Consider the following 57,671-nt stretch of genomic DNA (forward strand, 5'->3'; position numbering starts at 1 on the left):
TAAGTCGAGTACATAATGAAGGTACACATTAGCCAAGATAGGAGATATTACTCCACCTGGCGGTGTACCCTTATCTGTTTTGTATCTCCTGCCTTCCTCCATGTAACCACCTTTGAGGAACCTACTGATTATTCTCAGGAGGTTAGGATCAGTTATTCTATGTTTCAAGAACTCCATCATCCATTTGTGGTCAACATTATCGAAGAAACCTTTGATATCTACATCTACTACATAGCTTACTAATCTCTTTTCTACATAAAAGTTTAGTATCTTCAACGCATCATGACAGTTTCTGTTTGGTCGGAACCCAAAAGAGCAGTCTAGAAAGTCATTCTCATAGATGGCATTTAGCACTTTCGCAATGCCTTTTTGTACAATTTTATCCTCATGTTCCGGTATTCCTAATGGCCTTCTCTTATTAGAGTCAAGCTTTGGAATATACATTCTTCTAACTGGAACTGGACGATAACTTTTGCTTTTAAGTCTGCTTGTTAAGTCCATTATATTTTCTTCAAGACTTTCGGCGTACTGCTCTTTCGTTGTACCATTCACACCAGTTGCCCTATTGTTTGGCAGCTCATGATGACATTGAATGAGTGATTGCACATTTAATAAATGTGCAAGAGATGTAAATTTCATCTTAGGGTTAGATTTAGCTAATTCTGCTATCCTTAGTAGTTTTGTTTCCATTTATTTCTCCTACCTCTGTGTGTAGTAAATGTGTCCCTAGTAAGGGCAATAACTGGTAGCTAGCCTTTCCTCCATTGGCATTACCCAACTTCATTGGTACTACGCTGCTATCCGACTCCCTACCCGGCATTTGGTTTCCTTACTTGTTATCGCTTGTACACCATACTCTTCTAATCAACAGAAAAGACCGGTAGGGTCTCCCGAGTTGCCATATCATATCCATGTATGACGTGCCAAGGTCTCTGACTCCAGAGAGGTTTTATCTTTCTCGCCTTTAACAAAAGATAAAATATTGCTTTCTGCATGCAGGTAAGGCATCAGCCCTCTCGGTTTACAAACGTTTATGGAGCTCAATCCCTTCAACCATTTGGTTTTCGGCCCGTCACCTAACTGTCTACGCTTAAAGACCAAAGTTACCTTTAGCCCTCCAAGACTCGCTACGAGCGAATGGCTAGTTCTTACTCGGCGGGAATCCCACCCGCTATATGATACGACCTAGGCTCGGCCGCACACCTGCCCGATTGTTTAAGTACATTAATTCACAAGTTTTATCTGATTAAGTTAAACAAAACAAGCCTTAGAGAAATGATCTAAGGCAATAGCATCGCAACATTTTTATAAACATCACAACTTTATGTCACTGCCGGAGTTAAAATACTCAATAACACCGATTTAAAATTCCTCACTAATCACGGATAATCGACGTATCACTACAAAAGAGAGGGATCGTCGATGTTGAAAATGGGGGATTTTATAATGATTCGAGAACTTTATCAAAAAGGATGGACATTATCAGCTATTTCAGAGGAAACAGGATTCGACCGAAAAACCATTCGAAAATATATTCATTCTGAAGAAACACCTTCTTCAAAATCGAGAATGAAACGGAAAAGCAAGTTAGATCCCTATAAGGCGTATCTCTTACAAAGAATTCAGGAAGGAACCACAAATTGCGTGGTCTTGCTTGAAGAAATTACAGCAATGGGGTATGAGGGGAAGAGTACAATTTTACGAGATTTTGTGCAGCCCTTCCGGGCACAACCAAAGAAACAGGCCACTAGGCGATTTGAGACACCTCCTGGGAAGCAAGCTCAAATGGATTGGGCGGAAGTCGGTGAAGTAGTGATGGATGGTCATCCACAAAAGGTTTATGCCTTTCTCATGATTCTGGGGTATTCCAGGATGAAGTATATTGAGTTTACGACAGATATGAAGCTCGAAACATTGATGAAATGTCACATGAATGCCTTCTCCTATTTTAACGGCATTCCGAATCAGATTCTCTATGATAATATGAAAACCGTCGTGACAAAGCACAGTCCAACAGAGATTCGTTTTAATCGTACGTTTGAAGATTTTTTAGCCTACTATGGGGTCGTCCCGAAAGCTTGTAAACCCTACCGCCCACAGACGAAAGGAAAAGTAGAAAGAACGGTGGATTACCTAAAGAAAAATTTCTTTCAACGAAAACATGAACCTACGCTGGAAGCATGGAATCATGACATACAGATATGGTTGGACAAAACAGCTAATAAAAAGAAAAATGAAACGACACAAGAACCGCCGGTTCAGCGTTGGCAAACGGAACAGCCACAGCTTCAAGCCTGGGGAATAAAGCCGTTATTCCCAACAAGCCATTGGGAAGTGCGGGAGGTAAGCAGAGATTGCTTTGTCTCTTACTTAGGAAAGAAATACTCTGTCCCTTTTCGGTATGCCGGTCAGAAAGTTAAGTTGAAAGTGACATTGGACAAACAGTTGGAAATATACGATGCACAAGACCGCATTGCCCAACATCCCATTATGACAGGAAAAGCACATATGCATATTCAGTTGGAGCACTATGAGAAGTCAGAAGAACAACAAAAAGAGCAGAAACAACAGAACTCCCCTGGTTTGCCGACCCCGGATTTCTGTCCTTCTACTCCACAGGTGGAAGCTCGATCTCTAGCCACCTACGCCGCACTCGAGGGGAATGAATCAGAATGAAATCCAGCCTTGAAGAACGACTCATCCAGTTGGGCTGGCATGACACAGCCAGTCAATTGGATGATCTGGTAGAGAATGCTTCTACCCATAATGTATCATATTTTGATTTTCTGCACACGGTTGTTTTACAGGAATGGGAACGTCGAGAATCAGCTAAATTAGAAAATCGAATCAAGCGCGCCAAACTTCCTTATACCAAAACCATTCATGACTTTGATTTTACGTTTCAGCCAAGCATCAATGAGCAACGTGTAAAGGAAACCCTTACCTGCCGGTTTATTGCCAATGGAGAGAATCGTCTTCTTTTAGGGCCACCTGGTGTAGGGAAAACCCATCTCGCCCTCTCTTTTGCCTTAGAAGCTCTGGCAAAGGGACATACCGCCTTGTTTTTGACGGCTGACCAAATGGTGGCAGAATGCCGTAAGGCAGAAACAAAAGGAAGCATTCCTAAATTGGCACAAAAATGGAGCCGTCCAGATTTATTGATTATTGATGAGGTGGGATACTTTCCTTTTGACGAGTTGACGGCAAATGTCTTTTTTCAAGTGGTATCCAAGCGATATGAACATGGAGCGATGATTTTGACCTCGAACAAATCATATATAGAATGGGGCAAAGTGTTTGGGGATGATGTCTTAGCGACTGCCATCTTAGATCGACTCCTTCATCATGCGGTTACCTTCAATATCAAAGGAGATTCGTATCGTTTGAAGGAAAAGAAAAAGGCTGGGATTTATCCAGCAGCGTTATCGAAGTAACGGCATCAGTGGGGAATTTTATTCCGGTGATAGTGGGGAAAACTAAAACGGTATTGACACTTTATTCAAAACATCGCATCTTTTTTATAAATATCGCGACTTTATTTCAAACCAACACCTCGTTCAGCCGAATAAGCATTCTCGACTAATGAGTAGATGAAGGAAAAATCAATGACGGCTTCTACTTTCCGAACCAAATGGTTCTCGGGAACGAGTTGATCTAATGTGAACATTTCTAATTGTTCACGGTTTTTAGGGGAATGTTTGGTTAACATTTCATTATCACCTTCAAGAAGAATTGATAACTATATCATACCAAAATGAGGAAATGTCTGTTTGAAATAAGGCTGTTTTAGGTGGAGTATGAACTCCTATTTTCGGCAGAACGTGAGACTCTTGGTACGGAGAAGGAGGCAGGCTGATGACAGCTCCTGCCGAAGGCGAGCTGGCTCAGCGCTTCCCCCACGGAAAGCGAGTCTATTCTGCCGAAAATAGCTTTCATGTCCATACTGAATGCAAAAACATAAAAAAGACCGTAGACTTTGATTTTGTCTACAGTCTGAGCGTAACATTTAATGTTACGCCTAGGTATACTACGTATAAGTTCTTGTTAGTTAAATAACAGTACCTCGTATCTTCAACCTTACAAATTTAACTAAGTCGAGTATTAGTATTTACAGATTAATATTAATTCTATAACTCCAGTTATATCCTGTGAATGAAGAAAAATCAATTGAAATAGGACCAATAGAAGCCGAGGTTCCTAGCGGAGTTGTAGGATGTGCATAATGTGTAACTAAACTTTTTGTTCCACTTACAGATTTCTTTACAAGTAATTTCTCTGAAATTCCACCTGATTGCTGAATGTAAGTACCAATCGGAACTTGTGCTTGATGTCCATATTGGCTATGCTCAATCTCTAAATCATCCATATTGGTAGTTACAAAGCTACCATTTCCCATTTTTCTAACAACAAATCTGTATTGGTCATCTGAATTTTGTTTAGCTTGAAAGGTACTATCCCACGCTGTAGCAACAGTATCCGTCGCCCACCAAGCCATTGGGCCATTTATCCAATTCCATTCAGTCCAGACTTGATAAATATTATTAGTAGATGTTGAACCGACTTTTGAGATATACGTTGAACCAGACCAATCACCCACTGCACGACCGTTATATCCCGAGCTAAAAGGCTGAACCTTGTCAAATTGTTCCTCGTCGATTCCTGCAAATGATAGTGGATCTAGTAACCTAGCAGTCTCTCTATCTTGTTTTTCTAGTTTAGCAATTTCTTTTTTATTATCTTCAGTAACTTCATGGATAGCACCATCTAAACTATGATAGGTTAATGTAACATCTTCGATAGTAAAATCAGCTTTTTCTCCACCACTGTTAACAATCTCTTTTTTTGTTTTGTAATTAATGTCTTCTACCTCTTCAGAATCATATCCCATTTCTATCAACTTCACATCTACTTCATGTTCAGGTGCTGCAATGTTATTTTCTGCAGCAAAAGCATAGTTACCTGAGAATAAAGTTAATCCTAGCGCCATCATAAGGCCCCTTATTAATACCTTTTTCATAATATCCTCCTCTTAAATTAGGTTTACTTTCAAGGAATATATTACCAAACTTAGGCCAATGTGTAAAAGGGCAAAAAAAAATATTATTTATGTTACTTAATTATTTTACAAAATAAGGGTATTTTCCGTGATGTTTTTAGTAATTATTTCACTTAAATAGATCATATTTACTTAAAAAACATCAAAAATGAACATATAGTACTTTTTTTTTGATTTTAAGGTTGGTTTATTTTAGTAGTGTGATATGTTATCTTATTTATGATTTCTGCTAATCAAGGAGGTTTTTTTTTTGAAGCATGTGCTCGGTATATTAATTTTAACTATAATCTTAGCTTTATTTATTACTTTTATATTTCCTTTTATACCTAGATACCTATTTTTATATGAAGATATAAATGCAATATTTCAGTTATCTATTTATATCCTACTAATTATAATATTGAAGAATATTCTTGATATTAAAAACAGAGATAAATAGCCATTAGCTACATTTTGAATTTCAAATAAAGGTCTTGCTATTTACTGATAAGACAAAAGTGAATTTACTAAACAAGTATTCTAAAAAAACAGCAGGAGTATATTCTTCTGGGCAACTGACCTACGTTGAACAAGTCGAGTAGAGGAGAGCCTTTTTACCTTACGGTAAATTGTGCTCCTCCCCCCTCTCAGAACCGTGCTTGCGCTATTAACGCACACCGTAGCAATAGGTAAGCGTTTGAAGTTATCTCCGGCTTTTCCCCTGCTCCACACGGAACGTGCCAGTTTCCAAGCATTCCGCGTTCCATCTGGCGATGGTTTTGATTATAAGTTTCAAGTTACTCTTATTGATTTGGATTATATGATAGGTTCTAACTCGCACTTTTCCCGATATTTATTGATTTTCTCTAATATCGGTGGCGTGATATCCAAACTTTTTATGAGTATATTCATCTTAGTTGTATCTGTCATATGGATTAGTTTGTGTACCTCTTTGTAGAGAATGCGTAAGTTATTGAACTTGTCATTTCCGCCGAGATGTACTGGCACGTAGTGATGACAGTGTACATCCCGTGCTTGTAGAAATTGTCCTGTAATTTCACATTTTCCTTGTTTCATACTATATCGACTGATTCGATTGTCCATATATTCGACACTTCGTGTCGGGATATTTGACTCCATTAGCAAGGCAATTTCTTGCTTGATATTCTTATGCAAATTCTTATGAATTAGCGCTCGGCCTTCAACTGTGAATAGTGTCAGACTTTGTGTGAAACAAATAGTGTTCTTTGTCTGAACATTCGCAAGAGGGAAGAGATGAATACCAGCAATTTCAAATGTCTTGAACCTCAAACTGTATAACTTCTTATAGGTTGGCGGCGGATTCGCTGGATGGGCGTATTTCCCGACTGGTTTAAGACGATTGTACATAGATGCACCTATATCATAAGCAAGACGTGAGAAGGCTAAGTTGACATGTGTAGCTCGATTAAAGTAATTATGCAGCCCTAAGACAAAGCTATTAAATCGCAAAGCATTTTGAGTCGTTGGTGAGGCTCGAAGTGCCTCAATTCGTTTCCTCGCTTCATCTTTTATTTTCTGTATCTTTTCGGCTTTCACAAAAGTATGGGCCACACGTTTTTCACCTTTGCGAATGGCACGTATCGTAAATCCAAGAAAGGCTGATTCATGTTTCCGCAGATTAATTACTTTTGATTTTTCCGGTGAAATGTCAAGTTTTAAACGCTCTTTCAGAAAAAGCTTAACGGCATGATACCATTTTTCGGCTGTCTTCCAGTCCCGACATAAGATTTTAAAGTCGTCGGCATAGCGAACTATATAACCTTCTTTTAACTTTGTGTGAATCTTTGCATAGCGTTCACCTTCGCGTGTCGTATATGGCTTATCAAGAGGGAAGAGTTCCCACTGATTCGCTATCCATTGATCTAATTCATTCAAAACCACATTAGATAATAACGGGGATAGTAGTCCACCTTGCGGTGAACCCTTTTCCGGAATGCCTTCACCATCAACTTCAGCTTTTAACATTTTTGAAATGCAAGCTAAAACTTTTCTATCATAAATACCTAAATTCCACAGCTGTTTAATGAGCAATGTATGATTGATATTGTCAAAGAAGCCTTTGATATCAACATCAACAACATAGTGAAGTTTAGAATGGTTAACAAGGAATTGAACTCTTGCCATCGCATGATGTGTAGACCGTAAAGGTCTAAAACCGTAACTATGATTATAAAAGTGCGCTTCCGTAATTGGCTCCAATACTTGCTTGAAACACTGTTGAATGATTCTATCGAGGATACATGGAATGCCTAGAGGTCGCATTTTACCATTATCTTTTTCAATTAATTTTCGTCTGACTTTCTTCGGGCGATAATTCTTGAGCTGTTTTTGTATCTTTTCTACTAAATCATTTTCTGTTAGTCTCTCTATGTCGATGATGGTTTTTCCATCTGTACCGGGGGTCTTAGACCCCTTATTTGACTTGATAGTCCGATAAGCTAATAAAATGTTATTCCTCGACGTGATGACGTCATATAAGTGATGGAATGTTTCTTTATTTTTAGCTCGGTGGTACAAGTCAGTAAAAGTGTCGGTCATATCATAGTAATCCCAGTATCGTAGAGCTTGCACTGTGGCATCATTCCTTTGTGAGGTGATGTTCCCACGTTCTTACCCGACCGGTGCAATGCACAATTGAAAAATAATCGTTGCCAATCACTAGACTTGGGGCTGTTCCTCTACCTCCGTTACAGAAGCTTCATCAGTCGTACCCCTACCCTCATAAGGACAAGTGCATTTCGTTCAATTACTTATAGCAACCGTTTTGGGTGACAGCCCTCGAATCAACGTTCCTTACTTTCCAAGTCCCTTATAACTTAGCTATCTATCTAAACGTAGGTGCTTCCTGTAAGCCTGTGAGCTGGATACCGCCATTGTTCGATATAACGTGTTTCAGAGGGGCAATTTTTACTCCACATCACTCACACCACCGTAAGGGTGGTACAATAGTTTCCTATTGTTCGAAACTCTAGACCTGTACATTCGGAAGTTCGTCCGTTCTTTGTGTAAGAAAATTCTCACCTTATTTAGTTTTTCAGCCATCCGGCATATCCATTGGCATACCTTTATCCTGAAAGGAATGGCTTTAGCCTTTGTTCTGCCGACTTCACCTGAGCTTCATACCCCATAATCTGTCCATTATGACGCATGCAGGAGTATCAATGGGATAGTTTCAAAATACATGGTTTTATCATTCCTATCCTCGGTTATAAAGTTAGAATTTCTGTGGAAATTCCTCGTCTTTCGCACCGGAGTGCTTATAACAAAACTTGTCGCGCTGCCCCTTTACTCCCATAAGATGTTCAACATAAAGAGGCATTAATCCTTCTTGAATTAATGCCCCGGGTAGCTCAATAAGTGTAGTTCTTTTTTAAATCCTCTATCTTCTTTAAAACAATATCATTAGATATTCTGTATTCTTCCTTTTTCTTCGTTAAACTTAAATCATCTAAAGGGCCTGTTACTTCACCAGTCTTTATTTGTATAATCCAAAAATGATACTCCTGCTCATCTGGTATTCCAGAACCATTACTACTTTCGGAGTCTATATTTATTTGTTTTGCGATAATATATTGGTCATCCCAACCAACTTCAGTAACTTTAGCAGGTATTATAGTAGATCCCCAACTATCTTTACTTGTTTTAGGTGCTATTGTCACTTCATTAGCAGAGGTTCTAACAATTGAATAGTTATCAGGTAAATCTATATCATAATCTGATGCCCCAGGGCATCCAGTCAAAAAAAGCAAACTTATAATTGTAATTGCTGTAAGTGAAATATAAAAGTATAGATTTCTAGACATAAACCCTCCAAGTGTAGACGTCAAGTCGATTTTTACATTTTTTGCTCGTTTCTTGTTTACACTTTTGCCGAAAAAATGCTTTTTCGGTGTTTCATACGATGGCTTTCCTCATTTTCTTCCCCACGGATGACTTCTACACGATGAAGTAAGCGATCTAAAATAGCGGTTGTGATCCCTTGATCTCCTATTAAATTTCCCCATTCATCCGGACTTTTATTTGACGTCAGGATAATCGAACTTCGTTCGTATAAATGGTTAATCAAATGAAAGAATAAGTTGGCCTCTCTTTGATCCATCGCCATGTACATTAAATCATCGATAATGACAAGGTCGGCATTCCTTATTCTTTTGAGCTGAACTTTAGCCTTATTTAGATATTCTTCTGTCTTTAAAAGCTGTACAAGTTCCCCCATAGTGGTGAAGTAAACATTGAACCCTCTGTATACGGCCTCGAGTCCCAATCCAATTGCGATATATGTTTTCCCAATGCCGGGCGGGCCCAAAAGGATTAAATTGTACTGTTGCTCTAGCCAGCTTAATTCCCGAAGTTGAGAAAGTTCGCGGGCTGTCAGAACGTTTTGTCCTTTCAGTTCAAACTCATCTAACGACTTCACAAAAGGGAAGCGTGCCCATTTCATTCTTTTTTCAAGGCTTTTTGCCTCACGTTTTGCTAATTCATATCGTGTGATAGATTCTAGAAACTCCAAGTAGGTCCATGAGGCTTTTTCAGCTTCGCGAAGAAGCTGAGGCAGCTCCTCCGCTGTCTCTGATAAACGTAACTGACGAAATTGATCTTGTAATTCATGCACAGTCTTGTTCATCAGGCTTTACCTCCTAAGATGCTGGTATAGGCCTGTAGAGAACGGGTTGGGGCTTTGATATGAGAATGATTTGTTAGACTGGAACGAAAGGATTCTACCTTTTCAATCGATTCATCACGGAGTGTATCCAGATGATGGGCGATGTCCCGGAAATCATTCGCATTATATAATTTCTCTACTCTGCACTTTGTCAACACAGTATCAATTAATAATGGATACTGTTGAATCACTTTAGAGATAATCGCAAACTGATCTCGACGATATCTCGGGTATCGTTGGCTGATTTCATCTAAATAAGCAGCTGCCTGATCCTGATCTACAAAGTGAGAGACGAGGCGTTGTTTAAGTTCTTCAATCCCTTTGGAACGGTCACGAATGTGATGGCGATTTTGAATGAGTTTCCCTTTTTCTGAGCTCACAAGATGTTTGGCGATGACTTGACCATTTGCTTCACTGCGTATGACCAGCGTCTGTTGATTTTCATCATTCACTTCAATCCAGACAAGATTCTTACTCCTTGTTTGATAAGTCCCTAGTGGGACGGAGTACCGGTTTGACTTGTAACGGATCGTGTTGTCCTTGCTTACACTTCTTGTTATACTTTGGTTATGGGTACTTTCATATGAAAGTAACGAAGAGACTGGCTGTAAGTGTTGCTTTTCGAGGAGAAACACTTCTGCTGGTCTTTTTTTCGTTGTCTGATGAACCTGATGGTTTCCCGTACGTTCAAGCCATTGTCGCGCTCGATCATTCCAATCTTCTATGTCGCTAAACACACGACTGTCAGCGAAATTACCTTTTATGTATTTCACTACATTCTCAATCATGCCTTTAGATTCTGGATCGGCTCTCCTGCACAAGTGAATGTTGAATTTACGCTCATTCACATAGCTTTGAAATTCAGCTGTTAACAGTAGCTCGCCTGCATTCTCACTCACTGTGATTAAGTGATCCTGATCATAAACAATTTCTTCTGTTCGTCCACCATAGAACTGGAATGCATTTTCATGACAACGAATGGCATCTCTCGTGGTAAAAGGATGTGCCTGCCATTCCATATATTTATGTCTGGAGTGAGCGAGCACAAAAGCAATAAAGTACAGTTTGATTTCTTTATTGTCTGTCGTTTTCTGTTTGGTTTCACCCCAGTCTACCTGAAGCTGTTTGCCCATTGGCTGTTCAGGAACGGCTTCATATTGACGGACAACAACCTTTTTCTCAATCTGATAGGTTTCACGAATATCTCTTACATACGTTCTTACCGTACTTCCACCGACCACTAGGTCGGGGTATCTCTCCAAAAGCCAATCATGAATTTGTGCACTACTGAGGTGAGGGTACTCTTCAAGCCAGGCAAGTATCCAGTCTTTATAGTGGTCTAGTTTTTTCTTCTTCCCCAAAGGCTGTTCCGTATAGGCTTTTGCTTCATCAAATGTCATTTCTAAATACTTATAGACAGTTGGTCTTGAAATCTTCAATTCCTTAGCGATTTGTGCGACTTTAAACTTCCTCTTACGCAATTCATGAATCTTGACATATAACACTAACTTCTCCTCCAAAACCCTAACCCCCAGTAAAATAATGTCACCATCTATTTTACTAAAGTAGTAGGTTGATTGAGCAAAAGTGTAAAATCCTATCAAGCAAAAACTGTCAACTTTATTCTAGCGTTTACACCAAGTTTGTCACTCAGTTTCTATATTATACCAAAAGTTGTTCTTCCGCTAAACTGCCCCTTTACTTCCATAAGAAGTTCAACATAAAAGGGCGTTAATCCTTCTTGGATCAATGCCCCCCGTTTGTTTAAGTACGAGACTTCTTTATCTTCAATTTTTGATAAAAGAAAAAATTTTAGGTGCTCTTTCTCTAAAAAATGAATAGTTGTGTTCACCATCAACAATAATTGCAAACTCTGTATTTGATACTTTCATTTTTAAAATATCATAAATGCTTTGATTTGAAGCTAAAAACTCCTTGTTTACGACTTCTTCATTTCCAGATTCTCTATCTCCGCAGTCTAAGTAAATCGTTTTAATTAAAGACAAATCAGCTTCCTTTATTGCTTTTTCAATTTCCTCTTGGTTACGATAAAAAGCAGAGGATAATACAGTTATATTTTTGAATACTTGAGGATAACGACACATAGCGTACGTAGTAATAAGTCCCCCTAAAGAGATACCTGCCATTGCGGTATTATCCTTTATCGTGCGGTATTTATTGTCTATAAATGGCTTTAGTTCATTCACGATAAAGTCAACATACTCTATCCCTTTTCCACCAGATGTACTATCGTTTCCTAATATTTTTTTGCTATATTCCCCATTTTCCCAAGGACAATATTCATTTATTCTATCCTTGGTATTTTGATCTATTCCAACAACGATAACTTCTAATCTATTTTCATCCAAGTATTTTTCAAGTTCTAGAGATGTACCACCAATTGCATCTTTATCATTAAAAACATTTTGTCCATCGTGCATATATAATACAGGGTATTTTTTCTTACCTTCATCGTAATTCTTAGGTAAATATACTCTAATTAATCTATCTTGTTTAAAGGAATTCATATATACAGGAAATATTTCTAACAAATTAATCCACCTACGCTTTCACTCTTATATTTTCAACATACTATTTAATCAATTATATTATTCCTTCTTCAACTAAACTGCCCCTTTAGCTCAAGAGATGGATATAAAATTCGCCTAGTGTATCTCATCAAGAATGAAAATTATTTTTCGAATGATATTCTAGCCATTTGTCTATTTCGCTTTTCAAGAAACGGACTTCACCCGAAATAGTCAGATAAGGAATATATTTATAGGTATCAAAATTTCCCTCTTCAATAGATGCTTTCTCTATATCCCTTTTTTCAATAATTTCTTCTATGTCTTTAGTGCTTACAGATAAATATTCAGCCAGGTCATCAATAGTGAATACACTTTTCTCTGTTGATACTTCTTCTTCATTACTTGTAGTAGCAATAGATGAAGAATCAGAGATTAAGAAAGCCCCGACTACAATACTTACCGCTATCAAAATTCCTCCTACAATACCAGATATACTCTTTTGGCCCATTTTTCCACTCTCCATTAAGTTAGAATAGAATCTCCCCTGAGAATCCCTATTACTATTCTCTATCGATCGTTGAAAATCCTTTTTCCGCTAACCTGCCCGTTTGTAATAAGGAATTCAACAGAAAAGTGTGTTAATCATTCCAGAGAATTACACACTCATAATCGACCAATAAATTAATAACTTCACTTTAAAAAGTAATAAGTCCGTATTAACCCCACCACATAGCAGTAACCAATAAAGACCAACAAGAAACTGGCAACCCAATGATAAAACACAAATACAACTCAATTCCTAATGTGTTTTTAGTTTTTCTTTGTTTCCTATATTTTATAAAAATTAAAATCATCGAACATATGTATAAACATATACTTATTACTGTTAAAGTAGTTAAATAATATAATGGATAAGATTCAATGAAATTCTCATTTAAAAAGTACGCAATATCTTGCCCAGAGACCCCAAATAAAGTTGCTATTATTAGGCTTACATAAATAAACGTATTCATTTTTTTCACTTATTCTACACCTCGTTAAAATATGAAATTAAAATAATTATATCTTTGTTCCCGTTTTTGTTTTTATGATTACCTTTCCTTCCTGAGCTAGTCGAGTAGAAGAGAGCCTTTTTACCTTACGGTAAATTGTGCTTCTCCCCCCTCTCAGAACCGTGCTTGCGCTATTAACGCACACGGCTCCTCCTAGTTATCATTTACAGAATATAGCTAATTTCTTTCCTTAATTCATAAATATTGACCCTGATTCTTGGTTTAGGAAGTGGGAACATTTGAAGGAATAGCCTGAATTTATCCCATGTAAAGGACTTTCTTTGGCTCCTTCTATTCAGCCATTTAAATAGTAAAATTTCGATTTTCTCTTTGAAGTCATTAACCGTTCGAGAATTATCTGTGATGCAGTAATAGTTGTAGTATCCTACTAGAGAACGTCTAAATCTCTCCATGATTAAATGGATATTTTTATTTCTATTAGACTTCAACCATTCCTTAGATTCTTTCAGCTTGCCTTGGACTTTCTTTCTGCTCGATTTCCGTTTTACACGAAATTTTCCTTGTTTACTTTTTCCACAATAATGCGTAAATCCAAGGAAATCGAAGGTTGCAGGCTTACCATTCCCTGTTCGTTTCGCGTTATTTTCTGCAAATCTCCCGAAGGGAATAACCTTGGTCTTATCCTCAGCTATTTCCAAGTTAAATTTCTTCAATCTCAGTTTTAATGACTCGTAGAATTGTATAGCTTCCCTTTTGTGTTGAAAACAACAAACAAAATCATCCGCATATCTTACCATGTATGCCTGTCCTTCACATTGTTTCCTAACCACTTTCTCAAACCATAAGTCGAGTACATAATGAAGGTACACATTAGCCAAGATAGGAGATATTACTCCACCTTGCGGTGTACCCTTATCTGTTTTGTATCTCCTGCCTTCCTCCATGTAACCACCTTTGAGGAACCTACTGATTATTCTCAGGAGGCTAGGATCCGTTATTCTATGTTTCAAGAACTCCATCATCCATTTGTGGTCAACATTATCGAAGAAGCCTTTGATATCTACATCTACTACATAGCTTACTAATCTTTTTTCTACATAAAAGTTTAGTATCTTTAACGCATCATGACAGTTTCTGTTTGGTCGAAACCCAAAAGAGCAGTCTAGAAAGTCATTCTCATAGATAGCATTTAGCACTTTTGCAATGCCTTTCTGGACAATTTTATCCTCATGTTCCGGTATTCCTAATGGCCTTTTCTTATTAGAGTTAAGCTTTGGAATATACATTCTTCTAACCGGAACTGGACGATAACTTTTGCTTTTAAGTCTGTTTGTTAAGTCCATTATGTTTTCTTCAAGACTTTCAGCATATTGCTCTTTCGTTGTACCGTTCACACCAGTTGCCTTATTGTTTGGCAGCTCATGATGACATTGAATGAGTGATTGCACATTTAATAAATGTGCAAGAGATGTAAATTTCATCTTAGGGTCAGATTTGGCTAATTCTGCTATCCTTAGTAGTTTTGTTTCCATTTATTATCCCTACCTCTGTGTGTAGTAAATGTGTCCCCAATAAGGGAAATAACTGGTAGCTAGCCTTTCCTCCATCGGCATTACCCAACTTCATTGGTACTACGCTGCTATCCGACTCCCTACCCGGCATTTGGTTTCCTTACTTGTTATCGCTTGTACACCATACTCTTCTAATAAACAGAAGAGACCGGTAGGGTCTCCCGAGTTGCCGTATCATATCTATGTATGACGTGCCAAGGTCTCTGACTCCAGAGAGGTTTTATCTTTCTCGCCTATAACAAAAGATAAAATATTGCTTTCTACACGCAGTTAAGGCATCAGCCCTCTCGGTTTACAAACGTTTATGGAGCTCAATCCCTTCAACCATTTGGCTTTCGGCCCGCCACCTAACTGTCTACGCTTAAAGACCAAAGTTACCTTTGCCCCTCCAAGACTCGCTACGAGCGAATGGCTAGTTCTTACTCGGCGGGAATCCCACCCGCTATATGATACGACCTAGGCTCGGCCGCACAACTGCCTCGTTAGTAAAAAAGCAACTACTCTCATTTCTCAAATGCTAATTTTTAGTTGTAAAAGCGAATAACAAAGAATATTATGAAAATAAAACATATCGTCGAGCTTATAAGTGTTGAGATATATTGTTTTGATTCTTTTAGATACTTCCATTCCAATATAATTTGAAACCCCGCTAATACTGTTAAAAATAGAACCCAATACCATTTTAGGGTGTCAACCGACCCCTTTGTTAGAGCAAAGAAATAGACGACCAAAAAAATAATGAGTATTATCGTTCTCCCCCATCGATCAACGCTTTTGCCAGGGGTTTCGGAAATTCTTCTTCTCTTTACACCCAGAAATTTTTCTATCAATTTTTCTATTAAAAACAACAATAAAAATAAAATAATAAGAATCGTAAACAGTCTCAAAATTAACCCTCTCCATATATCTTTATTAGTCACAGCTTCAAAGCTATAACCATATAATTCGGTATGTATGGCAGCAAATCCTTCTTGCACTAAACTGCCCTTTTCTTCCATAAGAGGTTACAAAAAAGGGATTAATCCTTCTTAGATCAACACCACCGTCAATCGACACCCCAATCATATAGAAGTGCTATTACTAGAATTTCTACGTGAAATAACATATTCAATAAAATATATAGTTAAGAATAAGATAATTCCCACTTTATTAAATTGGAGGTACACATCAAATACATCTTTAAATGAATCTAACGGATAAAAACCACTTAAAAGCAACGTTGGGAAAACTGTAATCAGCATCGCCATATAATGAGCAAAGATTTGTTTCAAGAAACTCCATTGTTTAATTTGATAGATAACACTTGCCAATCCGAGGAAAAAGGCTATTAGGCCATAAAAAAAATAAGCACTCGAATCATCTGATTGTCCTTGCAACTTATACGACAATGAAATGATTAGTAAGATACCCAATGGAATAGACCCTCTATATAATCCATTTAAAAGCAACTGCAAAATAAAATCCCCTTTCTTGGTATTTCCTGTTATTAATTAATATACGAGAGATACTAGTTTGAAGTTTCAGAAAATTACTTCTTCCGCTAACCTGCCCATTTCTTCTATAAGGAATTCAACAGAAAAGGGTGTTAAAATACTAGCAAATACCTTTAGAAATGATATATGTACTTATATTTCGCTAATTATATGTCCGTCCTTATCTAAGAAGTCTATGTTTATGTTAGAAAAGTTTTTTGGTTTATTGTTTATCAAAATCCAAACTCTCGTTTTATCATTGAGCTTAACAATATCTGCCTCTATTCCATTCACTTTTACGGTATTCGTTTCATTCGTTATTTCTTCTGGAATGACTCCGTGCAAAAGGGCTTCTCCAAAATCAAAACTTGAAGAATAGGATAAGCCTCTATCTTCATCGTGGGAATAATAAGTTGGTTTCCAACCAAATATCCCTTTTTCAAACTGGACTAATGAAACAGTATTTCCAGCTTCAAATAGTAGAAATGTAGAATTTTCGATAAGGTAAAATTGTTTATCGCTGATTTCACTATAAACAAATTCTTTCTTAAACTTTTCAAATGCTTCATCTACTGTTTTTGAACTTTGCCTAACTTCCCCAATACTTGCAAATAAGGCATACAATATAATTATAGCTAATATATTTAATGCTATTGTTTTTGTACGTTTTCCCATCTTACTTCTTCTCCCCCCTTTTTTATTTTTACTCTTAAAATACTGAATTAACTTAATGTTACTTTCTCAGTTGCTCTTGTTAAACTAAACTGCCCCTTCATATTATAAGGTTTGACTGAATTTAACCTTATTAAATATTCTATTATGTTCCCTCGCATTCCTTTTCGTTTAATCATCTATGGTTTTAACAAGCAAATTAACAATGTTAATTGCTGTGTTATACGGCTTGCTATTTCTATTTTTCTCCCTCAAAAGAGAACCCGTTAGTCTATCAGCAGTGTTCCCTTATAGGGTAATGTTCAAGATGCGGCATACATTTTCTGCAGCAAAGGCTAAATTTTCTTCACCAGATTCAAGAGCTTCCTCTATGGTTGTTACACCTTTTAAGATACCGACAATGGCATAGAAGCCATGTTCATAGAGTTCCTCTGTTCCTTTGCCTACCTTGCCAGCAAAGGCAATGACAGGAATGGAATATTTCTCAGCAATCTTCGCAACCCCATAGGGCGTCTTGCCAAATAAGGTTTGACCGTCAATACTGCCTTCACCCGTAAACACATAATCAGCATCCTTCATTACATTCTCAATGCCTGTATATTCAATGACAAGATCAATTCCTCTTTTCAAATCGGCATTCATGAAGGCAAGAAGACCTGCGCCCAGTCCACCAGCCGCTCCCGCCCCTTCACAGCCCGCAATATCTTTTCCAAGCTGCCTTTGAATCATCTCGGCATAATGAGCAAGATTACAGTCGAGCAGGCGGACCATTTCTGGTGTTGCTCCCTTTTGCGGACCAAAAACGGCTGATGCGCCATTGCCCCCAATCAAGGGATTGGTCACATCACAGGCGACATCGATTTGCACCAACTTGAATCGTTCATCCATTCTGCTTGTATCAATGGTATGAAGATGCCCAAGCGCTCCGCCGCCAAAGGGCAGCTCTTCTCCATCCTTATCCTTAAAGGAAACACCCAATGCCTGAAGCATGCCCGCTCCGCCGTCATTGGTGGCACTTCCGCCGATGCCAATCAGAAATCGTCTCGCCCCTCTGTCCAGAGCATCCTTGATCAGTTGACCTGTTCCAAAGGTAGTGGCCAGAAGCGGATCTCTATCAGCCGGTTTAATTAACTCGAGCCCGCTAGCTGCAGCCATCTCAATGACGGCTGTCTGTCCCTCACTAATCAGGCCATATTGCGCAGTTACGGCTTCACCTAATGGACCAATGACTTCTATGTGAATGATTTCGCCATTTGACTGGCTTACCAAGGATTCAACTGTTCCCTCTCCTCCGTCTGCCATCGGTACAGCTACACATTCGGCATTCGGAAAGACCGTCTTAATCCCTTTCTCCATCGCAAGGCATGCCTTTTTCGCTGACATACTTTCTTTAAATGAATCAGGTGCTAGTATAAATTTCATAAGAATCTGTCCCTTTCCTTTAGACTCGTTTCAATCATTCATCATGCCTTCATCAATTCTTCAGCATCCCGGCAAGCCTGTATAATGACTCTTCATCCTTAATCAAGTAATATCGCCGTTCCTTCTCCAAGTATCCCTTCTCACAAAACTGTGCAAGCACATGCAATAAATGACGGTAGGATACCCCTAAGTAATCACAGACGATAACATGCTTTTCCCGATAAAGCCCTTCATCTGCCGTTTGCAAAATAAAGTCGGCCAGTCTATTTTCAAGCGGATAGGCTAAAGTCTGCGAATATCTTTCTGCCATAATGGTTGCTTTCACGCTCAATACCTTTGTTAATTCTCTCAAGAATTTAGCATCCTCAAGCAGCTCGCTGCGGCATGGATGAAAGGGGAGAGCCAGGCATACCGTTCTTGTTGCTGCCTGGACACCCCTTGTATAATACACCTCATGCAGGAGCTCCATTTCGCCAATGAATTCATTCCTATGTACAAAGTTCAAGAGAGACGCTTTCCCATTCTGATGGGTCACATAAATCTTCGCCTTCCCTTCCATCACATAGAAGAGATATTCCGTTCTCTGACCTTCCCAAATAATCCATTCATCTCGCTTGTATTCATGCACTTCAATCATTTTCTCAACTGGAGAAGCGAATAGATGAGCAATCGAATGCTGCTGTATATACTGCTCCTTTTTCCCACCTTTATAGATTTCCATGTTCCACCTCTGAAATATGAGAAATCTCATATTATTATTCTGTCTTTTCATGATACCATGCATACAAAGGGGGATACATAATGAACGCGCATCGTTGGATGAGTATACAATTCTTTAGTTTTTATGTGACATGGGGAATCTTCCTTCCCTATTGGACAGGCTGGCTGGTAGATGTGAAAGGAGTCTCGGTTGCAGAGGCGAGCTTGATCATGAGCTTAGGCCTTGTGGCAAGAGGGCTTTCTACCTTGTTTGTCTTCCCCTATTTATCCGGGAAGTTCACAAGTAAGGCTGTGCTTAATATGGCGGGGATTGCGACCGTCTTGTCCATTCTATGCTATATTCCGGCCGAATCCTTTATGAGCTTATTGATCGTTACACTGATCATTCATATTTTCTACCCAACATTGATGCCTGCCTTGGATAATGCAGCTACCGTCTTGGTACAGAATCATCAGCTTAGGGATTATGGGAAAAGCCGCCAATGGGGATCAACTGGGTTCATCGTTTCCGGTGTCCTGCTGACCGTCTTTACAGGCATGTATGGCGATAACATGATCTTATGGGGATTATTACTGACAGCCGTCATCTCTGTCGGACTTGGCTTTATGCGTGCACCGCTCATTTTGTCAGAGAAACCAAAGACTGACCTGCCGCAAACAGGCGGATGGATGAAATTATTCCGCATCAAGAACTTCCCATTGGTTCTGATGATTGTCATCCTGCTGCAGGCTGCCCATGCATCCTACTATAATTATGGCTATCTCTTCTTGCAGGAGATTGAAGCACCGAAATATTTAATCGGGGTCATCATCAATATTGCGGTTATTGCGGAGATTATTTTCTTCGCCATCGCGGACCGGAAATTCGGACGCTTCTCTGTCGGCTCACTATTGGCGATTGCCTCATTTGGTTCAACCATTCGCTGGGTGCTCGTATTTGCCTTCCCGAATGTGATCATGTTCTCGGTTGCGCAGCTCTTGCACTCTCTATCATTTGCAATGGGGCATTATGCCTTCATGAAATATTTGATTAAGTTTATCCCATCCGCCCATGTAGCAAAGGCACAGGGCTTATATTCAGCCTTTGCCCTCAGTTGGAGCACAGCTGTGTTCACAATATTTGGCGGATATTTATACGAAATTGAGCCGCAATATGCCTTCTTGGGCATGGTGATATGCACAATACCGTCCATGCTGCTGGCAGTCTATTATCGCAAATTAGAAAATGAAAAGAGCATCAGCAATTGATGTCATTTTTTAGAGAAGGGGGCTACTATTAAAGCCCCTCTCTCATCCTTCTTACAGCCCTTCAGCAACTCACTTCCATCTCAATATTTAAACATCCTCGACCTATTCAATGTCTAAAAAATTGTACACTACCTAACCTGATATTTTATTAACAATTTAATATGTCCTTATAACTTTCCATTTCACTTTGGCATGAATATTGCATGTATTTAAATAGTACCTGCTTTTTACCCAGTGGAAATACAAAAAGCAGTGCCATAAAAAAGGGGGAATAAGTGAATGAAGGTTAAAAAAAAGACAAGGTTTCTGTTCATCTGCCTGTTCGTGGTTTGTCTTGCTCTAGTAGGATGCCAACAGGACAATGAAAGCGGGTCAGAGTCACAGGGAAAAGAAACAAGCAGTGCCAATCAAGTATTGAAGGTTTCAGCAAATGATATTGCTACCATAAATACTCTTGGGAGCTATGATGTTCCTTCTTCCATTGTTATGAATAATATTTTTGAAGGACTCTACCGGCTCGATGAAAATAATGAGCCGACTCCAGGAATTGCTAAATCCTATGAGGTGAGTGATGATCAATTAAGCTACACATTCAAATTAAGGGAAGGGGCTGAATGGAGCAATGGGACGCCTGTTACCGCACATGATTTTGAATACGCATGGAAAAGAGCTCATTCCTCTTCAACATTAAGTCCATTCTCTTATCTCATGGCTCCGCTCAAGAACTCTATTGCCATCCAAACAAAGGATCATGAGCTGTTTGATAAAGTCGATGAACTAGGAGTCAAGGCAACTGATGATTACACTCTTCAAGTTGAATTAGAAAATCCTTCTCCATACTTTTTAAGCCTGCTGACGACACCTGTTTTCTTCCCACAAAATCAAGAATTCGTTGAATCACAAGGTGAAAATTATGCCTTGGGAACTGATCATTTAATCTATAACGGACCATTTACATTGGAAGACTGGAAACAAGGGGCAAGCTGGACTTATAAGAAAAACAAAGACTATTGGGATGCCGAAAGCGTCGCAATTGACTCGATTGAGGCAAATGTCATAAATGATACAGCCACTGCTGTAAATATGTTTGAATCAGGCGAACTGGATGCTATTGGCTTATCAGCTGAATTTGTCGATCAATATTCTTCGGCTCCTGAATATAAGAGCTCACTCGACCCTACTGTCTATTTCATCCGCATGAATCAGCAAAATAAGTATTTAGCCAATGTGAATATCCGTAAGGCACTCGATTTAGGATGGAACAAAAAAGACATTGAATCCATTTTGAACAATGGCTCCTTGGCAGCCCATTTCGTCGTACCTAAGGAATTCACGAAAGATGAGAGCGGTAAGGATTTTCGAGCGAAGTATGATGGATTTAACGAAACGAATACCCAAGAAGCAACAGAATATTGGAATAAGGGGCTTAAGGAATTAGGCGTCAAGGAAATCGAGCTTGAGCTGTTAAGCTATGATAGCGATATAACGAAAACCGTTGCACAATATGTCAAAAATCAGCTAGAAAAGAATTTGCCAGGATTAACACTCAACGTAAACCAGCAGCCGTCCAAACAGAAGCTAGACCTAGAGGCAAAACAAGATTACGAATTATCGTATAGCGGATGGAGCCCGGATTATCATGACCCGATTTCGTTTCTGGAAATCTTCCACACAAATAACCCTTATAACTGGATGAATTTCTCCAACAAGGAATTTGACCAGCTGATTGACGCAGCTTATAAGGAAACGGATATTGCCAAGCGTTGGGGTAATTTACAGGAAGCTGAGCGAATTCTCATTGAAGAGAATGCCGCAGTTTCTCCAATGTTCCAAGCAGGAAAGACCACCTTAACGAAGACGAATGTCAAAGGCATTGCTGACCACCCATATGGCGGCAATAAAACGTATAAATGGGTCAAGATTAATTAAGTAATTCGTCATGAAAGGGGTGCTCCATGCCGGAAGCACCCCTTTTTTATACAATCTTATCCAAGAAAATAAATAGAAGCCAAGCAGGACAAAAGTAGAAGACATCCTCCTGAATTGACTAATATTTGCGGGAATAGCAGTTGGGACGTTTTATGGTTTTGCATCTCCCCTTCATCTCTTTCTAAAATGTATTCTCCTAATTTCCCGGAATGCTTAAAAAATCTCCTAAAGCTCGTAATTGTCAGATGATAGGCTCCTTTTTGAAGCAATAAGCCTATTATGCCAAAACAAAAAATAGCTAAGGCGACAAAAAACAGACTGTTCACAAAACCAATCCAAAGCGGCTCTGATTGCTTAAAGGTAAGTAAAAGCGAACAACCAATAGCTGTAACGAGAACAAGTATGTATCTCCCTTTTCTATTCATCCTCATCCCTCCAGAGGAAAGACTATTTCATGTCTTTGGTAATTGATTCATATTTTCTTACATTCTCAAATTCCTTCTCTGAGCATAAAATCCAGTGGTCATCCCCGACTTCGCGAAATACTCGTTCCCTTTCTTGGTTATATTCCGCTTCCTGAAAGACAATCCTTTCCCTTTGTCTCTCAACCGCTGGATCCGGAATAGGGTTAGCAGATAATAGAGCCTTTGTATAAGGATGGAGAGGGTTTTTATATAACTCACTGCTCTTGGCCAATTCAACTATCTGACCCTTATACATAACACCAATCCGATCGCTAATGTATTTCACCATCGATAAATCATGTGCGATGAACAGGAAGGTTAATTCCCGCTCCTCCTGAATCGACTTAAGCAGGTTTACTACTTGTGCTTGTATGGAGACATCCAAGGCAGAAATTGGCTCATCCGCAATGATTAAGCTTGGATTAACAGCCAAAGCGCGGGCAATCCCAATCCGTTGGCGTTGTCCGCCGCTAAACTCATGCGGATAACGACTCGCATGCTTCCTGCTTAGTCCCACCGTTTCAAGCAATTCAAATATCTCTTTATTCCGCTCGTTCCTGCTCTTAAATAAGCGGTGAATATCAATCCCCTCACCGATAATATCACTAACGGTTAATCGTGGGTTTAAGGATGAATAGGGGTCTTGAAATATCATCTGCATATTCCGCTTAGCCGCTTGCCAATCATCATTGGACTTAATATTCTGGAAATCCTTTCCCCTGAATTTAATACTCCCTCCATCTGCCTGCAGTAATCCAATGATTGTCCTGCCCAAGGTCGATTTTCCACTGCCGGACTCGCCGACAATCCCAACGGTCTCTCCCTTATACACATCAAGGCTTATTCCATTTACCGCATGAAGAAGCTTGCCCCTGCCAATTTTAAAAATCTTGCTGACATTGCTTAGCTCAAGAACCTTTTCAGTCGATTGTCTCTTATCCTTTACTGCTTCTTTTTTCGCCTTCTCCTTTTGTTTTTGTCCCATACTTCCCGTGAGATCGAGCTTCGGGGCATCTGGGTGCAACAGCCATGTGGAAGCATAATGGGTTTCTGACAATTGAAAGGCTGGCGGCTCCATCTCAAAATCAACCTCTAATGCAAGTCTGTTCCTCGGCGCGAATGGGTCTCCCTTCGGCAAGGCTGATAAATCCGGCGGACTTCCTGGTATTGAAAATAATGCCCCCGCCTCTTCATGCAAACTTGGCATCGATGCCAATAATCCATATGTATATGGATGCCTCGGCTCAGAGAAGATTTCATCGACTGTTCCTGTTTCAATGATCTTTCCCGCATACATGACCATTACGCGATCGGCCATATTAGCAACAACCCCAAAGTCATGGGTTATGAAGATAATCGAAGTTCCAAGCTTTTTTTGAATATCCTTCAATAACTCTAAAATTTGAGCCTGCACAGTAACATCTAAGGCAGTCGTCGGCTCATCTGCAATCAGGATTTTCGGATTACACGCAAGAGCCATCGCGATGGCAGCCCTCTGCCGCATCCCTCCGGAGAACTGGTGGGGGTAATGCTTATAGCGAATATGCGGCTCAGAAATGCCCACTAGCTCTAGCAATTCTATGACCCTTTTCCTCGACTCACTTTTTTTATAGTTTTGATGAGCAACCAGCCCCTCGCCAATTTGGGCGCCGATGGTCATTGTCGGGTTAAGCGACGACATCGGGTCTTGAAATATCATCGATATCTTGGACCCTTGTACCTTCTTCATTTCCCTTTTCGACAATGAAAGAAGGTTTCTGCCCTCAAACAATATTTCACCAGCTTCAATCTTTCCAGCAGGCTCCTTAATCAAGCGCATAATCGCTTTTGATGTGACGGATTTGCCAGAGCCTGATTCCCCCACAATGGCAATCGTTTCTCCTTTATGTACATGAAAGGAAACGCCGCGAACTGCATGGACTTTCCCATAATCGGTTCGAAAAGAAACGTGTAAATTATTTACCTCTAAGATTTTCTCCATGCGTTATCTTCCACCTCTTTTATCTTTTTCGCGACCTAGGGTCAAGCGCGTCGCGCAGACCATCGCCAATTAAATTGAAACTAATCATAATCAAGCTGATTACAACAGAAGAAATAACCATTTGGTGTGGATAAATTCTCATATATTTAAAGCCATCATTCACAATGGTTCCTAAAGAGGCTGTCGGCGGCTGAAGTCCCAGTCCGATAAAGCTTAAAAAGGCTTCTGAGAACACTGCTCCAGGTATAGAGAAGGAAACCGTTATAATAATTGGACCTAGTGTATTCGGCAGTAAATTCCGAAAAATCAGCCGTCTATCCTTTGCCCCAAGTGTTCGTGATGCCAAAACAAACTCTTGCTCTTTTAATTTCAACATGTTCCCGCGGACAATCCTTGCCATGCCGGTCCACCCGGCAAGGCCCATCGCAATCGTTAACGTAATGATGCCCGGCTTCAAAACAAGAATCAGCATGATGATAATAATGAGCTGTGGAATACCAATTAAAATTTCAATGATCCGTTGCATGATATTATCAACCCTACCGCCATAATAAGCAGAAATACTTCCATAGGAGATGCCAATGATTATGTCAATGAGGGTTGCCAACAAGGCAATATATAGGGATACTCTCGTTCCCTCCCATACTCTTGTCCATATATCCCTTCCTAGCTCATCGGTGCCAAACCAGAAATTTGTCGTTATGTTCTTTTGTTCATATTGGTCAACTCCTCGAGTATCAACCCCATCAAAGGGCAGCCATGAAACCGACTCGAGCAGTGAAATTTTTGGAGGCAGATTAGCCCTGCTTATATCTTGATCATCATATCCATGTTCATTAAAATATGGACCCAATATGGCTAAGAAAAGCAGAAGTAACAGAATGATGAAACCCGTTAAGGCCACTTTATTTTGTTTGAACCTTCTCCCAACTCCGCTCCAATAAGATGTATTCTCTGCTGATAGCTGATCATACATGACAGGCCTATTTTCTGCCACCTTGAATAATTTTTTAGGCACAATAGTGTTTGGCTCCATCATTTCCCTCCATCCATTAAGCGAATTCTTGGATCGATTAGTCCATATAGAATATCGACAATGAGCGTTGCGATAATGAATAATGCGCTATATAGCAAGGTAGTCCCCATGATGACAGGGTAATCATTGGTCATGATCGATTTAACAAATTGTTCCCCAATTCCGGGAATGCCAAAGATTTTTTCAATGACTAATGAACCTGTCATTAAACTGACTAATAAAGGACCTAATATCGTAATAACGGGGATAATGGCATTACGAATACAATGACGAATGACAATCGCCCACCCTGACAGCCCCTTTGCTTCAGCAGTCAACAAATAATCTTGATTGATAACCTCAAGCATTTCTGTCCTCATATATCTGGCTATGACGGCAACAATCGATACGGCCAAGGTTAGTGTCGGCAAAATCGTATACTCGAACCCATTCCACATGGCGACAGGAAGCCAATTTAACTTCACGCCAATCCAATATTGCAGGAATCCGGCAAAAACAAAGGATGGAATAGCAATTCCTGCGACCGATAAGATCATCACGCCATAATCGATAAAGGAATTATGCCTTAAAGCGGCAATAATTCCGATGACAATGCCTACAATGGTCCCCAGCACTAAGGCCTGGATACCAAGCTGTGCTGAAGGACCAAGCCGTTCCGCAAATATATTCATGACAGGGCGTCCATCAAATTGAAATGATACTCCTAGATCTCCTTTGAAAATATTCGTCATATATTTAAAATACTGATAGGAAACTGGTTCATCTAAGCCATACTTTTCATAAAGCCTCTCTCTTTGGTCAGGACTTAATTTCGCATCATTAAATGGCGAACCGGGCAAAGTCTGCATGAGGTAAAAAGAGAATGTTGCAATAAGAAAAAATGTTAAAAATGCATAAATGATTCTTTGTGATATGTACCGTACCATTTCTTCCCTCCTGATTAAATTTACCGTTCCATGAGCAAATCCTTAATGGATTAAACAGCCACCCTCCTCTCTAGATTGTTTCACTTTATATACAAGCAAGAATCATGCCAACTTGTTAAAAGGGTAAATTTTACAATGCATGACGAAGATTGTATAATAGCTTTATATATTTTAGAAATATTCAGAAAATAAGAATGATAGGTGAGCCCTTTATGAGCACTCTTTTGCCAAATATTCAAAGCGTGACAAAATCCGACATTGTATTCCTTGAATGGCAGCAATCAAACGCGCTAGAAATCGGTGACTTATCCACTAAACCTCCCATTCTATGGACAAAGTCCCCTCAAGAAGAATTTTTCTATTATAACCATTGCTATGCAGCTGAAACAGCTATATCTTCTCGACTTCCATGGATAAAGACTCAGCTCATCAGCAAGGATACACCCTTACATATCGTCATCCCTCTTTTATCAGACCATGAAATTGTACTCATCGAGGATAAAAACACCGTCATTGGATACGTAAAAAGCGGTGATCTGTTAGAGAAAATTTTTGAAACCTATCAACACCTATATGCTTACTATGAAACGATCCTCGAAACAACTGACAATGCTATATCCATCATCAATCACGAAGAAAAAATGATTGCCTGGACCTCCTCTGCAGAATATATCTTCAACATTCCCAGGGAAGAGATAATCGGAAAACCCGCCACTGATTTCTTTGCATTGGAAATGCTCCAATCATTAAAAACCCTCCGAACCGGAGAGTCCGTTTACCGAATTCAGCATCAGCCAAGGGAACATATATTTGTTCTCATTAATTCAAATCCGGTTATCCATAAAGATCGCATTATCGGTGCCGTTTCTGCAGAAACCGATATTACCTCTCAAATTCTCTTACAACAGGAACTCATCCATATGTCTAGCAAACTCATTGATTTACAAAATAAAGTATCAAAGCTAACCCCTTCAGAGGACCCTTTTATCCATATCGTAAGCCGCAGCCAATCTATTAAAAATATGATTGAAATGGTTAAAAAGGTCAGCACCACAAGAACTCCTGTCTTACTCACAGGCGAAAGTGGTGTCGGCAAGGAGGTATTCTCCAAAGCTATTCACGACTGCAGTGAGGAAAGGCACGGTCCCTTTATTGCCATCAACTGCGGAGCTATACCGCCATCCTTATTTGAGAGTGAATTATTCGGCTATGAAGGAGGCGCATTTTCAGGGTCCAACCCTAAAGGCAAAAAGGGAAAATTCGAATTGGCCAACGGAGGCACATTACTCCTCGATGAAATTGGCGAAATCTCATTAGACATGCAGGTGAAGCTGCTCCGTGTTATTGAGGAGAAGACGTATTATCAAGTAGGCGGAACGAAAACATGGAGTGTCAATTGCAGAATTATTGCTGCAACCAACCAAAACCTTGAGAGGATGATAGAGGAAGGCACATTCCGTAAGGATCTCTATTATAGGCTGCAGGTCATCTCCCTTGATATCCCTCCGCTGCGCAAACGAAAAGAAGATCTATTCGAACTAATTCAGACCTTTTTACATGAATTCTCTGTGACCCATCATCAGCACATCAAACATTTCCCTGATGATGTCTTTCAAGCATTATTAAACTATGACTGGCCTGGCAACATAAGAGAGCTGAGAAATACAATCGAACGCCTAGTTATCTTCTCTATCGATGGTGAAATCAAAAAAGAGCATCTTCCGAACTCAATCCTAAGGCATGCACAAACTGCCCTTTCTACAATTGAAGAAGAACCTAACTCCCCCTTTCAAGCAAAATTGGACGCCTTTGAAAGAAAGCTGATCTTAGAGCAATTGCAGCAGGTCCACGGCAACAAAAACAAGCTCGCAAAAAAATTAGGTATCTCCAGGGCTACGCTCTACAATAAAATGAATCGGTTGAATATATAGCCTTCCTTTCTCCCTGTATATTCTGTGCGATTATTTTCTTTCAATCTACTGGCCTTTGGCATGATTGGTGTTCCCTTAAATAGGACATTAAAATTTTTTTCTAGGAATGCAAATGGAAATTAGATTTTTTAAGTTCATTTTTTGGTTGTGTATAATTTTTAAGATAAGCAGAGATTTGTTGTCTATTTTTTTAGACAAACCTATAAATATGATTCATTCCTTCTTGGCACAATAAGTCGTAAAGAAATGCTGCATTCACAATAAATAAACCCTATTAGCCATTTCCTCCGTATTATTTGAGTATCCTAAAGATGTGTTGTATGTGATTCAAGGTCAATGGAATTAGGTAAATGACTTTTTAAAGGAGGTTTATGATGGCTTCAGGTCAGCCCTTTATATTGGTAAAGCTGCTTTTCACTCTTAAAGCCTGCTAGCCATCGAATTCCTATCAACTAAAAAAAAGCAGGCGGTCCACCAATCAAGTTGGTTTCTCCGCCTGCTTAAATATCATTTTATAGTCTAGTATCCCACTTATTGCACCAGACGTTTTCATTTGGTGTTCCTTTGAAGTCGGATTCACCCATAATTTTGTCGATAACCGCTTTAATCGTGATGTCTGTATCTTTATATGCGTTGATATAGGCTTTAACCATAGGGACATCGGTTAAGTGTGTTGTAAAGTTAAGTGATACGAAAACAGTTGGCACTTCATGTACATACCAAGGGATTTCGTTCGCCATAGCTGCTTTCCATCTGATGCGGTAGTTATTTTCTGCACCATAACCAACTACATTAGCGAATACTAGGGCTGCATCTACTTCTTCACGATATTTCAATGTAGCGCCTTTAATACGCGTGTTACCTTCGTTAACGGTTACTTCAAAGCCTCTGCTTTCTAGCTCTTTCACAATATAGGTAAGCGTTTTGTCATCGCCTTCATAAATGCCGCCCTTTTCTCCTTCTAAGAAATACAGACGAATACGTTTATGTGTTTCTGGGCGAATTGGCAGCTGATCCAATGTGTTTTTAACAAGCGTAATTCCTTTGTCAGCTGCTTGTTTAGCACGTTCAATATGGTCCTCACAGCCAATAACTTTTAAATCTTCTTCATCACGGAAGATCGAACCGTCTTGTTGTGCTTTGTGCAAGCCAAGTGTCGCTTTGAAGCCCAAGATTCTTTCTAAAGCATCTTGAAGACGTTCTTCTGTGATGATGCCGTTTTTGTAACCATTCAACATGAAGTTATAGTCTTCATCAATATCATTGAAGAACAAGAACATATCACAGCCGGCTGCAATGGATTGCGGTACATATTCTTCACGTCTCATAGCTGCCGTCATTCCAAGCATGTGAGAAGCATCTGTCAGTACCAAGCCGTTGAAGCCTAATTTGCCTTTTAGGAGGCCATTGATTAATTCCGGTGCTAATGTAGCTGGTAGAATATCACGGTCTTCTAGCTCAGGCACCAATGCTTTTTGATATTCCGGTAAAGCGATATGACCGGCCATGATGGAATGTACCCCATTTTCAATATGGTTGCGGTATACTTCACCAAAGGATTTTTCCCATTCATCAACAGATAGTTCATTCACGCCCATAACTAAGTGCTGGTCGCGTTCCTCTGTACCATCGCCAGGCCAGTGCTTGATGCATACTCCTACATTACTTTCTGTCAGCCCTTTAATGTATGAATTTGTGTGCTTAATTACGGTTTCAGCATTTGTACCATATGCACGCGTGTTAACGATGGTATTTCTCCAGTTTTTCAAAATATCAACACATGGGTCAAAGTTCCAGTTAACACCGACTGCATGCGCTTCACGTCCGCTGACATAACCCGCGTCAAAAGATACTTGTTCATCACCGGAAGCTTCACACATAGCAGCAGATGCCACATAAGTGCCGTCGTTAACCGCACCATTACCGCCAGCATCACAGTTCGCCGCTACGAGCAATGGAATTTTGGAATCCTTTTGCAGGTCGTTGATAAGCGCTTGTACTTTATCAGATGTAGCGCCCATGTAACGAGCTCCACCAATATGATACTTTTCAAGAAGTTCTTTGTTGGTGAACTCATTTCCGCTGAATTTATCATCTCCGAAGAAGAACAAGTTAATGAATAACTGGCCGATTTTCTCTTCGACAGTCATTCCAGCAATCGTATCTTTCACCCATTTGATATCTTCATCAGAAAGATTATAAGGCTTTGCCTTTAAATCAACTTTGGGCATCGGAATGTTTTTAGCAATCTTTTGAATCATCCGTATTTCCTCCAAACCTTACTTCAAGTTATCGTTAAATTCCTTGATCAGCTGCTGCTGATAATCACCCGCAAAGCTTCCATCTAGGAATTTTGCTAATGCTTCATCTCTGAAACGATCCCATGAGAACTTCTCTTTCCCAACAAGAATCGGGTAATAAAGAACGTCATTTACTTCTGCAGCAGATAAGTCTCCAGGAGCATCTCCAATCATCAATACATGTGTATTCTCATAGCCGAATTTCTTCAATTGCTCGATGCAATAGGCTTTCGTACCAGCCTCTTGACCAAGCATGACATCAACATGTACAGAAAGTTCATGTCTTGTCCATTCATCAAGTACAGCTGCGCCGTTAGCTGATGAAACAATCGCTACGTCTGCCACATTATTAGCCGTTTCCAATCCAGCTTTAGCGCCTTCAACAGGTTTATCATTACCTGCGAGTTCTTCCTCAATGGTACGGTTAACCGCATGGCTCCATTCTAAAGCCTTCTTTAATTGCTCATCATTCGTTTCAGCAATGGCTCTTTCAAGTGAAGGATTGGAAAGCTCATTTGTTGTTTCAGTCCACTTTTTAAAGGAAGAGATATCAGGCATTTCAATACCTTCTTTTTCTAACGCTTCAAATGTAGCGACAACCCCTTTAAAGCGGTTAATTCCTCTTGTTCTTGTGTAAAGATTGATATCATTCCATACTTTAAGGAAGTAATCTTTAATAGAATGAAGCTCCCAAACGTCAACTGCGCGTGGCCCAAAAGCTTCCTCGTGTTTTACCCCCATCGTATCCATGGCACAGCCATCAGAGTCAACACAAACTAAAAAGTTTTTCGTCTTTTGAAATTCTTGAATCGTATCTTTCATGAATAAAAACCTCTTTATCATTGGGTTTGTTTTTTGCCATTTGAAAATAAAGGTTGCTAATCCAATAAATTAGATTAACAACCTTTCATTCAGCATAAGAATCTGATTAGATTAAACGCCAGAGTAAGAAGAGAATCCGCCATCGATTGGAATAACGACGCCAGTTACGAAGCTTGCTGCCTCTTCACTCGCTAGGTATAACAATCCGCCAACTAATTCTTCTGGCTCACCGAAGCGTTCCATTGGAGTGCTGTTAAGGATTTTTCCTGCTCTAGCAGATGGAGTGCCATCTTCATTGAACAATAATTTTTCATTTTGTTTTGTAACAAGGAATCCTGGTGCAATCGCATTAACACGAATGCCAGCTTTCGCAAAGTAAGTTGCACACCATTGTGTGAAGTTACTGATTGCTGCTTTCGCTCCGCTGTATGCAGGGATTTTTGTTAAAGGTGTGTAAGCATTCATAGAAGAGATGTTAATGATGTTTGCACCTTTTTTCCCGATCATATCTTGTGCGAAGACTTGAGAAGGAAGAAGAGTACCTAAGAAGTTAAGGTCGAATACGAAGCTAACTCCTTTAGGGTCTAAATCAAAGAATGTTTTCATTTCTGGATTGTTCTTTACAGCTTCTGCATTGTAGAACTCATCATCTGTTGTACCTTTTGGATTGTTTCCGCCAGCATTGTTGACAAGAATATCCACTGTTCCAAGTTCTTTATTCACGATTTCTCTTGCAGCTTCAAGAGCTTCCTTATCTAATACGTTAGCAGCAACACCGATTGCTGTTCCGCCAGCCGCATTAATTTCAGCAGCAACCTTATCTGCTGCTTCTTGCATAAGGTCCATAACCGCTACTTTTGCTCCGCATTCTGCCAAAGCTTTTGCGAAATAAGAACCTAATACACCGCCGCCGCCAGTTACAGCTGCAACTTTACCTGTTAAATCCATTTTGAATGGAACTGCCATGTCCGTATCCTCCTTTAATATAACGCATCAATTATTTTCTGTTTTTTTGTTCTGCTTCCCATAGACCATGTAAGTATGTTGCACCTAGTGCACGATCATATAAGCCGTAGCCTGGTTTTCCTGTTTCGCCCCAGATCATTCTTCCGTGGTCAGGACGGATTGGGCCTGTGTAATTGAAGTCTGCCATCGCTTTAATCACTTCATACATATCAACGGAACCGTACTCAGATGGGTGAGCACTTTCTTCAAATGACATTCCGCCAGTTAATTTAACGTTACGAGCATGTACAAAGTTTACGCGGTCTTTTTTACCGAAGTAACGAAGCATTTCAGGGAAATCGTTCTCAGGATGTGAACCAAGGGAACCGCTGCACATTGTCAAGCCGTTATAAGGGCTGTCATATAAGTTAACGAATCTTTCCAAGTTTTCTTTGTTTGTGATGATACGTGGTAATCCAAAGATATCGAATGGAGGATCATCCGGATGGATGGCCATTTTCACGCCAGCTTCTTCTGCAACTGGGATGATTTCTTTAATGAAGTACTCAAGGTTTTCCCAAAGTTTTTCATGATCCACGTTTTTGTAGTGATCGAATAATTGTTGAAGGTCTTCTTTCTTATAGCTAGAATCCCAGCCTGGTAAAGAAAGTTCACCTGTTAATGGATCCATTTTCTTCGCTACTTCTTCTTCGAAGATAAGAGCTGTAGAACCATCTGGAAGACGGTATTCTAAGTCAGTACGTGTCCAGTCAAAGATTGGCATGAAGTTGTAGCATACAACTGGAATGCCAGCTTTTCCAAGGTTACGTAGAGTTGTTTTATAGTTCTCGATATATTTGTCACGAGTTGGCAAACCGATTTTGATATCTTCATGAACCGGTACACTCTCGATAACAGAGATATGAAGACCTGCATCTTCTACAGTCTTTTTCAATTCCTCGATTTTATCCATCGGCCAAGCTTCACCAACCGGGATATCATAAATAGCTGTTACAATTCCCTTCATGCCTGGAATTTGGCGAATATATTCAAGCGGAATTGTATCTGTCTTTCCATACCAACGAAAACTCATTTCCATAATTAAGTTCCTCCTCTAGGTCAAACTACTTCGATTACGAAGTAGTTTCTCGCGTTGTTATAACAAATGCCTTCTATTAGGTTTTTCAGCATTTCTTGATCATTTGGAATTTCCCCTGCTTCCACCCATTGACCAACTAGGTTACATAGAATTCGGCGGAAGTATTCATGTCTGCTGTAAGAGATAAAGCTGCGTGAATCTGTCAGCATTCCGACGAAGTGGCTTAATAGCCCTTGGTCAGCAAGCGCCGTTAATTGGCGGATCATGCCTGGTTTTGTGTCATTGAACCACCATCCAGAACCGAATTGAATTCTGCCTGCGATTCCTTCCTCATTGACTTGGAAGTTTTGAATCGTAGTGCCAATCAATTCGTTATAAATTGGGTTCAAGTTATATAGAATCGTTCTAGGCAAGGAATCATTCAGCTCCATCGCATCGAGAAGGGCATTTAATGGTGCTGCCACTTCCCCTTGGTCGCTGATGGAATCAAAGCCTGCATCAGGTCCAAGCTTGCGGAACATTTTTGTATTGTTGTTCCGGATTGCCCCAAAGTGAATTTGCATAGCCCAGCCGCGCTCTTTGTAGGCCTTTGCCAAACTCATTAATAGGGCTGTTTTAAATTTATTCTCATCTTCCAGGCTTACAGCTTTACCGCTGCGCCCCGCTTCATAAATACCGTTCAGTTCACTTTCTTCAAACTCAGCGTATGGAATCTCAGACACCCCATGGTCTGATACTCGACAACCGCTTTCATGGAAGTATTGAACTCTCTCTAGTAATGCCTGCTCAAAGGCCTCATACGTTTCTAATGATTTTCCAGTTACCTTCTCAAGTGTTTCTACAAAAGGAACGAATGTTGCCTTATTGATCTCTAACCCTTTATCGGGTCGGAAGGATGGCAATACCTTCACCGGGAAATCAGGAAGCTCAGCGATTTGCTGATGATATTTCAAGTCATCAGTCGGTTCATCTGTTGTCCCGATTACTTTAACATTTGACCGTTTGATAAGAGCTTGTACAGAATATTCATCCTGCTGCAGCAATTCATTGCAACGATTCCATATGTCTTCCCATGTATGCTCATTCAATAGCTCTTCAATACCAAAGTATTTCTTCAGCTCAATATGAGTCCAATGATACAAGGCATTCCCAATTGTATGAGGGACCGTTTTCGCCCAAGCAGCAAATTTCTCCTTTGGATCCGCATCGCCTGTGATATATTCTTCACCAACCCCGTGCGCTCGCATGGCTCTCCATTTGTAATGATCGCCTTCAAGCCATAGCTCGGTAATATTATTGAATTTACGATTCTCCGCGATATCCTTTGGGGATAGATGGCAATGATAATCATAGATTGGCATATCTTTTGCATATGTGTGATACAACCGGACGGCTGTTTCATTGTTTAACATAAAGTTTTCATGAATAAACGAAGTCAAACAGAATCCCTCCTCTATTGGCATTCAACTAGGCTGGCCGCCCCGCCGTTCTAAGCGATGCAGCCGAACCTTATTATTCAGCTTTTACAGAAGCCAGCTTGTTAACGAATTGACGTGCAACTTCTTGAACGGAGCTGTAATCACCGTCTTTAACCCCTTTTGTCAGAGCACTTCCGATACCGACTGCAAATGCGCCATTATTGACCCATTGATCAAGGTTGTCAATGCTGACACCGCCTGATGGCATAAGCTCAACATGAGGAATCGGACCCTTCACATCCTTTAAGAATCCTGGTCCCATCAAGCTTCCTGGGAATAGCTTCACAACATCTACGCCGGATTCCAGCGCCTGCATGATCTCTGTTACAGACCCGCATCCAGGTAGATATGGAATCGCATAGCGGTTGCATACTTCGGCAATATCGCTGTTAAAGTGAGGGCTTACAATGTAACGCGCACCTTTCATAATCGCGATACGGGCTGTTTCCCCATCAAGGACAGTTCCTGCTCCAACAACCATATTAGGGTTCCCCATTTGTACTAGCTCAGCAATGGCATCCTCTGCACCAGGGGTTGAGAAAGTGATTTCTAGAGATCGAATACCGCCTTGGAATGCCTGTTTTGATATTTCTACTGCATCTTCTTTATTTTTTCCGCGGATAACCGCTACTAAATAGCCGTCATGTATATCGCTTAAAATTTGATGTTTTTGCAACATAACATCCACCTCTTCCATTTCTTTGGTGAGGAATCGTCCATCACCAGTTGCAAACAATTCCTTCGAAATGCGCTGCTTCTTCCAATATTGCCTCATTTCGTTATCGACACTATTCTTTACTAATGCCTCGTTTTTAAAAAGAGAATGAATCCTTAACCATTCGGCTTTATAAGAAGCATCGCCTTGTATACTTGTATACTAGCATGTGCTTACTGGCATTTCAAGTAAAAAAAGCGCGTATAGTAGAGGGTTTTTCTCTCTTGAATTCCCCTATGCTTCTATCTCAGCGATATATTGGTTATCCTGAATAAATAAACCAAATTGCCATCGGGGATTAGCTATTTAGGGCTCAATATCATCCTAAATGCAGATTAGGTTCTGCTAAGTGAAATGCCTTACTTCTCATTCGCCCATGCAAAAAACACCTATCATTTCAATTCGGCTATGCCAAAATCGAGTTGAAATGATAGGTGTTTTTTATTTGTTACATATAATAAATCCGTATCTTTTTGCCATTATCCTACGAAGTTGCGGACTCACCTTCAATAGAATCAAAGTAATGGATATAAGGGCTTCCCTCTTTATATAGATCATCCCAAAGCCTAGTAGCTTCAATAATATGAAGATTCACAACATCCTCTACTTGGTCACATCTTTTATGTTCAAGAATATCAATGATGGTTTCATGCTGCTTAATAGCCTCACTAAAATTATGCTCAATTTCCGATAAAAGCCTCATGCGGTTATAGTGAGTACTTATTCTCGTAATGGCTTCCCAGATATGTTCCTTCTTATTTGCCTTAAAAATGATACGGTGAAACTCTTTATCAAGCATATGGAAATCGGCTTCTTTACCACTTTGTCCAAGCAAGCCTTTTTGAAGAGCTACATTTTTCTTCAAATCATACAATGCTATATCTGGAAAAGATTCGCAAGCCAGTTTAAGTACCTCTTTTTCCAAAATATATCTCATGAAAGAAGCTTCCTTAATGAGCTGAAGGTTTATTTTGGATATATATGTACCCACTTGCGGAATCACTTCAATCAAGTGCTCTTCGCGTAATTTAGCTAGAACTTCTCGAACTGGAGTACGAGATAAGCTTAAGGCCTCTGCTAGCTCAACTTCACTTATTGCCTGTCCAGGCTCTAACTCTAAAGACATAATAGAATCCTTTATCACCCTATAGGCATAATCTTTATTATTCTCTCCCGGAAGCTTTGGCGACACTTTCACCATTGTGCTCACTCCCTCTATTATCGATCATGTATTCTTTCATCATATCACGGCAATCTGCCATGGTTCAATAAAATGTCAAAAAGATCGAATACAATAGGACAACGATTTCATATTGCCAGCAAAATCGACAGCTAATACTACCTGAATATTACACCCAATATTATCGTAAAATTCTTTTGAATATACCTATATACTAATAAAAATGAGACAAAATCCCTTTTCATAAAATATGCCTTAAAAAGAGATTTTGTCTCTGAGTCAGTTAATAATCTTTTTCGATATGATTCGTATATAATTAAGCCGTTTGTTTCTTTCTGTTTTCAGCTAAATCTACTGCCAATTGTTCTGAACGTTTTTTATTTAACGGATAAAGGAACATTAGGACTAAGAACACGAGCCCAAGTACAATTGCAGGTACTAATGTTGCCAACATATGAATTCCATTTAGAGTTCCTGTTGTTTGTACTGTTAATTCTGCGTTGTAGCCGACAGCTGCAATCGCTGCACCGCCAAGACCACCTGCAACAGCTTGTCCAATTTTACGAGCCATTGAATAGATCGAATAAATTGTTCCATCTTCACGTAAACCTGTTAAATATTCGTGGTAATCGATAACATCTGTAACGAATGCCCAAATAACAAGGTTAAATGTACCGTAACCAAGCATTGCAACTGTTAAGATAGCAATGAATGATGTCATACTTAAGTCTGAGAATACATATAAAAGAGCATAGGCAGCAGCACCAACTAATACACCAAAAGATGCCACTTCTTTTTTACCGAATTTCTTAACCAGCTTAAGGATGAATGGCGCCATTGCAAACACGGCTGCGGATTGTAAGAACCCAACAATACTTAGGCCTTTCGTATTTCCAAAGTAATCTTTAAATAAGTAAACATTTACCGCTCCGATAAACATGATAATAACCATGAATGTTAATGAAGCGACAAGGAACCAAAGTAAAGGTTTGTTTTTAATGATACCTTTTATTGTCTCACTTGTTTTCACTTTAGGCTGATCATCTTTATCAGCAAGAGTAACACGTTCTACTGTTAAATGATAACATCCCATGTAACAAGCAATCGCTAAAATACCGAAAATAACAGCAGCTAATAAGAAGCGGTTTGCTGATGCTTCGTTATCAACAAACAAAATGATTGGCCCTAAAACGTTAATGACTAGTCCTGCCATTTGTGATCCCACTGTTCTCCAAGAAGATAAAGCAGTACGCTCTACAGGATCAGCTGTCATAACAGAAGCCATTGAGCCATAAGGAATATTTACAGTACTGTATAATGTTCCCCATAAAATATAACTTACATAGGCATATGCTAGATAGAATCCATTAGACATCCCTGGAATATAAACAAACATTAATACACCTGTGATGACTAACGGAAAGGACATTCTAAAGATCCACGGTCTAAATTTACCATGAACTCCAGCTTTTCTTGTGTCAATAAAACGACCCCAAGCCACATCAGCAAATGCATCCCATAATCGTGCAATCGCGAACAATCCGCCGACTGCCAAAGGATTAAGATGATAAACATCCGTATAGAATACCATCAAATAACTTGCCACGAGCATGAAGAAGAAATCGTTTCCAAAATCCCCGAACAAATAGCCCATTTTGTCTCTAAGACCGAATTGTCTCATTATGTTTCACCTCTAATTTTTATAATCTCCACTATCAAGTTGGTTTTTATTCGCAAATGAAATGTAATCAAATAGATAGTCTTTTTGACTTTGTGAAATATTGAGCAATAAAACTAAAAAAAATTTATCCTCGTTTTACTAAATTTGATTACTAACCTCCTTTTAGCTTCGATATACTAGTATACTAGCATGCCACAATCCAATATGCAACACTTTCTCGAAATCGTTTTCACATGGGGTTTACCCCTATTGATAATTGCGTTCAAACCCTTATATGGCAAGGGATAAGAAAGATTTAGATATTATTAATTTTTTTATTCTACTCAACACAAGGAATTAATTACCATAGAATTTTGTCGGGTTTATGATAGAAAACGTCTATCGAATATAAAGATTATAAAACCACAAGGAAACGCTTACAACAAATCGGAAATATTTAAAAGTTTTCAGTAAATAATGATTTTAAGTGCTCCAGTAGTTGCTTAATCGTGTTATGGGGAAGGTAATAAAAAGAGCGGATCTTCTCTCCTAACCAAAAGATGAATTGTCATAGTTAGCAAGTTACATGCAAAGAATTCATATAAAGGATCAGGCCGTTTTATGCCCTACCATACAAGGATTCATTGAAATAGATGATTAATTTGCGAAGAATATCCACGATGCTAGAGTAAGGCTTAATTGGAAATCCCTCTTAATCGTAAAACGATTGCGGTTTCACAAATATCCTACACAGTTATCAATATAGAAAATAAAGAGGACTGGTTTTCCCCAATCTCCTTCTGTATAGGATGACTATGCTTATTCATACATAGAACTTTTATCTAAGTTCATTTCTATCCTGCGGTTTTCCATCTTCTTTAACCAGATGACACAGTTTTGGCATTTTTGATGTTCACTCATTCAAGAAAAATCCCCAACATTATCGAAATTCACTTACTTATGAACCGTTCTCCAAAGCCAATCAAATAAATCTAAAGTATTTTGTTCTTATATCGGACCAAACGCTTCATTTAAAAACGTATTTGATTTCCAATCACTCCCCTAAATTACCAGTTTAATCCGCTTATGGACTGTCCATTCTTGTCCCTTAAGCATATTAATAAACAGTATCTGTAGCTTATTTAAATGAGGTTGCTATTTTTCAAATTGCCTTTTTTTCATGATCTGTAAAGGTATAATTTGCATGGAAAAGGAGAAGTGATACATTGGAGCATCAAATTATTGTACCGTGGGAAATGGACGAATTATCTACTCATGATGAATTTTATGTACCTGATTATATCCATGATATGGGACTAGAGGTTCTTAAACAGTACAATTTAAAAGTTAATAGCATGCAGGTGGTCACAACAAAGCCTGATAAGGGCGGTGCCATATGGAAGTTGGAGACCGATGATGGACCTAAAAGTTTTAAGCTTCTCCATCGAAGACCTACAAGAAGCATGTTTAGTCTTGGTGCCCAAAGGTATTTGGTAGACATAAAAAATGCAAGGGTACCGGGAATTATCACAACCAAATCGGGTGAAGATTATGTTCAGGCCGGAGATAAGTTATGGTTTGTTGCAGAATGGATTGAACCATTAATGCCAGTAACAAAAGACTTAGAAGGCGCAAAACAGCTTTGCTATGCGCTCGGTGAATTTCACCGGTTAAGTCAAGGGTATGTCCCCCCTGCCGGGGCAGAAATTGCCTCAAGATTGTATAAGTGGCCAAAAAGCTACCAAAAAATCCTCAGGAAAATGGATTGGTTCCGAAATGTAGCTATAGCGTATAGTTCAATGCCTGCTAGTCAGGAGCTATTAAATGTTATCGATTTATTTGAAGAACAAGCAAAGAATAGTATCGAAGCATTAAATCAGTCAAAATACTTGGAACTAGTAAAACTCGGTAATACAAATTGGGGTCTGGTTCATCAGGATTACGGCTGGTCAAATGGTCAAATGGGACAGAATGGAATGTGGATTATTGACCTTGATGGTGTAGCATATGATCTTCCCATACGTGACTTAAGGAAATTGATAACAGGAACCATGGCAGATTTATTTAGATGGGATGTAACGTGGATGCGTGAAATGATTCAAGCTTATCACGAGGCAAATCCAATCAGTACAGAGCTATATGACATCTTACTAATTGATTTGTCACTTCCTAGTGAATTTTATAAAAATGTCAAAGAGTTACTATATGAGCCAGAAATATTTTTAGATGAAACAACCTCTCAATTAATTAGAATAATTGTTGATACTGACCAATCCAAATGGCCGGCATTAGAGGAAATTAAAGCTGATTGGAGGAATCAGTCATCATGAAAATTTTAATGATAGCTACTGAAAAACTTCCTGTACCGCCTGTCCTTGGAGGGGCCATTCAAACGTATATTTCCGGAAGCCTTCCACACCTAGCAAAGTCATATAGTATTACTGTTTTAGGAATAACAGACCCATCGCTTCCTAATGAAGAAGTCAAGGATGGCATTAAATATGTCCGAGTACCAGGGAAATTATTGCCGCTCTATCAACAAGGAATCGTTCAATTTTTAGCCTCCAACTCTTTTGACATCATTCACGTTTTTAATCGCCCTCGCCTTGTTATGCCGATTCGAAGCGTTGCACCTCACTCGAAAATTATCCTTAGCATGCACAATGATATGTTTAATCTTGATAAAATCGAATCGAGTGAAGCTCATGCAGCAATAGAAGAAGTCTCTATGATCATAACAATCAGCGACTATGTAGGGAATGTCATCCGCAGCCTCTATCCCGAAGCATCCTCAAAAATCCGCACTATTTATTCAGGTGTTGATTCTGAACGGTTTTTACCCGGCAATCATTCTAAAATGGAATCTATTCGAAATCGGCTTCGTAAAGAACATGGTTTAGAAGATAAGAATGTCATCCTATTTGCAGGAAGACTTTCCGCAAACAAAGGAGTAGATCGGCTAATTCGAGCATTACCCCTGCTTTCAAAAAAACACAAAAACCTAGCCTTGGTTATCGTAGGAGGAAACTGGTTTAGCCAGAACAAAATAACCGATTATGTAGCCTATATTCGATCTTTAGCAAAACAACAAACCGTTCCTGTTGTGACAACAGGCTTTGTATCATCAGCTGATATCCAAGATTGGTTTGCGGCTGCCGATATATTCGTCTGTACCTCTATTTGGCAAGAACCACTCGCACGCGTTCATTATGAAGCAATGGCTTCCGGCCTTCCTATTATAACAACGGTAAGAGGAGGAAACGCAGAGGTCATTATTCCAGGGAAAAATGGCTTTGTAATCGAAGATCCAGAGGACCCAGCAAACTTTGCAGAAAAGATTTCTGAAATATTGTCAAATAAATCATTAATGCAAAGCATGGGGAAAAGAGGAAGAGAACTCGCCATAAGCCATTATAACTGGTCTAGAGTCGCACATGACATTATGGAGGTTTGGGAGCGTACGCTGCAGACGCCTCTTCCTGCACTGCTGCCAGAAGACGAAAGCCTTCAAAATATTACTCCACCAGATGAACCGAGTGATGAAAAGAAGAAAAAGAAGAAGAAAAAACAAGACAAAGATAAAAAAGGTAAACATACAAAGGAGAAACACAAGAAAGATAAACACAACAAAGTAAAGACAAAAAAGAAAGATAAGAATAAAGAATCTAAGAGCCGCAAACTAAAGGGTAAAAAAGATAAGAAACGTAAAAAAACTGACTAATGCTATTAATCAATCGGTGCAGCAACATCTAAAAAACCTGAACTTTTAGGCAATAGATTCATAAAATACCGCCTAAAAGTTCAGGTTGATCATTGGCTGAGATGCCAATATTCAAGTCTATTCTTCAGCCTTTTTTATTAAAACCTCATCTATTTATGATAGGGTTCTCCTCGATTAATCCGAAACGCCCGGTACACCTGTTCCACTAAAATCAATCTCATCAACTGATGCGGGAACGTCATTTTTGAAAATGACAGGGTATCATTTGCCCGCTTCATGACATCCTTACTCAAGCCAAGAGAGCCGCCGATAACGAAGACGATTTTGCTTTTGCCGTATATAGCGAGCTTGTCGAGTGTGTCAGCAAGTTCCTCAGATGATTTCATTTTCCCTTCAATGGCAAGGGCGATAACATGGGCATCATCTGGAACTTTAGCAAGGATTCTCTCCCCTTCTTTTCCTTTCACCTGAAGCATTTCTTGTTCGCTTAAGGTTTCAGGAGCTTTTTCATCGGGTATTTCAATGATATCAATTTTGGCATAGGCCGATAGTCTCTTCGTGTATTCCTCTATTCCTTGTTTCAAGTATTTCTCCTTCAATTTACCTACCGTTACAATCGAGATATTCACAGTTCATCCTCACTTTACAAACAACTTATCCACAAATGTTATCCACATATACACAGTTACCCTCCACATATTGTGTCCGAATGTTCGTTCGCCACAACATATACAGCTGGTTTTCCACAGTATTCACAGGTGAATTCGCCCGAATTGTGAGTAACTTTTCCTCCTTCTTCATCAGAAAGGTTGTTGATAAATGGAGGTACTTCTGCCTCATCCACGATATTATCGAGTCCTACTTCCACATGCTCTGCACAGCAATAAATTTTCATTTCAATCTCTCCATTCTTTTTTCAATAGGGAAAGCAGGGCACCGTCTACAGTCCCCTGCTTCCGTCAACTATTATTGTAAGTCAGCTTCCGCCAACGTCATTTCCGTTGTTTGAACCTTGCCGTTACGGTAATACTTCACCTTCATCGTATCACCAATCTTCTTCTCAGCATATAAGTGTTTTCTTAAGGATGGTACATCTGGTATTGCATCACCATCCAGCTCAACAATGACATCATATTCCTTCAATCCAGCTTTCTCAGCTGGTGAACCTGGCTCGACACTTGCTATGACTACCCCTTCCGTTATCTTGGACGGTAGATTCAATGTTGCATCCTGTTGATAGCTTGTCACTTCGCTCAATGACCGTAAAGATGTCCCCATATAAGCCCGTTTCACCTTTCCATGGGCTTCAAGGTCCTCGATGATTGGAATGGCATAATTGATGGGGATTGACAAACCTATACCCTCAACAGAGGATTCAGCAATTTTCATTGAGTTTATGCCAATCACCTGGCCGTTGATATTAACAAGCGCTCCTCCACTGTTACCAGGATTAATAGCCGCATCTGTTTGAATGACCTCTGCGTTCCAATCCTCAATCCCGTCTGAATTGACATCAATAGGGATTGTTCGATTTAAGCCAGAAATAATTCCTTGGGTCACCGATCCAGAAAAGTTCAGCCCAAGCGGATTTCCAATCGCAATAACGGGCTCGCCAGACTTTAGTTTATCAGAATTTCCGAACTGTGCAACGGTATCGACCCCTTTGTCGTCAATCTGAATGACGGCCAAGTCGGTCCATACATCGCTGCCTAGCAGCTTTGCCTCTGTCTTTGTTCCATCTGTCAATGTCACCTCAAGCGTGCTTGCTCCTTCAACGACATGATTATTGGTCACAATGAAGGCTTTTCCATTTTCCTTTTTATAAATAACACCGGAGCCTGTTCCTGCTTCCGTCTCCTCATTAAAGAAACTAGAGCCTTGAATATTCGTTATGCCAATAACTGCATCAGCTGCTTTTTCGACCGCCTTTGTAACATCTGTGGTCACATCCACTGAGAGATTTTGCGTCAGACTGGATGTTCCGTTATTTTGGTTTATGGAACCAGGATTGTTCTGTCCATTTCCGCCAGTAAGATTGCCGCTTAAGAAGAGGACAAGCAAGGCCCCAATAATCGAACCAATGAGACCTGATACGAAATATCCGCCCTTCCCTTGGCTTTTCTGCCGCCTGAACTGGTTATCATCTTGATCATAATAGCCCATCCACACACATTCCTTTCAGCTTGAACTCAATTTACCTTCTATTATTTGTTTATTTCCATAATATAAACCGTAAATTACTGTTTCAACTCTTTCGCTTATTCTTTTCCCTGCTGAATGGAAGATTATGTGCGGTCAAAAAAATAACAGAGATACTCTCTCTGTTATAGCTCAATTAATTCAGTTGGCTCGTTAGGATCAGTATCATATAAGCTAAATTGCTCTCCGACACGAATCCCCTTTGTCTCTAGCGTTTGGGCAACAGACATTTGGGCAAGGTCCTTCATATTATTATCTTTGCTTAAATGGGCCAGATAAAACCGCTTTGTCCGATCACCTGCGACCTCACTCATGGCAATTGCTGCATCTTCATTGCACACATGGCCTACATCGCTTAGAATTCGGCGCTTAACGCTCCACGGATACCGACCCATCCGCAGCATGCCTACATCATGATTGCTCTCAAATATATACATATCTGCATTATGGATGATTCCTTTCATCCTGTCGCTCACATAGCCTGTGTCTGTAATCGTTACAAGCTTCTTATCTCCATGATGGAAGACATAGAACATCGGCTCAGCTGCATCATGGGAAACACCGAACGATTCTACATCCAGCTCACCGAATGTCTTCACGGTCTCCATCCCAAATTCGAACTTCTGCTCAGTTGGAATTTCCCCAATCAAGCCCTCCATTGCCTTCCACGTATTCGCATTCGCATAAATCGGTAATTGATATTTTCGAGCCATGATACCAAGGCCCTTAATATGGTCGCTATGTTCATGGGTCACGAAAATGCCTGAGAGATCCTCAGGCTTTTTATTAATCTTTCCTAATAACTCTACCATTTTCTTGCCGCTCAAGCCGGCATCGACGAGAAAGGAATTCCCCCCGCATTCTACATAAAGAGAATTTCCCGTGCTCCCGCTGGCGAGAACGCTGAATTGCATTGACATATTCCTCACTCCGTTAAATTCTCTTCTTCTGTATTCAATACTTCACTATCGGTTCCTTTAACGAAATAATCCTCCTGTCCATTCACCTTGAAATGCCAGGTTGGCACAAGCACCAAGATTTCAGACTCCGTCACTTCAATCAGCGTGTAATACCCCAGCTCAGGATCTGTGACTTTGCTGCCATTCGTTAAATATCCATTCGTCAGCAAGCTTCCCAATGCTTTCACAGCTGGGTCGATGGCTTGATTATCGTTAAATTCCTCGATATTATCGAGCATGGTCTGCTCATAACTCACTACTTGATCTTTCTCATTCAATTGAAAGACGATCTGGGCGTTCTGATTATTAAAAAGCATCCGCCCATTATAAACTTGATTATAAATAATGGATTGGCCTTCCTTGCGCCAAAACTTATAAGAATCACCAGCTGTTATATTTTTCTCCATAAATGTTTGCAGTTCGTAATATTTCCCCTCGCCTGTTCCAATTGCTATCGGTTTCTCTAGTTGGGAAAGAATTGTGTGTTCGTCACCAAGAACAGCATCTTGATTCTTGAGACCTCGGATATCACTTTCTGTGAATACCTTTGCCTTTGCACTAATCGTTTTCTCAGTAACAGACCCGCTTGGCATGGATGAGTACACTATACCAGCATCCTTCAGCTTTTCCTCAAGGGTTGTTTCTTTATTGATTTCAAGCTTGGCTGCCTTGAAATCAATGAACTGATAAAGAAGAAAAATATCTAGAATGAGGAAGACAATAATGAATAGACTCTTTGTTTTATTCCAATCCATCCAAGATGCCTCCCTTAGTCTTATCCGTTATCGTTACCCAGGACTGGTCGTAATAGAAATACCATGTCGGTTTTAAGACGATAATATCTGTGCCAGTACTCTCATCAATCGTCATCATATACCCGATCGTCATGTCGGTGAGCTTATCTGGATTATATTGCTTGCTCATGCTTTCTTTAAAGACGGCGAGCGCATCCTCCGCTGCTGGCAAAGTATTCTCACTTTGTGTCAGAGCCTTATCACCGAGATACACATATGGACGCTCATACACCTTCACATTCTCCGTGCCCCATTCAACATCATATTCTGAGATACCTGTGTCATTAAATACAGGCAGGCCGGATATATAGAGGCGATAGAGGATATCTCTATTTCTCTCATCCAATGCAGCATAACGATATCGTTGATCCCAGCCTGCATGGGTGTTAATCCAATCAATACTTCTTTGGAGGATATGAGTATCTGTATTTTTCTCTTCCTTTGCACCCACAGCAAGGTTCTTATACTCAATCATCATGGTTTTGGAGTTTGCCTTCAGGAGGCTTGATCCATCTGTATAAAAATCGCCTTCCTGTTTCACTGTATCAGGAACAGAGAATAAGGCCTTCATGAAACTTGTTGCGGATACAAATTTGGTTAAATAGCTGTATCCTGTTACCTTTTGCCTGCCAGCTGGCACAATAACAGATTGTTGATCGGTAATGGCAATCTTCTCATACCTTACATAATTCTCTGTCTTTGCATAGGAAGAAGCAAACTGCTCAAGCACCTCAGGTTCAAGAGCTGCTGTCACTACTGTCTCTTCATCCTCTGAAATGAAATAAACCGCATGATTACTATCACCGATGTTCTCCGTAAAGACCACAATTCGGTCAAAGTTGATATCTGGCACGCTGCTATCTTCAATCTTCAAATACTTTTTATAGAAGGATAAAGGCACATGATCATTGAATATGACTTCAATCGCCCCATCCTGCTCCATTAATTCCTTTATAGATTTCACATCATATTTCTCAGATTGGTTCTGGAAATTAAAGAGACTAAACCGTTTGATGGAATCAATCATTTCCGGCACCAGTTCATCCGAATAGGTTCCGTAATAGGAGCCTCGGGTATGGTACAGTACCTTGACCGGCTGCACGACCTCATCAGGCTCCATATTGCCATTGCTCGTAATTTTCGTCTGGACATATTGAGAGCTGTCAATCTCATAAGTCGGCTGATAGAACCAATATGACCAAGTAAGCAATCCGCTGATTACAATTAAGGAGAACAATAAAATATTTTTTAATCCTTCCCAGCTCATTCCCAATCATCCTCTTGTAAAGGTTCATATGGAAGCGTAAAGAAGACGGTTGTCCCTTTTCCTTCCTCGCTTGATGCCCATATTTGCCCCTTATGTGCTTCAATCATTTCTTTTGCGATAGCAAGACCTAAGCCGGTGCCGCCCATCTTCCGTGAGCGTGCTTTGTCGACACGGTAGAATCGCTCAAAAATTCGTGAGACATTCTCTTTTGGAATTCCCATTCCCTCATCGCGGACGCTGACTTCAATATTTGGTCCAATGACCTGAAGCTTAAAGGTAACCTGTCCGCCCTCTGGGGAATACTTTAAGGCATTGGAAATGATATTATCAAGTACCTGCGTTATTTTGTCTTCATCAATCTCCACACCAATTGATTCATCAGGAATAAGACGCTTGAAGGTCACATCCCTAGATTTTGTCATTTCAAAACGGTCAATCACACGATGGAAGTATCGGCCAAAGTCTACCCACGTTGTCGATAATTGATAATCTGTGCTATCGAGCTTAGACAATTGAAGAAGGTCATTCACCAAACGAATCATCCGTTCTGTTTCTGTCTGAGCTGTATTCAAGAATTTCGGTGCAAGCTCCTCATCATGCATCGCACCTTCTGCCAATGCCTCAAGATAGCTTCGCATTGTCGTCAATGGCGTTCGCAATTCATGAGATACATTGGCTACGAATTCTCTACGTTCCTCATCAATCTTTTCCTGTTCGGTAATATCATGCAAAACGACAATCAATCCATTCACAAAGCCTGTTTCACGCTGAATAATGGAGAAGTTTGCTCTTAAATATAACAGCTTTTTATCAGAGCTGTGATCTAAAATAATCGATTCCTTTTCATTCAATAGCTGATTAAATGTATAGGAATCTTCTAATCCTAATACTTCTGTCACTGGCTTCGATAAAGATGTTTCACGTGAAACCTTCAGCATGGAAAGAGCCGTATCATTAATTAAAATGACACGTCCTCGCCTGTCAGTCGTCAGCACCCCATCTGTCATATTGGTTAGAACAGATGATAGCTTCCGCTTCTCTGCCTCTGTTGTGGCTTGAGCATCCTGAAGCTTCTTCGTCAAGTTGTTGAAGGCCACAGCCAGCTGCCCAATCTCATCATCACTATAGACTTTTACTTTTCGAGAATAGTTTCCGCGTGACATCGCCATTGTTTGCCTTCTCATGTCCGAGATTGGCTTGGTAATCGTCTGAGCTAGCAAAACACCCAATATAGCTGTTACAGCCAGGGAGATAATTGTGGCCTTTGCCATAATCGTGTTGATTTGTTCAAGCTCTTCATAGACATTCTCAATCTTCGTTATTAAGTACAGATTGCCAATGACAACATCATCCTCTGTCATGAGCGGCTCAGACCATAGGAGAATTCGTTCGGCAGTACCCGCATCTATCCGAATATCCTTCTGAGCCGTCCCCTGATTAAAGGCCGTCATGACCATCTTATCGTTAAAACGAGTTCCGACAATATCCTGATTCTCAGCAGAGGAGCCGATGACCTTGTAATCTTGGTCCATGACACGAATCTCCAAAATATCATCAGAATCATAATCCCCAATGGTGGTTTCAATATCCTCCATCAAAGTCGGATCACCGACCTTACGCGTTTCGGTGATCTCCTTCTCAAGACTATATTTCAAAATCGTAACCCGCTCTTGAATAGAGCTCTTGAAGCTGTCTAATAACTGCTGCTCCAGGCGCTGGGCAAAATAAACACCAATAATCTGCATCGCTACAAAGATTAGAAGCAAATAGATTAATACGAATTTAAAGTAAATCGATTTAAAAAAGCCGACTTTTTTCATAAGAGTTACTCCTGTTCTGGGTGACGGAGATAATAGCCAACTCCTCTTCTCGTAACAATCCATGCCGGATGGCTCGGATTATCCTCTATCTTCTCCCTTAGACGTCTAACTGTAACGTCGACTGTTCTTACATCTCCGTAGTAATCATAGCCCCATACTGTTTGCAGAAGATGCTCCCGTGTCATAACTTGTCCAATATGCTTCGCTAAATAGAAAAGCAGCTCGAATTCACGATGAGTGAGTTCGATTGTCTCCCCTCTTTTCGATACCATATAGGAATCTGGGTGAATAACCAGATTGCCGACAGTGATTTCGTTCGTTTCCTCCTGCTCATCCTGCTGGGTTGCCGCATGCTTCTGTCGGCGAAGATTTGCCTTAACACGCGCAATCAACTCACGCGTACTGAAAGGCTTTGTCACATAGTCATCTGCTCCAAGCTCAAGACCGAGCACTTTATCGATTTCAGAATCCTTCGCGGTCAGCATGATGATTGGCATATCGTATTTCTTTCTTACCTCCCGGCACACTTCCATTCCATCCTGCTGCGGGAGCATAATATCAAGTAAAATCAAATCAGGTTGTATCTCTTCAACGAGCTTGATTGCATCATTGCCATCATAAGCACAATACACCTCAAACCCTTCCTTCTTTAAATTAAACTGGAGTATGTCAGCAATTGGTTTCTCATCATCAACGACTAAAATTTTCTTATCCATTACAGCGACTCCTTTACCTAGCTTATAAATCTATATAAAAATAGGACAAGACTTGTCCCATTTTCTATAAACTCCTTCAAACTTACTTTATCATTTCTCCTTGATTAGGTCACCTTTTTAAGAAAAAATCCAGTTATCTACTGGAATAAGCGATAAATACCAATTTCCTTATATTCCCGCAAACAAAGCTTTGTAAACAGGCTGCTCCGCTCATATTTTCACTTTTTTATCATTTTCTTTGCTGTTTGTACCTGTATTTCCTTTCCATTCGTATCAATGAAATCTTATACAAAAAAAAAAGAGGTTGGAACATGACTGAATTTGCCGTGTCCAAGTACGAATGTTGCGCTGACATCTAGGCTTGATTAATCTAAATCGCTGATCCTCGTTGCAGGCGGCTGAATCTAAGGGCGGACGGGGGTGCTTTGGCAATCTGCGTGGTCACCCCTGTCCGCTGACCACGCAGGAGTCAACAGCTTGAAACGTTAATTACCGGTATTCTACTATCATCATTCATTTTTAACAGAGCTAAGGAAAAAAGGACTGAGAATATGTATTCTCAGTCCTTTTTTGTACAAGCTCGGCAAGGCTGCCTTGCTATCCTTATTAAAGTCCGTATGGGTTGCGCAATACATTGGTTTGATTGCGGTCTGGTCCAACAGAGAAAATGGACAATGGAATGCCTGTCAACTGTGATACGCGTTCCAGGTAAGTTCTAGCATTCGCTGGGAGGTCTGAGAGCGTCTTCGCTCCTGTAATATCCTCCGTCCAGCCAGGAAGCTCCTCATAGACCGGCTCACATTCAGCTAGCACTTTCAGACTTGCCGGGAACTCTTCCATGATTTGTCCTTTGTAGCGGTAAGCCACACAAATCTTCAATGTCTCAATACCAGTCAAGACATCAATGGAGTTCAAGGAAAGGTCAGTCAATCCGCTCACACGGCGGGCATGTCTTACAACAACACTGTCGAACCAGCCAACACGACGCGGGCGTCCAGTTGTTGTCCCGTACTCTCTTCCTACCTCCCTGATCTGGTCGCCAATCTCATTGTGAAGCTCAGTTGGGAAAGGTCCATCCCCTACACGAGTTGTGTATGCTTTGCACACACCGACAACATGATTGATTTTGGACGGGCCGACACCAGCTCCGATTGTGACTCCCCCAGCTACTGGGTTAGAGGAAGTAACAAATGGATAAGTACCTTGGTCAATATCAAGCATAACCCCTTGTGCACCTTCAAAAAGAACGCGACGACCCTCATCAAGGGCATCATTTAAAACAACAGATGTATCACATACATATTTCTTGATCTGCTGTCCATACTCATAATATTCTTCAAAGAAATCAGCTAGGGTAAATCCTTCTGTCTCATAGAATTTCTCGAGCATCCGGTTCTTTTCCTCTAGATTTCGTGTCAATTTTTCTTCAAATACTTCACGATCAAGCAAGTCAGCAATGCGGATGCCGATACGGGCAGCTTTATCCATATAAGCAGGCCCAATGCCTTTTTTCGTTGTACCAATCTTATTGGCTCCCTTGCGTTCTTCTTCTACCTCATCCAGCTTCAAGTGATAGGGAAGAATAACGTGAGCACGATTAGAAATACGAAGATTGTCGGTAGAAACACCGCGTTCATGTAAATAAGCAAGCTCTCCGATTAAAGCCTTTGGATCAACGACCATCCCATTACCGATAACGGAAATTTTGTCCTTATAGAAAATTCCTGATGGAATTAAATGTAGCTTATATGTTTCGCCATTAAACTTAATAGTATGTCCTGCGTTATTGCCCCCTTGATAACGAGCAATGACTTCTGCATTTTCAGAGAGAAAATCAGTGATCTTCCCTTTCCCTTCGTCTCCCCACTGTGTACCAACTACAACTACTGAAGACATTCTGACACCTCCAAAATTTATGAGCAATCAGCATATGCTTTTTGCTTAACAAACATACTTAGTGTACCAATATCGAGCAGGATTATCAAGAAAAACACGAACATTTTTATTGGATAATTAAAGTATGTTCGTAATTATTTTAGGGATATAAAAAATCCGCCCCATTCAGGCAGCGGATTCTCTTATTATGCACCAGTCGGAAACGCGTCATTCTCAAACCTTCGTTCCAGATTGACGAATTTATTGTATTCTTTCACAAAGGCAAGCTGCACCGTACCGACCGGGCCATTCCTCTGTTTCGCAATAATGATTTCAATGACATTTTGATTCTCTGTTTCTTTATCATAGTAGTCTTCCCTGTAGAGGAAGGCTACGATATCGGCATCCTGCTCAATACTCCCGGATTCACGAATATCAGACATCATTGGACGTTTATCTTGACGCTGCTCCACTCCACGGGAAAGCTGGGAAAGGGCAATAACCGGCACCTCAAGCTCACGGGCCAGCGCCTTTAAGGAACGGGAAATCTCAGATACCTCCTGCTGCCTGTTCTCACCGGAACGGCCATTCCCTTGGATTAGCTGCAAGTAGTCAATCAAGATCATGCCAAGACCATGCTCCTGTTTAAGACGACGGCATTTAGAGCGGATTTCACTAATGCGAACCCCCGGTGTATCATCAATAAAGATTCCTGAATTGGACAGGCTCCCCATCGCAAGCGTTAGCTTTCTCCAATCCTCATCTGTCAATGAGCCTGTACGTAAGTTCTGGGCATTAATATTCCCCTCAGCGCATAGCATACGCATGACAAGCTGTTCAGCTCCCATCTCCAGGGAGAAGATGGCAACATTCTCATCGGTTTTTGTTGCGACGTTTTGGGCAATATTTAAGGCAAAGGCTGTTTTACCAACAGATGGACGTGCAGCGACAATGATCAGATCATTACGCTGGAATCCCGCTGTCATCTTATCTAAATCATTAAACCCTGTCGGAATACCAGTAATATCACCGACACGATTATGCAAAAGTTCAATATTATCATATGTCCGAACAAGGACATCCTTAATATTATGGAAGGCACCCGCATTTTTGCGTGAAGCAACCTCCATAATGCTCTTTTCTGCTTCTCCAAGCAGGCTTTCCACTTCATCCTCACGTGAATAACCATCTTGAACGATTCCCGTCGCCGTATTAATCAATCGGCGCAGTACAGATTTCTCTTCTACGATTCGAGCGTAATACTCAATATTAGCCGCTGTTGGCACAGAAGAGGCAAGCTCTGTTAAATAAGACACACCGCCAACTTCTTCAAGCTGTTTCGTTGCGCTAAGCTCTTCTGTTACCGTCACTAGGTCGACGGCTTTCCCCGTGTCATTCAGCTTGAGCATAACGAGGAAAATCTTTTGATGTGCGCTTCGATAAAAGTCCTCCGGAAGAAGAATCTCCGAAGCTAGTATAAGTGAGGAAGGCACAAGAAAGATTGCTCCTAATACAGCCTGTTCGGCTTCCACGTTTTGTGGCGGTACCAAATCAGTAAAGAGCTCATTCATTCGGCAAACCCCCTTTGTATAATAAGGCCCTTCTGACAATCGTTCATGCCTGGGCATCTCTAATATCATTCATACTGTTTGTTCTTCTATTGTATATGGAAATGAACAGAATAGGTATAGGTAATTATTTATTAATTTATCCACTAAAATCTATCATACTAAAAAAAAGTGATGAAATCAGCTTTTGAGCTTTTCATCACTTTTTTTCTGAAATTATTTCCCGGAAAATGTCGCTTATTGTTCCTTGACGTGTACATTTAAGGTAGCTGTCACTTCATGATGAAGCTTAACAGGCACCTTTGTGTAACCTAAAGATTTAATCGGATTTTCAAGATCAATCTTCCGTTTATCCAGCTTCACTTTATGTTGCTTTTGCATGGCATCAGCAATTTGCTTGCTTGTAATGGAGCCAAAGATGCGGCCGCCGTCGCCAGATTTCGCTTGAAGCTCAACTGTAAGCTTTTCTAAGCTCTCTTTTAGTTTCTTCGCATTTTCAAGCTCTTCCTGGGCAACCTGAGCCTCTTTATTCTTTTGGTTCTCTAATGTCTTCATATTGCCGCCTGTTGCTTCTACAGCGAGTCCTTGTTTAAGCAGGAAATTATGGGCGTATCCGTCAGCCACATTTTTAATTTCCCCTTTTTTCCCTTTACCTTTTACATCTTTCAAGAAAATAACTCTCATGAAATGGTACCTCCTTCTAATTGCTCATCAATTGCTTCTTTCAGCATTTGTTCTGCCTTCAGCATGGATATTTTTTCAAGCTGAGTTGCCGCATTTGTTAAATGACCGCCGCCCCCGAGCTGCTCCATGATGACTTGAACATTGACCTCACCAAGCGACCTTGCACTAACACCAATAATGTCTTCTTCCTTCTTCGCAAGCACGAATGAGGCAGATACACCTTCCATAGACAGCAATGTATCTGCTGCTTGGGCAATCAGCACCTGATCAACATAGCCCGATACCTCTCCGCTTGCAATAGCGACGCCATCCTTGTAGAAATACACATTGCTCAAAAGCTTTGCCCGCTGCAGGTAAGAATCTACACTCTCCTTTAGGAGCCTCTGAACCATGATGGTATCAGCTCCATGGCCTCTTAAGAATGAAGCCGCATCAAAGGTACGCGAACCAGTTCGGAACGTAAAGGATTTCGTATCCACGATAATCCCTGCCAATAAGGCGGTGGATTCAAGCATTTCCAACTTAACCCGGCTCGGTTGATACTCAATCAACTCTGTCACAAGCTCAGCCGTAGAGGACGCATATGGCTCCATATAGACAAGAAGGGAATTATCAATGAATTCCTCCCCTCGCCGGTGGTGATCGATCACCACAATCTTCTCTGTACGAGAAATGATTCTGTCATCGATGACCAGGCTTGGTTTATGTGTATCTACGACAACCAGCAGTGTCTTCTCGGTAATAAGCTCTACACCATTCTCAGGTGATATAAACATGGCATCGAGCTCCGGCTTCTGCTTAATCTCACAGAGCAGTCTCTTAACGCCTGAATCGAGCTCATCCCGATCAAGGATGATATAACCGTCGCGGTCATTCATCTGGGCAATCTTCAATACACCAAGAGAAGAGCCTATGGCATCCATATCAGGGAATTTATGCCCCATTATAATGACCTTATCGCTGTCAATAATCAAGTCACGAAGTGCATGGGAAATAACTCTTGCTCGGACACGCGTCCGTTTCTCCATCGGATTCGTTTTGCCCCCGTAGAATTTCACCTTCCCATTTGGCAGCTTGATGGCTGCCTGGTCCCCACCTCTTCCTAACGCAAGGTCAAGACTGGATTGAGCTATAACACCAAGGTCAGGCAAGGATGGAATTCCACTGCCGATACCGATGCTGAGTGTAAGCGGCACATTCTGTTTAGCTGTCGTTTCCCTTACATCATCAAGGATAGAAAACTTTGTCTTTTCCAGCTCAGTAAGGATGTTTTCATTCATTACTGCAATGAACCGATCTGAGGATATCCTTTTCAAAAAAACACCGTATTCCTTCGCCCAATTATTCAGCAAGGATGTAACGAAGCTATTAAGCCCGCTTTTCCGCTGATCATCCATCCCTTGGGTCACATCATCATAGTTATCAAGGAAGATGATTCCAATAACAGTCTGTTCATCCTCATACAGCTTCTCAATCTCTGTTTGCTCAGTCACATCAAAGAAATAAAGCAGCTTCTCATCCGGTTTATGGACGATACGGTATTCCCGATTATAAAATGTCAGGATGGTCTCGGTCTCCTGTTTGCGGAGAAAAGGAAGCAGCGGTTCTGCCGCCTGTTCTATATACTTGCCTACCAAAGTATCCTCTTCAAGGCATTTGGCCATATATGGATTGGCCCACTCAACTAAAAACTCATCATTGTACAATAAAATGCCAATAGGCATTTCTAAAAGCGCTTCCTCTCCAACCCTCTTTAACCGATAAGAAAGGGTAGAGATGTATACCTCTGTTTCTTTTCGTACTGCAGACTCAATCTGCAGAATCAAAAAGAAAAAGGTGACAAAGAGCAAAGAAGCCACTAATGCAAAAATCCAATTATAATAAGCAAGGATGCCAACAATCATCACGCTTACGCTTATCAAAGCGTAAATCGGATAGCGAATCGCTTGCTTTTTTAAATAAGACGGCATGGTTTCAGCTCCTAATTAAAATGAGGTCAATTATGTATTACATCTATTATACTTGATAGTATAGCACCATGACCAACATGGTAATAATTCTCATGTATATTCAGACATAGCTAATTATCATTTTAGTATAAGTAAAACGAAATAACAGTAATAACGCCTATAATGATATGAACGATCCTTGTTTATTCTCCCCCGAAATCTTTTTTATAAAGCCGGGAATATCTTATCTGTGTAATTCATTCCCCGCATATGCTATTTTGTCCTATATTGATTATATAGCCCTATTCTAAAGGACGATTTCCCTTTTGTTTTTCCCGGTACCATTCCATAGGACACTTTTGTACAGAATGTTATCCATTGATTATATTTCCAAAGGATATGAATAGCAGTGTGGACTTTTAGGGAGATGACGGAGAAGAATATAGATTTTTTGTCCAGAAAAGCGTTCTTCAAAAAGAACAACCGATTTATTTTGTTTCCTATCTATCCCTTAAGATGAAGGTCATCATCACCTCAACAACTTACAGGGGTATTATGTGAATAAATTATATAGTGCTATATCAATTTAGAAAAAATTGAACTACGTCTATCAATGGAGAGTGTTTCTGTCTTCCTTAAAGTCCCTGAAAAATAAAAACACAGCAAGGTCGAAACCTGCTGTGTTTTTTATCGTTCTTACTTATCTTCTGCAACGAATGGAAGAAGAGCCATAGTACGAGCACGTTTAATTGCGATAGTCAATTTACGTTGGTACTTAGCGCTAGTTCCAGTCACACGACGTGGAAGAATTTTTCCGCGTTCAGAGATAAACTTTTTAAGAAGATCTACGTCTTTGTAATCGATGTGCGTAATGCCGTTTGCTGTGAAGTAGCAAACTTTACGGCGTTTTGCACGTCCGCCTCTGCGTCCGCCTGCCATTTGATTCACTCCTTTGAGTTAAATTATATATTTCACACTGCGTTTAAGTTCATTTTAGAATGGAAGGTCATCATCGGAAATATCGATTGTTTGTCCATCATTGCTGAATGGATCATCATCGATTTTCGTATAACTGCTATCCTTCCGTTGATTCTGGTTTTGGCTGCGATTGCCCTGACCGCCAAATGGATTATCATTGCCTCCATATTGGTTTCCGCCCATTCTCTCACCTGATGAGGAGCCTTTTGGCTCAAGGAATTGCACGCTTTCTGCCAGTACCTCGGTTACGTATACACGTTTTCCATCTTGGCCTTCATAGTTACGC

At 40.2% G+C, this 57,671-nt stretch carries 47 protein-coding genes and 1 pseudogene (2 of these 48 cut by a window edge); 7 read left to right on the top strand and 41 right to left on the bottom strand.

Annotation, left to right across the window (positions count from 1 at the left end):
* Window positions 1-690, bottom strand: partial view of a group II intron reverse transcriptase/maturase gene (gene ltrA / locus ACY8DX_RS20900; protein WP_462406003.1) — the 5' portion only. Its footprint begins 639 nt before the window's first position; 690 of the gene's 1,329 nt are visible here — the first part of the coding sequence; it begins with the start codon at window positions 688-690; its stop codon lies beyond the left edge, outside the window.
* A gap of 732 nt (window positions 691-1,422) precedes the next feature.
* Here ltrA (ACY8DX_RS20900) and istA (ACY8DX_RS20905) point away from each other — a divergent pair.
* Together istA (ACY8DX_RS20905) and istB (ACY8DX_RS20910) are read left to right on the top strand one after the other, a co-directional pair.
* Window positions 1,423-2,676, top strand: a complete 1,254-nt coding sequence (gene istA / locus ACY8DX_RS20905) for an IS21 family transposase (RefSeq protein ID WP_049669382.1) — start codon at window positions 1,423-1,425, stop codon at window positions 2,674-2,676.
* On the top strand, window positions 2,673-3,434 hold the full coding sequence (gene istB, locus ACY8DX_RS20910; RefSeq protein WP_049669381.1) for an IS21-like element helper ATPase IstB: 762 nt from the start codon (window positions 2,673-2,675) through the stop codon (window positions 3,432-3,434). The genes istA (ACY8DX_RS20905) and istB (ACY8DX_RS20910) overlap by 4 nt, the downstream gene beginning before the upstream one ends.
* A 128-nt stretch (window positions 3,435-3,562) precedes the next feature.
* Here istB (ACY8DX_RS20910) and ACY8DX_RS20915 read toward each other — a convergent pair.
* From ACY8DX_RS20915 to yeiL, 14 genes and pseudogenes are all read right to left on the bottom strand, one after another.
* Window positions 3,563-3,709, bottom strand: a pseudogene (locus tag ACY8DX_RS20915) (IS5/IS1182 family transposase); the annotation flags it as partial.
* A 399-nt stretch (window positions 3,710-4,108) separates the two neighbouring features.
* Window positions 4,109-5,017, bottom strand: coding sequence for a hypothetical protein (locus ACY8DX_RS20920; protein WP_462406004.1), 909 nt, complete (start codon window positions 5,015-5,017; stop codon window positions 4,109-4,111).
* Window positions 5,018-5,851: 834 nt separating this feature from the next.
* A complete protein-coding gene (gene ltrA, locus ACY8DX_RS20925; RefSeq protein WP_225231404.1) occupies window positions 5,852-7,615 on the bottom strand; it encodes a group II intron reverse transcriptase/maturase in 1,764 nt (587 codons plus the stop codon).
* A gap of 812 nt (window positions 7,616-8,427) precedes the next feature.
* Entirely contained in the window at window positions 8,428-8,880 is a 453-nt protein-coding gene (locus ACY8DX_RS20930; protein ID WP_104850996.1) for a DUF3997 domain-containing protein, read from the bottom strand.
* A gap of 56 nt (window positions 8,881-8,936) precedes the next feature.
* Entirely contained in the window at window positions 8,937-9,701 is a 765-nt protein-coding gene (istB, locus tag ACY8DX_RS20935; protein WP_462406005.1) for an IS21-like element IS643 family helper ATPase IstB, read from the bottom strand.
* On the bottom strand, window positions 9,701-11,245 hold the full coding sequence (gene istA, locus ACY8DX_RS20940; RefSeq protein ID WP_462406919.1) for an IS21 family transposase: 1,545 nt from the start codon (window positions 11,243-11,245) through the stop codon (window positions 9,701-9,703). Before istA (ACY8DX_RS20940) ends, istB (ACY8DX_RS20935) begins: the two co-directional genes overlap by 1 nt.
* Before the next feature lie 282 nt (window positions 11,246-11,527).
* Window positions 11,528-12,292: an alpha/beta hydrolase gene (locus ACY8DX_RS20945; RefSeq protein WP_462406006.1), complete on the bottom strand. Its 765-nt coding sequence runs from the start codon at window positions 12,290-12,292 to the stop codon at window positions 11,528-11,530.
* 127 nt (window positions 12,293-12,419) lie between these two features.
* The gene (locus ACY8DX_RS20950) at window positions 12,420-12,779 is read right to left on the bottom strand and encodes a helix-turn-helix domain-containing protein (protein WP_049672693.1); all 360 of its coding nucleotides are present in this window, start codon (window positions 12,777-12,779) and stop codon (window positions 12,420-12,422) included.
* A 708-nt stretch (window positions 12,780-13,487) separates the two neighbouring features.
* Window positions 13,488-14,816 (bottom strand): group II intron reverse transcriptase/maturase, encoded by a 1,329-nt coding sequence (gene ltrA, locus ACY8DX_RS20955; protein ID WP_462406007.1) that lies wholly within the window; start codon window positions 14,814-14,816, stop codon window positions 13,488-13,490.
* A gap of 563 nt (window positions 14,817-15,379) precedes the next feature.
* Window positions 15,380-15,853: a DUF4181 domain-containing protein gene (locus ACY8DX_RS20960; protein ID WP_082197225.1), complete on the bottom strand. Its 474-nt coding sequence runs from the start codon at window positions 15,851-15,853 to the stop codon at window positions 15,380-15,382.
* Window positions 15,854-15,916: 63 nt separating this feature from the next.
* The gene (locus ACY8DX_RS20965; RefSeq protein ID WP_049672692.1) at window positions 15,917-16,309 is read right to left on the bottom strand and encodes a DUF3021 family protein; all 393 of its coding nucleotides are present in this window, start codon (window positions 16,307-16,309) and stop codon (window positions 15,917-15,919) included.
* Between the two features lie 171 nt (window positions 16,310-16,480).
* Entirely contained in the window at window positions 16,481-17,002 is a 522-nt protein-coding gene (locus tag ACY8DX_RS20970; protein WP_197089966.1) for a hypothetical protein, read from the bottom strand.
* Window positions 17,003-17,287: 285 nt separating this feature from the next.
* Entirely contained in the window at window positions 17,288-18,421 is a 1,134-nt protein-coding gene (locus ACY8DX_RS20975) for a glycerate kinase (protein WP_462406008.1), read from the bottom strand.
* A 52-nt stretch (window positions 18,422-18,473) separates the two neighbouring features.
* Window positions 18,474-19,142 (bottom strand): transcriptional regulator YeiL, encoded by a 669-nt coding sequence (gene yeiL, locus ACY8DX_RS20980; RefSeq protein WP_462406009.1) that lies wholly within the window; start codon window positions 19,140-19,142, stop codon window positions 18,474-18,476.
* Window positions 19,143-19,222: 80 nt separating this feature from the next.
* Here yeiL and ACY8DX_RS20985 point away from each other — a divergent pair, with 80 nt between their 5' ends.
* Window positions 19,223-20,389 (top strand): MFS transporter, encoded by a 1,167-nt coding sequence (locus ACY8DX_RS20985; RefSeq protein WP_462406010.1) that lies wholly within the window; start codon window positions 19,223-19,225, stop codon window positions 20,387-20,389.
* A 279-nt stretch (window positions 20,390-20,668) separates the two neighbouring features.
* Window positions 20,669-22,318 (top strand): peptide ABC transporter substrate-binding protein, encoded by a 1,650-nt coding sequence (locus ACY8DX_RS20990; protein ID WP_462406011.1) that lies wholly within the window; start codon window positions 20,669-20,671, stop codon window positions 22,316-22,318.
* A gap of 56 nt (window positions 22,319-22,374) precedes the next feature.
* Here the strand turns inward: ACY8DX_RS20990 and ACY8DX_RS20995 are convergent, their stop codons facing one another.
* From ACY8DX_RS20995 to opp3b, 4 genes are read right to left on the bottom strand one after another with little or no spacing between them, the layout of a single operon-like run.
* Window positions 22,375-22,743, bottom strand: coding sequence for a DUF3899 domain-containing protein (locus ACY8DX_RS20995; protein ID WP_049672686.1), 369 nt, complete (start codon window positions 22,741-22,743; stop codon window positions 22,375-22,377).
* Between the two features lie 22 nt (window positions 22,744-22,765).
* Complete coding sequence (locus ACY8DX_RS21000) at window positions 22,766-24,763, bottom strand: ABC transporter ATP-binding protein (RefSeq protein WP_462406012.1); 1,998 nt, start codon at window positions 24,761-24,763, stop codon at window positions 22,766-22,768.
* 19 nt (window positions 24,764-24,782) lie between these two features.
* Complete coding sequence (gene opp3C, locus ACY8DX_RS21005) at window positions 24,783-25,802, bottom strand: oligopeptide ABC transporter permease (RefSeq protein WP_049672685.1); 1,020 nt, start codon at window positions 25,800-25,802, stop codon at window positions 24,783-24,785.
* A complete protein-coding gene (opp3b, locus tag ACY8DX_RS21010) occupies window positions 25,799-26,725 on the bottom strand; it encodes an oligopeptide ABC transporter permease (protein ID WP_462406013.1) in 927 nt (308 codons plus the stop codon). Before opp3b ends, opp3C begins: the two co-directional genes overlap by 4 nt.
* 212 nt (window positions 26,726-26,937) lie before the next feature.
* Here opp3b and ACY8DX_RS21015 point away from each other — a divergent pair, with 212 nt between their 5' ends.
* Window positions 26,938-28,656 carry a sigma-54 interaction domain-containing protein gene (locus ACY8DX_RS21015; protein ID WP_462406014.1) on the top strand — a complete coding sequence of 573 codons (1,719 nt, stop codon included), beginning with the start codon at window positions 26,938-26,940 and terminating at the stop codon, window positions 28,654-28,656.
* A 512-nt stretch (window positions 28,657-29,168) separates the two neighbouring features.
* Here ACY8DX_RS21015 and ACY8DX_RS21020 read toward each other — a convergent pair.
* The 8 genes from ACY8DX_RS21020 to ACY8DX_RS21055 form a co-directional block, all read right to left on the bottom strand.
* Window positions 29,169-30,887: a glycoside hydrolase family 3 protein gene (locus ACY8DX_RS21020; RefSeq protein WP_049673095.1), complete on the bottom strand. Its 1,719-nt coding sequence runs from the start codon at window positions 30,885-30,887 to the stop codon at window positions 29,169-29,171.
* A 48-nt stretch (window positions 30,888-30,935) separates the two neighbouring features.
* A complete protein-coding gene (locus ACY8DX_RS21025) occupies window positions 30,936-31,778 on the bottom strand; it encodes an HAD family hydrolase (protein WP_462406015.1) in 843 nt (280 codons plus the stop codon).
* Window positions 31,779-31,889: 111 nt separating this feature from the next.
* Window positions 31,890-32,744: an SDR family oxidoreductase gene (locus tag ACY8DX_RS21030; RefSeq protein ID WP_049672681.1), complete on the bottom strand. Its 855-nt coding sequence runs from the start codon at window positions 32,742-32,744 to the stop codon at window positions 31,890-31,892.
* A 31-nt stretch (window positions 32,745-32,775) separates the two neighbouring features.
* Complete coding sequence (gene uxuA, locus ACY8DX_RS21035; protein WP_049672680.1) at window positions 32,776-33,822, bottom strand: mannonate dehydratase; 1,047 nt, start codon at window positions 33,820-33,822, stop codon at window positions 32,776-32,778.
* Window positions 33,823-33,842: 20 nt separating this feature from the next.
* Window positions 33,843-35,261: a glucuronate isomerase gene (gene uxaC, locus ACY8DX_RS21040; protein WP_156185675.1), complete on the bottom strand. Its 1,419-nt coding sequence runs from the start codon at window positions 35,259-35,261 to the stop codon at window positions 33,843-33,845.
* Between the two features lie 73 nt (window positions 35,262-35,334).
* Window positions 35,335-35,976, bottom strand: coding sequence for a bifunctional 2-keto-4-hydroxyglutarate aldolase/2-keto-3-deoxy-6-phosphogluconate aldolase (locus ACY8DX_RS21045; protein ID WP_082197290.1), 642 nt, complete (start codon window positions 35,974-35,976; stop codon window positions 35,335-35,337).
* 523 nt (window positions 35,977-36,499) lie between these two features.
* A complete protein-coding gene (locus ACY8DX_RS21050; RefSeq protein WP_439802314.1) occupies window positions 36,500-37,216 on the bottom strand; it encodes a GntR family transcriptional regulator in 717 nt (238 codons plus the stop codon).
* Window positions 37,217-37,511: 295 nt separating this feature from the next.
* A complete protein-coding gene (locus ACY8DX_RS21055) occupies window positions 37,512-38,876 on the bottom strand; it encodes an MFS transporter (RefSeq protein ID WP_049672677.1) in 1,365 nt (454 codons plus the stop codon).
* 1,235 nt (window positions 38,877-40,111) lie between these two features.
* Here ACY8DX_RS21055 and ACY8DX_RS21060 point away from each other — a divergent pair.
* Window positions 40,112-41,185 carry a CotS family spore coat protein gene (locus ACY8DX_RS21060; RefSeq protein WP_442853823.1) on the top strand — a complete coding sequence of 358 codons (1,074 nt, stop codon included), beginning with the start codon at window positions 40,112-40,114 and terminating at the stop codon, window positions 41,183-41,185.
* Window positions 41,182-42,576: a glycosyltransferase family 4 protein gene (locus ACY8DX_RS21065; RefSeq protein ID WP_462406016.1), complete on the top strand. Its 1,395-nt coding sequence runs from the start codon at window positions 41,182-41,184 to the stop codon at window positions 42,574-42,576. Before ACY8DX_RS21060 ends, ACY8DX_RS21065 begins: the two co-directional genes overlap by 4 nt.
* A gap of 149 nt (window positions 42,577-42,725) precedes the next feature.
* On the opposite strand, the gene rlmH is transcribed toward ACY8DX_RS21065, so the two are convergent.
* The 14 genes from rlmH to ssb form a co-directional block, all read right to left on the bottom strand.
* Window positions 42,726-43,205: a 23S rRNA (pseudouridine(1915)-N(3))-methyltransferase RlmH gene (gene rlmH / locus ACY8DX_RS21070; protein ID WP_462406017.1), complete on the bottom strand. Its 480-nt coding sequence runs from the start codon at window positions 43,203-43,205 to the stop codon at window positions 42,726-42,728.
* Between the two features lie 56 nt (window positions 43,206-43,261).
* Complete coding sequence (locus ACY8DX_RS21075; RefSeq protein WP_462406018.1) at window positions 43,262-43,471, bottom strand: CxxH/CxxC protein; 210 nt, start codon at window positions 43,469-43,471, stop codon at window positions 43,262-43,264.
* Between the two features lie 71 nt (window positions 43,472-43,542).
* Complete coding sequence (locus ACY8DX_RS21080) at window positions 43,543-44,739, bottom strand: S1C family serine protease (RefSeq protein WP_439802311.1); 1,197 nt, start codon at window positions 44,737-44,739, stop codon at window positions 43,543-43,545.
* A gap of 161 nt (window positions 44,740-44,900) precedes the next feature.
* Window positions 44,901-45,695 carry an MBL fold metallo-hydrolase gene (locus tag ACY8DX_RS21085; RefSeq protein ID WP_049672672.1) on the bottom strand — a complete coding sequence of 265 codons (795 nt, stop codon included), beginning with the start codon at window positions 45,693-45,695 and terminating at the stop codon, window positions 44,901-44,903.
* A 5-nt stretch (window positions 45,696-45,700) separates the two neighbouring features.
* On the bottom strand, window positions 45,701-46,489 hold the full coding sequence (locus tag ACY8DX_RS21090) for a two-component system regulatory protein YycI (RefSeq protein ID WP_049672671.1): 789 nt from the start codon (window positions 46,487-46,489) through the stop codon (window positions 45,701-45,703).
* The gene (locus ACY8DX_RS21095) at window positions 46,476-47,795 is read right to left on the bottom strand and encodes a YycH family regulatory protein (RefSeq protein ID WP_049672670.1); all 1,320 of its coding nucleotides are present in this window, start codon (window positions 47,793-47,795) and stop codon (window positions 46,476-46,478) included. The genes ACY8DX_RS21090 and ACY8DX_RS21095 overlap by 14 nt, the downstream gene beginning before the upstream one ends.
* The gene (gene walK, locus ACY8DX_RS21100) at window positions 47,792-49,615 is read right to left on the bottom strand and encodes a cell wall metabolism sensor histidine kinase WalK (protein ID WP_439802310.1); all 1,824 of its coding nucleotides are present in this window, start codon (window positions 49,613-49,615) and stop codon (window positions 47,792-47,794) included. The genes ACY8DX_RS21095 and walK overlap by 4 nt, the downstream gene beginning before the upstream one ends.
* Window positions 49,616-49,620: 5 nt before the next feature.
* A complete protein-coding gene (gene yycF, locus ACY8DX_RS21105; protein ID WP_049672668.1) occupies window positions 49,621-50,331 on the bottom strand; it encodes a response regulator YycF in 711 nt (236 codons plus the stop codon).
* Between the two features lie 606 nt (window positions 50,332-50,937).
* Entirely contained in the window at window positions 50,938-52,227 is a 1,290-nt protein-coding gene (locus tag ACY8DX_RS21110; protein ID WP_049672667.1) for an adenylosuccinate synthase, read from the bottom strand.
* Between the two features lie 185 nt (window positions 52,228-52,412).
* Window positions 52,413-53,777, bottom strand: a complete 1,365-nt coding sequence (gene dnaB / locus ACY8DX_RS21115; protein ID WP_049672666.1) for a replicative DNA helicase — start codon at window positions 53,775-53,777, stop codon at window positions 52,413-52,415.
* Window positions 53,778-54,011: 234 nt separating this feature from the next.
* Window positions 54,012-54,458 (bottom strand): 50S ribosomal protein L9, encoded by a 447-nt coding sequence (rplI, locus tag ACY8DX_RS21120; protein ID WP_049672665.1) that lies wholly within the window; start codon window positions 54,456-54,458, stop codon window positions 54,012-54,014.
* The gene (locus ACY8DX_RS21125; protein ID WP_049672664.1) at window positions 54,455-56,428 is read right to left on the bottom strand and encodes a DHH family phosphoesterase; all 1,974 of its coding nucleotides are present in this window, start codon (window positions 56,426-56,428) and stop codon (window positions 54,455-54,457) included. Before ACY8DX_RS21125 ends, rplI begins: the two co-directional genes overlap by 4 nt.
* 675 nt (window positions 56,429-57,103) lie before the next feature.
* The gene (gene rpsR / locus ACY8DX_RS21130) at window positions 57,104-57,346 is read right to left on the bottom strand and encodes a 30S ribosomal protein S18 (protein WP_049672663.1); all 243 of its coding nucleotides are present in this window, start codon (window positions 57,344-57,346) and stop codon (window positions 57,104-57,106) included.
* Between the two features lie 54 nt (window positions 57,347-57,400).
* Window positions 57,401-57,671: the 3' portion of a single-stranded DNA-binding protein gene (ssb, locus tag ACY8DX_RS21135; protein ID WP_049672662.1), read on the bottom strand. 236 nt of this gene lie beyond the right edge of the window; 271 of the gene's 507 nt are visible here — the last part of the coding sequence; the start codon falls outside the window, past its right edge — the gene reads right to left on this strand; the stop codon is at window positions 57,401-57,403.

This window comes from Gracilibacillus sp. Marseille-QA3620, from assembly GCF_054950035.1.

Coding starts and splice junctions, on each gene's coding strand:
- istA (WP_049669382.1), top strand. CDS start 1,423: ATGTTGAAAATGGGGGATTTTATAATGATTCGAGAACTTTATCAAAAA.
- istB (WP_049669381.1), top strand. CDS start 2,673: ATGAAATCCAGCCTTGAAGAACGACTCATCCAGTTGGGCTGGCATGAC.
- ACY8DX_RS20920 (WP_462406004.1), bottom strand. CDS start 5,017: ATGAAAAAGGTATTAATAAGGGGCCTTATGATGGCGCTAGGATTAACT.
- ltrA (WP_225231404.1), bottom strand. CDS start 7,615: ATGACCGACACTTTTACTGACTTGTACCACCGAGCTAAAAATAAAGAA.
- ACY8DX_RS20930 (WP_104850996.1), bottom strand. CDS start 8,880: ATGTCTAGAAATCTATACTTTTATATTTCACTTACAGCAATTACAATT.
- istB (WP_462406005.1), bottom strand. CDS start 9,701: ATGAACAAGACTGTGCATGAATTACAAGATCAATTTCGTCAGTTACGT.
- ACY8DX_RS20950 (WP_049672693.1), bottom strand. CDS start 12,779: ATGGGCCAAAAGAGTATATCTGGTATTGTAGGAGGAATTTTGATAGCG.
- ltrA (WP_462406007.1), bottom strand. CDS start 14,816: ATGGAAACAAAACTACTAAGGATAGCAGAATTAGCCAAATCTGACCCT.
- ACY8DX_RS20960 (WP_082197225.1), bottom strand. CDS start 15,853: ATGGAAGAAAAGGGCAGTTTAGTGCAAGAAGGATTTGCTGCCATACAT.
- ACY8DX_RS20970 (WP_197089966.1), bottom strand. CDS start 17,002: ATGGGAAAACGTACAAAAACAATAGCATTAAATATATTAGCTATAATT.
- ACY8DX_RS20975 (WP_462406008.1), bottom strand. CDS start 18,421: ATGAAATTTATACTAGCACCTGATTCATTTAAAGAAAGTATGTCAGCG.
- yeiL (WP_462406009.1), bottom strand. CDS start 19,142: ATGGAAATCTATAAAGGTGGGAAAAAGGAGCAGTATATACAGCAGCAT.
- ACY8DX_RS20985 (WP_462406010.1), top strand. CDS start 19,223: ATGAACGCGCATCGTTGGATGAGTATACAATTCTTTAGTTTTTATGTG.
- ACY8DX_RS20990 (WP_462406011.1), top strand. CDS start 20,669: ATGAAGGTTAAAAAAAAGACAAGGTTTCTGTTCATCTGCCTGTTCGTG.
- ACY8DX_RS20995 (WP_049672686.1), bottom strand. CDS start 22,743: ATGAATAGAAAAGGGAGATACATACTTGTTCTCGTTACAGCTATTGGT.
- ACY8DX_RS21000 (WP_462406012.1), bottom strand. CDS start 24,763: ATGGAGAAAATCTTAGAGGTAAATAATTTACACGTTTCTTTTCGAACC.
- opp3C (WP_049672685.1), bottom strand. CDS start 25,802: ATGATGGAGCCAAACACTATTGTGCCTAAAAAATTATTCAAGGTGGCA.
- opp3b (WP_462406013.1), bottom strand. CDS start 26,725: ATGGTACGGTACATATCACAAAGAATCATTTATGCATTTTTAACATTT.
- ACY8DX_RS21015 (WP_462406014.1), top strand. CDS start 26,938: ATGAGCACTCTTTTGCCAAATATTCAAAGCGTGACAAAATCCGACATT.
- ACY8DX_RS21020 (WP_049673095.1), bottom strand. CDS start 30,887: ATGCCCAAAGTTGATTTAAAGGCAAAGCCTTATAATCTTTCTGATGAA.
- ACY8DX_RS21025 (WP_462406015.1), bottom strand. CDS start 31,778: ATGAAAGATACGATTCAAGAATTTCAAAAGACGAAAAACTTTTTAGTT.
- ACY8DX_RS21030 (WP_049672681.1), bottom strand. CDS start 32,744: ATGGCAGTTCCATTCAAAATGGATTTAACAGGTAAAGTTGCAGCTGTA.
- uxuA (WP_049672680.1), bottom strand. CDS start 33,822: ATGGAAATGAGTTTTCGTTGGTATGGAAAGACAGATACAATTCCGCTT.
- ACY8DX_RS21050 (WP_439802314.1), bottom strand. CDS start 37,216: ATGGTGAAAGTGTCGCCAAAGCTTCCGGGAGAGAATAATAAAGATTAT.
- ACY8DX_RS21055 (WP_049672677.1), bottom strand. CDS start 38,876: ATGAGACAATTCGGTCTTAGAGACAAAATGGGCTATTTGTTCGGGGAT.
- ACY8DX_RS21060 (WP_442853823.1), top strand. CDS start 40,112: ATGGACGAATTATCTACTCATGATGAATTTTATGTACCTGATTATATC.
- ACY8DX_RS21065 (WP_462406016.1), top strand. CDS start 41,182: ATGAAAATTTTAATGATAGCTACTGAAAAACTTCCTGTACCGCCTGTC.
- ACY8DX_RS21075 (WP_462406018.1), bottom strand. CDS start 43,471: ATGAAAATTTATTGCTGTGCAGAGCATGTGGAAGTAGGACTCGATAAT.
- ACY8DX_RS21080 (WP_439802311.1), bottom strand. CDS start 44,739: ATGGGCTATTATGATCAAGATGATAACCAGTTCAGGCGGCAGAAAAGC.
- ACY8DX_RS21085 (WP_049672672.1), bottom strand. CDS start 45,695: ATGTCAATGCAATTCAGCGTTCTCGCCAGCGGGAGCACGGGAAATTCT.
- ACY8DX_RS21090 (WP_049672671.1), bottom strand. CDS start 46,489: ATGGATTGGAATAAAACAAAGAGTCTATTCATTATTGTCTTCCTCATT.
- ACY8DX_RS21095 (WP_049672670.1), bottom strand. CDS start 47,795: ATGAGCTGGGAAGGATTAAAAAATATTTTATTGTTCTCCTTAATTGTA.
- walK (WP_439802310.1), bottom strand. CDS start 49,615: ATGAAAAAAGTCGGCTTTTTTAAATCGATTTACTTTAAATTCGTATTA.
- yycF (WP_049672668.1), bottom strand. CDS start 50,331: ATGGATAAGAAAATTTTAGTCGTTGATGATGAGAAACCAATTGCTGAC.
- ACY8DX_RS21110 (WP_049672667.1), bottom strand. CDS start 52,227: ATGTCTTCAGTAGTTGTAGTTGGTACACAGTGGGGAGACGAAGGGAAA.
- dnaB (WP_049672666.1), bottom strand. CDS start 53,777: ATGAATGAGCTCTTTACTGATTTGGTACCGCCACAAAACGTGGAAGCC.
- rplI (WP_049672665.1), bottom strand. CDS start 54,458: ATGAGAGTTATTTTCTTGAAAGATGTAAAAGGTAAAGGGAAAAAAGGG.
- ACY8DX_RS21125 (WP_049672664.1), bottom strand. CDS start 56,428: ATGCCGTCTTATTTAAAAAAGCAAGCGATTCGCTATCCGATTTACGCT.
- rpsR (WP_049672663.1), bottom strand. CDS start 57,346: ATGGCAGGCGGACGCAGAGGCGGACGTGCAAAACGCCGTAAAGTTTGC.